The sequence below is a fragment of the Neglectibacter caecimuris genome, from assembly GCF_034335015.1.
Classification (GTDB): domain Bacteria; phylum Bacillota; class Clostridia; order Oscillospirales; family Acutalibacteraceae; genus Acutalibacter; species Acutalibacter caecimuris_A.
This window is the reverse complement of the sequence record NZ_JAWXXK010000001.1, coordinates 288,358-346,028: the sequence shown is the minus strand read 5'-3', so window position 1 is coordinate 346,028 and position 57,671 is coordinate 288,358. Positions and strand designations below refer to the sequence as shown.

46 protein-coding genes (1 of these 46 running past the window's edge) are annotated in these 57,671 nt (G+C 53.5%); 11 read left to right on the top strand and 35 right to left on the bottom strand.

The window, feature by feature from the left end; all coding sequences use genetic code 11:
- Positions 1–51: 51 nt before the first annotated feature.
- Positions 52–333, bottom strand: a complete 282-nt coding sequence (locus tag U8T64_RS01540; protein ID WP_322180269.1) for a CD3324 family protein — start codon at positions 331–333, stop codon at positions 52–54.
- Between the two features lie 368 nt (positions 334–701).
- Here U8T64_RS01540 and U8T64_RS01535 point away from each other — a divergent pair, with 368 nt between their 5' ends.
- Positions 702–893: a large ribosomal subunit protein bL28 gene (locus U8T64_RS01535; RefSeq protein ID WP_322180267.1), complete on the top strand. Its 192-nt coding sequence runs from the start codon at positions 702–704 to the stop codon at positions 891–893.
- A 267-nt stretch (positions 894–1,160) separates the two neighbouring features.
- Here the strand turns inward: U8T64_RS01535 and U8T64_RS01530 are convergent, their stop codons facing one another.
- Positions 1,161–2,528 carry a citrate/2-methylcitrate synthase gene (locus tag U8T64_RS01530; protein WP_322180265.1) on the bottom strand — a complete coding sequence of 456 codons (1,368 nt, stop codon included), beginning with the start codon at positions 2,526–2,528 and terminating at the stop codon, positions 1,161–1,163.
- Between the two features lie 201 nt (positions 2,529–2,729).
- Between U8T64_RS01530 and spoIIP the strand changes: the two genes are divergently transcribed.
- The 3 genes from spoIIP to U8T64_RS01515 all read left to right on the top strand — a co-directional run bounded on the left by spoIIP (position 2,730) and on the right by U8T64_RS01515 (position 4,786).
- Positions 2,730–3,842 (top strand): stage II sporulation protein P, encoded by a 1,113-nt coding sequence (spoIIP, locus tag U8T64_RS01525; protein WP_322180263.1) that lies wholly within the window; start codon positions 2,730–2,732, stop codon positions 3,840–3,842.
- Positions 3,843–4,115: 273 nt separating this feature from the next.
- Complete coding sequence (locus U8T64_RS01520; protein ID WP_322180261.1) at positions 4,116–4,385, top strand: hypothetical protein; 270 nt, start codon at positions 4,116–4,118, stop codon at positions 4,383–4,385.
- Positions 4,386–4,432: 47 nt separating this feature from the next.
- The gene (locus U8T64_RS01515) at positions 4,433–4,786 is read left to right on the top strand and encodes a hypothetical protein (protein WP_322180259.1); all 354 of its coding nucleotides are present in this window, start codon (positions 4,433–4,435) and stop codon (positions 4,784–4,786) included.
- 1,381 nt (positions 4,787–6,167) lie between these two features.
- On the opposite strand, the gene U8T64_RS01510 is transcribed toward U8T64_RS01515, so the two are convergent.
- Positions 6,168–7,943, bottom strand: coding sequence for a phosphoenolpyruvate carboxykinase (GTP) (locus U8T64_RS01510; protein WP_322180257.1), 1,776 nt, complete (start codon positions 7,941–7,943; stop codon positions 6,168–6,170).
- Positions 7,944–8,897: 954 nt separating this feature from the next.
- On the opposite strand from U8T64_RS01510, the gene U8T64_RS01505 reads away from it, so the two are divergent.
- Positions 8,898–10,109: a murein hydrolase activator EnvC family protein gene (locus U8T64_RS01505; protein ID WP_322180255.1), complete on the top strand. Its 1,212-nt coding sequence runs from the start codon at positions 8,898–8,900 to the stop codon at positions 10,107–10,109.
- Positions 10,110–10,638: 529 nt separating this feature from the next.
- Entirely contained in the window at positions 10,639–11,394 is a 756-nt protein-coding gene (locus U8T64_RS01500; RefSeq protein WP_322180253.1) for a C39 family peptidase, read from the top strand.
- Between the two features lie 421 nt (positions 11,395–11,815).
- On the opposite strand, the gene U8T64_RS01495 is transcribed toward U8T64_RS01500, so the two are convergent.
- The 10 genes from U8T64_RS01495 to U8T64_RS01450 form a co-directional block, all read right to left on the bottom strand.
- On the bottom strand, positions 11,816–12,487 hold the full coding sequence (locus U8T64_RS01495) for a glycerol-3-phosphate acyltransferase (RefSeq protein ID WP_322180252.1): 672 nt from the start codon (positions 12,485–12,487) through the stop codon (positions 11,816–11,818).
- Between the two features lie 24 nt (positions 12,488–12,511).
- Positions 12,512–13,627: an MGDG synthase family glycosyltransferase gene (locus U8T64_RS01490; RefSeq protein WP_322180250.1), complete on the bottom strand. Its 1,116-nt coding sequence runs from the start codon at positions 13,625–13,627 to the stop codon at positions 12,512–12,514.
- 136 nt (positions 13,628–13,763) lie between these two features.
- A complete protein-coding gene (locus U8T64_RS01485) occupies positions 13,764–14,855 on the bottom strand; it encodes a glycoside hydrolase family 32 protein (protein ID WP_322180248.1) in 1,092 nt (363 codons plus the stop codon).
- A 209-nt stretch (positions 14,856–15,064) separates the two neighbouring features.
- On the bottom strand, positions 15,065–15,286 hold the full coding sequence (locus U8T64_RS01480) for a helix-turn-helix domain-containing protein (RefSeq protein ID WP_322180246.1): 222 nt from the start codon (positions 15,284–15,286) through the stop codon (positions 15,065–15,067).
- Positions 15,287–16,315: 1,029 nt separating this feature from the next.
- On the bottom strand, positions 16,316–16,885 hold the full coding sequence (locus tag U8T64_RS01475) for an ATP-binding cassette domain-containing protein (RefSeq protein ID WP_322180244.1): 570 nt from the start codon (positions 16,883–16,885) through the stop codon (positions 16,316–16,318).
- A 178-nt stretch (positions 16,886–17,063) separates the two neighbouring features.
- Positions 17,064–17,852 carry an ABC transporter permease gene (locus U8T64_RS01470; protein ID WP_322180242.1) on the bottom strand — a complete coding sequence of 263 codons (789 nt, stop codon included), beginning with the start codon at positions 17,850–17,852 and terminating at the stop codon, positions 17,064–17,066.
- Complete coding sequence (locus U8T64_RS01465; protein WP_322180240.1) at positions 17,830–18,897, bottom strand: ABC transporter substrate-binding protein; 1,068 nt, start codon at positions 18,895–18,897, stop codon at positions 17,830–17,832. The genes U8T64_RS01470 and U8T64_RS01465 overlap by 23 nt, the downstream gene beginning before the upstream one ends.
- A gap of 443 nt (positions 18,898–19,340) precedes the next feature.
- On the bottom strand, positions 19,341–20,012 hold the full coding sequence (locus U8T64_RS01460) for a Crp/Fnr family transcriptional regulator (RefSeq protein ID WP_322180239.1): 672 nt from the start codon (positions 20,010–20,012) through the stop codon (positions 19,341–19,343).
- 707 nt (positions 20,013–20,719) lie between these two features.
- The gene (locus U8T64_RS01455; RefSeq protein WP_322180237.1) at positions 20,720–21,619 is read right to left on the bottom strand and encodes an MBL fold metallo-hydrolase; all 900 of its coding nucleotides are present in this window, start codon (positions 21,617–21,619) and stop codon (positions 20,720–20,722) included.
- Positions 21,620–21,916: 297 nt separating this feature from the next.
- Positions 21,917–25,006, bottom strand: a complete 3,090-nt coding sequence (locus tag U8T64_RS01450) for a glycosyltransferase family 39 protein (protein WP_322180235.1) — start codon at positions 25,004–25,006, stop codon at positions 21,917–21,919.
- 175 nt (positions 25,007–25,181) lie between these two features.
- On the opposite strand from U8T64_RS01450, the gene U8T64_RS01445 reads away from it, so the two are divergent.
- The gene (locus U8T64_RS01445) at positions 25,182–28,232 is read left to right on the top strand and encodes a glycoside hydrolase family 2 TIM barrel-domain containing protein (RefSeq protein WP_322180233.1); all 3,051 of its coding nucleotides are present in this window, start codon (positions 25,182–25,184) and stop codon (positions 28,230–28,232) included.
- Between the two features lie 435 nt (positions 28,233–28,667).
- On the opposite strand, the gene U8T64_RS01440 is transcribed toward U8T64_RS01445, so the two are convergent.
- A complete protein-coding gene (locus tag U8T64_RS01440; RefSeq protein WP_322180231.1) occupies positions 28,668–28,997 on the bottom strand; it encodes a winged helix-turn-helix domain-containing protein in 330 nt (109 codons plus the stop codon).
- A gap of 143 nt (positions 28,998–29,140) precedes the next feature.
- A complete protein-coding gene (locus U8T64_RS01435) occupies positions 29,141–29,725 on the bottom strand; it encodes a pentapeptide repeat-containing protein (protein WP_322180229.1) in 585 nt (194 codons plus the stop codon).
- 234 nt (positions 29,726–29,959) lie between these two features.
- Here U8T64_RS01435 and U8T64_RS01430 point away from each other — a divergent pair, with 234 nt between their 5' ends.
- Positions 29,960–31,843: a sulfatase-like hydrolase/transferase gene (locus U8T64_RS01430; protein ID WP_322180227.1), complete on the top strand. Its 1,884-nt coding sequence runs from the start codon at positions 29,960–29,962 to the stop codon at positions 31,841–31,843.
- An 82-nt stretch (positions 31,844–31,925) separates the two neighbouring features.
- On the opposite strand, the gene pyrE is transcribed toward U8T64_RS01430, so the two are convergent.
- The 7 genes from pyrE to U8T64_RS01395 all read right to left on the bottom strand — a co-directional run bounded on the left by pyrE (position 31,926) and on the right by U8T64_RS01395 (position 38,922).
- On the bottom strand, positions 31,926–32,588 hold the full coding sequence (gene pyrE, locus U8T64_RS01425; RefSeq protein ID WP_322180225.1) for an orotate phosphoribosyltransferase: 663 nt from the start codon (positions 32,586–32,588) through the stop codon (positions 31,926–31,928).
- A gap of 2 nt (positions 32,589–32,590) precedes the next feature.
- Positions 32,591–33,586, bottom strand: a complete 996-nt coding sequence (locus U8T64_RS01420) for a ComEC/Rec2 family competence protein (RefSeq protein ID WP_322180223.1) — start codon at positions 33,584–33,586, stop codon at positions 32,591–32,593.
- A gap of 48 nt (positions 33,587–33,634) precedes the next feature.
- The gene (locus U8T64_RS01415; protein ID WP_322180221.1) at positions 33,635–33,901 is read right to left on the bottom strand and encodes a hypothetical protein; all 267 of its coding nucleotides are present in this window, start codon (positions 33,899–33,901) and stop codon (positions 33,635–33,637) included.
- Between the two features lie 159 nt (positions 33,902–34,060).
- On the bottom strand, positions 34,061–34,981 hold the full coding sequence (rbsK, locus tag U8T64_RS01410) for a ribokinase (RefSeq protein WP_322180218.1): 921 nt from the start codon (positions 34,979–34,981) through the stop codon (positions 34,061–34,063).
- A gap of 405 nt (positions 34,982–35,386) precedes the next feature.
- Entirely contained in the window at positions 35,387–37,453 is a 2,067-nt protein-coding gene (locus U8T64_RS01405) for a CotH kinase family protein (protein ID WP_322180216.1), read from the bottom strand.
- A 75-nt stretch (positions 37,454–37,528) separates the two neighbouring features.
- Positions 37,529–38,203 carry a DUF4956 domain-containing protein gene (locus tag U8T64_RS01400; RefSeq protein WP_322180214.1) on the bottom strand — a complete coding sequence of 225 codons (675 nt, stop codon included), beginning with the start codon at positions 38,201–38,203 and terminating at the stop codon, positions 37,529–37,531.
- Positions 38,204–38,241: 38 nt separating this feature from the next.
- On the bottom strand, positions 38,242–38,922 hold the full coding sequence (locus tag U8T64_RS01395; RefSeq protein WP_322180212.1) for a polyphosphate polymerase domain-containing protein: 681 nt from the start codon (positions 38,920–38,922) through the stop codon (positions 38,242–38,244).
- Positions 38,923–39,147: 225 nt separating this feature from the next.
- On the opposite strand from U8T64_RS01395, the gene U8T64_RS01390 reads away from it, so the two are divergent.
- Positions 39,148–39,816 (top strand): response regulator transcription factor, encoded by a 669-nt coding sequence (locus tag U8T64_RS01390; RefSeq protein ID WP_322180481.1) that lies wholly within the window; start codon positions 39,148–39,150, stop codon positions 39,814–39,816.
- A 13-nt stretch (positions 39,817–39,829) separates the two neighbouring features.
- Positions 39,830–41,119: a sensor histidine kinase gene (locus U8T64_RS01385; RefSeq protein WP_322180210.1), complete on the top strand. Its 1,290-nt coding sequence runs from the start codon at positions 39,830–39,832 to the stop codon at positions 41,117–41,119.
- Positions 41,120–41,383: 264 nt separating this feature from the next.
- On the opposite strand, the gene U8T64_RS01380 is transcribed toward U8T64_RS01385, so the two are convergent.
- The 10 genes from U8T64_RS01380 to U8T64_RS01335 form a co-directional block, all read right to left on the bottom strand.
- A complete protein-coding gene (locus tag U8T64_RS01380; RefSeq protein ID WP_322180208.1) occupies positions 41,384–41,557 on the bottom strand; it encodes a hypothetical protein in 174 nt (57 codons plus the stop codon).
- Between the two features lie 109 nt (positions 41,558–41,666).
- The gene (locus U8T64_RS01375; RefSeq protein ID WP_322180206.1) at positions 41,667–41,861 is read right to left on the bottom strand and encodes a hypothetical protein; all 195 of its coding nucleotides are present in this window, start codon (positions 41,859–41,861) and stop codon (positions 41,667–41,669) included.
- Positions 41,854–44,022 carry a polymorphic toxin type 50 domain-containing protein gene (locus tag U8T64_RS01370; RefSeq protein WP_322180204.1) on the bottom strand — a complete coding sequence of 723 codons (2,169 nt, stop codon included), beginning with the start codon at positions 44,020–44,022 and terminating at the stop codon, positions 41,854–41,856. Before U8T64_RS01370 ends, U8T64_RS01375 begins: the two co-directional genes overlap by 8 nt.
- A gap of 381 nt (positions 44,023–44,403) precedes the next feature.
- On the bottom strand, positions 44,404–44,592 hold the full coding sequence (locus U8T64_RS01365; protein WP_322180202.1) for a hypothetical protein: 189 nt from the start codon (positions 44,590–44,592) through the stop codon (positions 44,404–44,406).
- Between the two features lie 215 nt (positions 44,593–44,807).
- The gene (locus U8T64_RS01360; RefSeq protein WP_322180200.1) at positions 44,808–45,014 is read right to left on the bottom strand and encodes a hypothetical protein; all 207 of its coding nucleotides are present in this window, start codon (positions 45,012–45,014) and stop codon (positions 44,808–44,810) included.
- Positions 45,014–47,911 carry a polymorphic toxin type 50 domain-containing protein gene (locus U8T64_RS01355; RefSeq protein WP_322180198.1) on the bottom strand — a complete coding sequence of 966 codons (2,898 nt, stop codon included), beginning with the start codon at positions 47,909–47,911 and terminating at the stop codon, positions 45,014–45,016. Before U8T64_RS01355 ends, U8T64_RS01360 begins: the two co-directional genes overlap by 1 nt.
- Positions 47,880–48,329: a hypothetical protein gene (locus U8T64_RS01350; protein ID WP_322180196.1), complete on the bottom strand. Its 450-nt coding sequence runs from the start codon at positions 48,327–48,329 to the stop codon at positions 47,880–47,882. The genes U8T64_RS01355 and U8T64_RS01350 overlap by 32 nt, the downstream gene beginning before the upstream one ends.
- Before the next feature lie 32 nt (positions 48,330–48,361).
- Positions 48,362–48,586, bottom strand: a complete 225-nt coding sequence (locus U8T64_RS01345) for a hypothetical protein (RefSeq protein ID WP_322180193.1) — start codon at positions 48,584–48,586, stop codon at positions 48,362–48,364.
- 19 nt (positions 48,587–48,605) lie between these two features.
- Positions 48,606–48,941, bottom strand: coding sequence for a hypothetical protein (locus U8T64_RS01340; protein ID WP_322180191.1), 336 nt, complete (start codon positions 48,939–48,941; stop codon positions 48,606–48,608).
- Between the two features lie 632 nt (positions 48,942–49,573).
- A complete protein-coding gene (locus tag U8T64_RS01335; protein ID WP_322180188.1) occupies positions 49,574–52,066 on the bottom strand; it encodes a cation-translocating P-type ATPase in 2,493 nt (830 codons plus the stop codon).
- Between the two features lie 541 nt (positions 52,067–52,607).
- Here U8T64_RS01335 and U8T64_RS01330 point away from each other — a divergent pair.
- Positions 52,608–53,276 carry an RICIN domain-containing protein gene (locus U8T64_RS01330; protein WP_322180186.1) on the top strand — a complete coding sequence of 223 codons (669 nt, stop codon included), beginning with the start codon at positions 52,608–52,610 and terminating at the stop codon, positions 53,274–53,276.
- Positions 53,277–53,631: 355 nt separating this feature from the next.
- Here the strand turns inward: U8T64_RS01330 and U8T64_RS01325 are convergent, their stop codons facing one another.
- The 3 genes from U8T64_RS01325 to U8T64_RS01315 all read right to left on the bottom strand — a co-directional run.
- A complete protein-coding gene (locus U8T64_RS01325) occupies positions 53,632–54,927 on the bottom strand; it encodes a prolyl oligopeptidase family serine peptidase (protein WP_322180185.1) in 1,296 nt (431 codons plus the stop codon).
- Between the two features lie 294 nt (positions 54,928–55,221).
- On the bottom strand, positions 55,222–56,592 hold the full coding sequence (locus U8T64_RS01320) for a TrpB-like pyridoxal phosphate-dependent enzyme (protein ID WP_322180183.1): 1,371 nt from the start codon (positions 56,590–56,592) through the stop codon (positions 55,222–55,224).
- 501 nt (positions 56,593–57,093) lie between these two features.
- On the bottom strand, positions 57,094–57,671 hold the 3' portion of the coding sequence (locus U8T64_RS01315; protein ID WP_322180181.1) for a glycosyltransferase family 2 protein. Its footprint extends 397 nt past the window's final position; the window shows 578 of its 975 coding nt (coding positions 398–975); its start codon lies beyond the right edge, outside the window — the gene reads right to left on this strand; it ends in the stop codon at positions 57,094–57,096.

The following is a 57,671-nucleotide window of genomic DNA, read 5'->3' as shown; positions in this document are numbered from 1 at the left end:
AAAAGCAAAGCCGGAGCTGTTGTAAAATGGATCATTTTACAACAGCTCCGGCTATTTGCCTTGTTTTTTTCGCTCCTCCAGCAGGATACGGCGAATGGTTTTTTCCGCCAGGAAATAGGCTTCCGCCAGGGCGGCGACCTCTTTTCCGGCCTGTGCCTCCAGAAAAATCGAACGGTTGCGGGCTGCGGTCTCCCTTTTGCTGTGGGTTCGCTCTCCCCAGGCCAGGCGGTTTCCCTGTTTGCGGGGAATGTAAAGGTATGCCCCGTCAATATACTGCTGCAGCTCGTTTAAGAGCTGCTGGGGCAGAATATCCTGGGCGCGTGCATAGCGCATATTGCTCCTCCTAAATTTCGGGAAATGAAAGATCCCCCTTACTTTTAAGATGAGCAAAGGCTATCGCGTTATCATTTTTATGGTCTTGTGCAATAGCCTTTGCTATGCACGCTGTACGTCTTGGGTCATACCCTGGTTCCCCCCCTTTTTTCTCCGCGTTTTTGCCATTTCATGCTTCAGTATAGCAGATTTCCCCGGGGTTTTCCAGCGCGGATATGATTCTGTAGAAACTTTGCTCCCCGCAAAGGCGCGGCTTCAATTCTGCTTTGAGATGTAGCTTGTAAAATGCCCTTCAGACTGAGTATACTGAAGCACAGAGAAAGAGCCCTCCGCTGTTTTTGCCAAACCAGGAAAAGGAGGGGAGTTCCTTGCGCTGTGAGCTTTGTGGAAAAACCACGGTTTTCGGAAATAAGGTGGCCCACGACAGAATGTATATCAACGGCAGAAAGCCCAGAAAGATCAAGCCCAATCTGCATACCATGCACATCGATACGCCGGTGGGCAGGAAAAAGCTTACCGTATGCACCCGCTGCATGAGAACCCTGCGCAAGCAGGGGTAGGGAAAAAGCAGGGGCCAGCTGCAAAATTTTGCAGCTGGCCCCTGCTTTTTTAGTTGTTAGTTGTTAGATAGAGAAGAGTCTGCCCTTTCTAATGACTCATTACTGACAACTAACAACGAAAGAGCGAGATCCTTCACCGGGAAAGCAAGGTTCTCCTTGCTTTTTGTTCAGAATGACAGACGGGGAATAAGTACCCTCCCGCCGGTCGGGCTGGAAACTGCCCTCCTGTACCAAGAGGGTTCCCGAGTGGCTGCGGCGCCTCGCTGCTCATTGCATTGCTGTCTTGTCCTTGCCATCGATTTCCCGATGCTCCTGCACCGCCTTGTAGGCCGGACGAATGATCTTGCCGCCGCCTACCAGCTCTTCAATGCGGTGGGCGGACCAGCCCGCGATTCGGGAAATGGCGAAAATGGGCGTGTACAGCTCCATGGGCAGATCCAGCATGCTGTAGATGAAGCCGCTGTAAAAATCCACGTTAGCGGAAACGCCCTTGTAAATTTTTCTTTCCGCTGTGATCAGCTGTACCGCCAGCCGCTCCACGCTGGAATAAAGCCGGAATTCATCGGTTCGGCCCTTTTCCTGGGAAAGCCCCTCTACAAACCTGGCCATGATTTTCGCGCGGGGATCGGAAACGGAATAAACGGCGTGTCCCATACCGTAAATCAGACCGGCCTTGTCAAAGGTCTCTTTGTGCAGCAGCTTTTTCAGATAAGCTGAGATCTCCTCATCGTCGTTCCAATCCTTTACATGGGTTTTGATATCCTCAAACATCTTTACCACCTTGATATTGGCGCCGCCGTGCTTCGGGCCCTTCAGGGAGCCCAGGGCCGCGGCGATAGCGGAGTAGGTGTCCGTGCCGGAGGAGGTCACCACATGGGTGGTAAAGGTGGAGTTGTTGCCGCCGCCGTGGTCGGCATGAAGGATCAGCGCGATATCCAGTACCTTGGCTTCCAGCTCTGTATATTTACAGTCCGGGCGCAGAATGCGCAGAATATTTTCTGCCGTGGAAAGGGCGGGATCCGGCTGATGGATAAACAGGCTCTGCCCGTCGTGGTAGTGGCGGTAGGCCTGATAGCCGTATACGGAAAGCAAAGGGAACAGGGCGATCAGCTGAATACTTTGGCGAAGCACGTTGGGTACGGAAATATCTTCGGCGGCTTCATCATAAGAATAGAGAGTGAGAACGCTGCGGGCCAGGGTGTTCATCATATCCCCACTGGGGGCCTTCATGATGATATCCCGCACAAAGCTTGTGGGCAGCGTGCGGTAAAACGCCAGCAGCTCACAGAATTCCTGAAGCTGTTCCCTGGTAGGAAGGCTGCCGAACAGCAATAAGTAGGCAGTGCGTTCATAGCCGAAATTATCGCCTTTAGGCAGGCAGCGAATGATCTCCTCCACGCTGTAGCCCCGATAATAAAGCTCACCCTCACAAGGGACGCTTTGGCCGTTTACCGTTTTGCTGGAAATGATCTCGGAAATTTTCGTAAGCCCCGTGAGGACGCCCTTTCCGTTTAAGTCCCGCAGACCCCGTTTGACATCGTATTGGGTGTAAAGCGCGGGATCGATCTGGCTGCTTTGTACGCACAGGTCGGCAAGCTTTCGGACCTCCGGCTTGATCTCTGAATAAATAGACATAGAAAAACTCCTTTCTTACGATATTACATCTGATTTTTCCTACTATAAAAAATTGCCGGCGCCTCCCCTTTGTCAATCAAAGCTAAAACCGGCAAATGTATAAATATCCATCTTATTATAGCAAAATACCTGAGGCCACTGCAAGAGAGAATTTGTAAACTTTTTTTACAGTGCCGCAGAGCATTGGAAAGGAACCGATCCATGAGAAGAAAAAAATCCTGGGTTCATCTCTTAAAAAATGGCGCGGCCTTTGGCTGCCTTGCTCTTTGTCTGTGGTGTGCAGGCTCCGCCGTGCAAAGCTGGGCCGCCGCAGAGGGAACGGACGCTTTGTTTTTTGCGGCGGGAATGCGGGCGGAAGCCGCTTCTTCGCCGGAAAGCAAGGAGCCCGAAGTTCCCGGAATTTCCAGCCTGGAGCAGACAAGGCTTTCGGAGCAAGGAGAGGAAACGCTGTTTCTTGCCGATGACGGCATTGTACCTGTTTTCGGAGACGAGCTGCCCGGAGCTACCGCCACTCCCGACCCGGAAAGGGCCAGCGCCCCGGTGGAGGAGATCGAGCTGGACGGCGGTACGCAGATCAGTAATTTCTTTGTGCGGGATACCACAGATTCCGGTACCGATCTGAACGCGGAACTTTTGGAGGCCCCGGCGGTACAGCTGAAAGGAGACGGCAGCGTAGAGGTGCTGATCTACCACACTCATACCTCGGAATCCTATTCCAAAAATTATACGGGCTTTTATTATACGGATATGGAAACCCGCACACAAAATCAGGAAATGAGCGTGGTAGCGGCGGGAGAGGCGCTGAAAAAGGAGCTGGAAGCCCATGGCTACGGCGTGGTGCACGATACCACCATCAACGACACGCTCTTTAACGGTTCCTATTCCCGCTCCTGGGAGGTGATCCAGAAAAATCTGGAGGAACACCCGGGAATTCAGGTGACCATTGATCTGCACCGGGATTCCATGACCACTCAGGAGGGATTAAAATATAAGCCCACCACGGTAATAAACGGCAGAAAGGCGGCGCAGATCATGCTTTTGGCAGGGTGCAACGCCAATGACGATTGGGATGATTTTCCCAACTGGCGGGATAATCTGCACTTGATCCTGCGGGTGCAGCAAAAGGCGGCGGAGCTGTACCCCGCCTTGACCCGGCCCCTGGATTTTTCAGACAGCAAATACAATATGAACGCCACAAAAGGCTCTATGCTGGTGGAGGTAGGCACCGAGGTAAACACGGTTTCCGAAGCCCAATATTCCGGTAAGCTGCTGGGGGAGATCCTGGCGGAAACCTTTGACGGACTGCAACAATAAGGCGAAGGCGCCGGGAACCTGTTTCAAAATTTCAAAAAGAATAAAGACTTGTTCCAATAGAACGCACAGCTTTCCGGAGAATTTTACGGGGAGCTGTGTTTTGTTCTCCATGAGATCCGCTGGAAAATTCGCCCTCGCCAAGTGAAGCTGCAAGTTCTAAAAGAAATTTTTGCCACGCTCAATAAAAAAGAAGGATAGGGGAATTCTAATTTCTGTGTTTAGAGCTTAATCCGTAAAAAAGCCGGAAGCTTGAAAAGCAGAGAGGAAGTTCCTATGAAAAAGAAAAGCAGACAGCCCTTTTTATATTCTTTGGGATTTTCGCTGTTTCTTTTGCTTACCGTGGCCGGCTTGCTCACTGTGGACTACCAGGGCAGGCGGCTGAGCTTTGGGGACAGTGATCTTCCCTTTGAGAAGCAGGACTTGCCCGGCGGGAAAACAGAGCTGCAAATCAAGCTTCTGGGCTTGGAAAAGCGAGTGAATATTACCGAAATCGACAAATTTTATAATTTTCTTCTGGATTTTAGTTGTATTCCCCACAGCTAGTTGTTATAATATAATTGGTATACCATATAGAGTGGGGAGGTGACTGCGTGAAGATCAGAGATACACGCCTTTGGGCGGTGTTTATCGCCATTGCTTTTTTATTGCTTTGGTGCGCCAGCATCGGCGTGACCTGTGCTGTTCCCGCGCAGGAGCCTTTAGCGGAGCCTATACAGGCCTCTCCCGTTCCGGAAATTCGGTTGATTGGAGTTTTAGGCTGGGGTTTAGTCGGGCTGGGATTTTTAGGTGTGGTTTTGGCGGTGGCCTTAAGCAGCAGGCCTAAACGGCGCAGAAAAGCGGTGCGCACCGTCAGCACCCCGAAGCAGCCCTATCGGGTCACGCGGTCTGTTTATACCCCTGTATCCCCTCGCCGCTATCACCGGAATATTGAAGTGAGAAGATAGACGGTTGTTGTGAGAGACGGGCGGCAGAGGATAATCAGGAATGAGGAATTAGCAATTAAGGGCGAAAAAAGACATAGTATGCTAAATTGGAATTTGGCGAACTTACGAATAGCACTAACCCCTTGCCTCCCCTGAATAGGGGAAGAAGGTTGCTTTGCAACCTTCTGGGACCACTGTTAGGTGGTGGAGAGGTTCCGGCTCGCTGGAAACCCGCACAAAACCTGTGCTTTTCTTCCCTCCTGCGGAACCCCTCAGTCACGGCTTTGCCGTGACAGCTTTCTACGCTGTCGCTTCGGTCGGTGCTGGACGGTCTCCACCGGAGACCAGCACCCCTTTCAGGGGTGAGCGCGTCCCGGTGGGGGGAAGGTCTCCAGTGGAGAACTCAGCTGTCGCTTCAGACATTGCTGAACGTGCCCCACCGGGGCACAGCAACCGCTCTGACCCGTTCTCGTTTGTCAACTCGGTCGTTGCTGGACGTGTGCCACCGGCACACAGCAACCGAGCCGACAGGCGAGACCGCTGATGCGAACCGTTCTCAGCTGTCGCTTCGGTCGTTGCTGGGCGTGCCCCACCGGGGCACAGCAACCGAGCCGACAGGCGAGAAAGCCAAGGGTGTGTGCTAAACTATAATTTAGAGGAGAGCCGCTTACTCTCCTCCTGTCATTCCTGAACAGAAAGCAAGGCAACCTTGCTTTCTCGGTGAAGAATCTCGCCCTTCGGGTCTTTTGAAGGGCGAGATTCTTCGTCGCTATGCTCCTCAGAATGACAAAAGAGGGGACTTATCCTTTTCTAACGACTAACTACTAACAGCTAACGACTAGTTCGCTAAACTAAATTTATCGACAAGCCATTCACTTTTCCCTCCTGTCATTTCTGAACAAAAAGCAGGGCTTGCCTTGCTTCTTGGTGAGGAATCTTGCCCTTTGGCTCTTTTCCCAGAAAACAAGGTCGAGATCCTTTGCCGGGAAAGCGGAGTTTACTTCGCTTTTTGCTCAGCAATGACAAAGAGGGTAGTTAATGTGATGAATTGAAATTTAACGGTTACTTACTCGCTTCCCGCCTTGTCATTACTGAATAGAAAGCAAGGAGACCTTGCTTTCTCAGGGAAGAATCTCGTTCTTTGCCCTTTTCCCGGAATTAAGGATGAGATTCTTCGTCACTTCGTTCCTCAGAATGACAGTAGGAAACTGTGTGTAAAACTATAATTTATCGCTTAACTACCGGTCGGCGCAGGAACTTCTCTCCTGCACCAAGCAGGGGCACGAGTGGCCGCAGCGCCTCGCCGCTGCTGTTCCACATTCAAAATCAGCCATCTAAAAAGGGCAGCCGGTTTTCCGGCTGCCCTTTTTCTGAGAGGGTGAAAATGATTTTGTTAAACGGCTTACTGGCAATTCTTCTTGAGGGTCTCCAGCTCGGCACGGAGCGCGGCGGGGAGCTTCTCGCCAAACTGCTTGTAGAATTCCTCTACACCGGCTGCTTCCTTGGCCCACTTTGCCTTATCGACCTCCAGAATGCCCTTCAGGGTATCGATGGAGAAGTCGCTGAGGCCTTCCAGATTGATGTCTTCAGCATGGGGCACGAAGCCAATGGGGGTCTCTACCGCGTCCACAGTGCCTTCACAGCGCTTGAGGATCCACTCCAGCACCCGGAGGTTATCGCCAAAGCCGGGCCAAATGAAGTGGCCTTCCTCATCTACACGGAACCAGTTAACGTTGAAGATCTTGGGAGCCTTGTCGCCCAGTTTTTCGCCCATTTCGATCCAGTGCTGGAAGTAGTCTCCCATATGGTAGCCGCAGAAGGGCAGCATGGCCATGGGATCGCGGCGCACCACGCCTACAGCGCCAGCAGCGGCGGCGGTGGTCTCAGAGCCGGTGATGGAGCCGATGAACACGCCATTGTTCCAGCTGCGGGACTGATAGACCAGCGGTACGGTATCGGGGCGGCGGCCGCCGAAGATGATGGCGGAAACCGGAACGCCCTTGGGATTCTCAAACTCGCTGGAAAGGCAGGGGCAGTTTGCGGTGGGGGCGGTAAAGCGGCTGTTGGGATGCGCCAGCTTATTGCCGTCCGCAATATAAGCGGGGCCGTTTACATGCTCGCCCTTCCACTCCTCGGCGTTGACCGGGGGATTCTTATCCAGGCTCTCCCACCACACGGTGTTGTCGTCCAGGTTCCGGGCCACATTGGTAAAGATAGTGCCCTTTTGGGTGGAGATCAAGGCGTTGGGGTTGGACTTCATATTGGTGCCGGGGGCCACGCCGAAGAAGCCGTTCTCGGGGTTGATGGCATAGAGCCTGCCATCTTCGCCGGGACGCATCCAGGCAATATCGTCGCCTACCGTCCACACCTTGTAGCCCTTCTTCTTGTAGCCCTCGGGCGGGATCATCATGGCCAGGTTGGTCTTGCCGCAGGCGGAGGGGAACGCGGCGCATACATATTTTACCTCGCCCTGGGGATTCTCAATGCCCAGGATCAGCATATGCTCGGCCATCCAGCCCTCGTTCTTGGCCTGGTAGGAGGCGATGCGCAGGGCAAAGCACTTCTTGCCCAGCAGCACGTTGCCGCCATAGGCGGAATTTACGGAAATAATGGTGTTGTCCTCGGGGAACTGGCAGATCCAGCGCTTCTCGGGGTCAACATCGCACTTGGCGTGAAGGCCCTTTACCCAGTCCTCACTGTCGCCCAGCACGTCCAGCACCTTCTGGCCCACGCGGGTCATGATGGACATGTTCAAAACAACGTAAATAGAATCGGTCAGCTCCACGCCGATCTTGGCGAGAGGAGAACCTACGGGGCCCATGGAGTAAGGGATCACATACATGGTACGGCCCTTGTAGGTGCCCCGGGCAATATCATAGAGCATCTTATAGGCTTCCTGGGGATCCTTCCAGTGGTTGGTGGGGCCGGCGTCCTCTTCTCTGCGGGAGCAGATCAGGGTACGGTCCTCCACACGGGCCACATCGTTGGGAGCGGTTCTGTGATAGTAGCAGCCGGGCAGCTTTTCCTCGTTCAGCTTGATCATTTCGCCGGTCTGGCAAGCCTCCTTGCGCAGGGCCTCCAGCTGTTCCTCACTGCCGTCGATCCACACGATCTGATCGGGAGTGACCAGCGCCTTCATTTCCTCGATCCAGCTGAGGACGGACTTATTGTTGGTCATGTTTATTTCTCCTTTCGCCCAATGGCAAATCAATGCGTTATTTTGGGTCCTCGTAACCCAGTTTTATTTTATCACAGGAGCGTTCGGGAATCAATGAAAAATTTGTTAAATATAGGAAAGCGGTTCAGGCAGGCTCCGTGGAAAAATTTTTTCGCTGACGGGCTTTTCTTTTATAGAAAAGGCAATGGGGAATTAGCAATTAGTAATTAGTAATTAGCGATGAAAGGAAGAGCATGGCTGCAAATTGAGATTTATCTGTCCTTTGCCGCCCCTTGCTCCGCAAGGGGCGGGGGACCGCCGATAGGGTGAGCGCGTCCCGGTGGGGGGAAGGTCTCCAGTGGAGAACTCAGCTGTCGCTTCAGACATTGCTGAACGTGCCCCACCGGGGCACAGCAACCGCTCTGACCCGTTCTCGTTTGTCAACTCGGTCGTTGCTGGACGTGTGCCACCGGCACACAGCAACCGAGCCGACAGGCGAGACCGCTGGTGCGAACCGTTCTCAGCTGTCGCTTCGGTCGTTGCTGGGCGTGCCCCACCGGGGCACAGCAACCGAGCCGACAGGCGAGAAAGCCAAGGGTGTGTGCTAAAAGCTACAATTTAGTAACCTGCTCCCAGTCAGGTCGGAAATGATCTTTCCGCACCAAGCAGGAACACGAGCGCAGCCGTCAATTTTCTCCCCTTTTTGCCGCCATGCAGGGAAGTTCTCTCGTTTTCAAGAAGATCTCAGAAAATAATCTAAGAAAATTTTTTAAAAAATTTGCCGGTTTTTCTTTTCAAATCGCCATATGTAGTGGTTGTTCGGGATAAGGGCACCAATTTCAAATTAAATTTACAGGTTAATTCTGTAAAGGAAAAATAATCTTTGTGAAATGGAGTAGAATCTACAGGATAAAAGGACGAATTATGTAAATCAGAGCTTCATTCTTTATGGAACGACAAGGAGGAAAAGCTTTTATGAAACAGAAGCTATGGAAGCGCCTGGCGGCGGGGGCACTGGCTATCTGCCTGTTTACGGCGGTTCCCGGAAACGCTATTGCCCGTACCTTGGGCGAGGTCGAGGCGGAGCAAAATAAGCTGGAGGAAGAGAAGAAGGCGCTGGAGGAAAAGCTGGAAGGCCTGCGGAACAACGAAGAGGAAAAACGGGCCTATCAGGAAGCCCTGCAGCAGAAGATCGATGTGGTGCAGACCCAGATCGATTCCGCGCGGAAGGATATTGACGAACTGAACCTACATATTACCGAGCTGACTTTGAAGCTGGAGAAATCCCAGCAGGAAATGCAGGATACCATTGACCGGTTCAAGCAGAGGCTGGTTGCTCTGTACAAGGCCGGAAATGTGAGCACGCTGGAAATTTTGCTGGATTCCAACAGCTTCAGTGATTTTGCTATGCGCAGCGAGCTGGTGAAAACCATGTCCGCCCACGATCAAAAGATGATGGACGCCATTGAAGACTATATGGAAAGCACCCAGGACGAGCGGGAGGAATGCGAGGCCAGCAAAAAGAAGGTAGCCGACCTGAAGAAAAAGCTGGAGAGCCAGCAGGAAGAGCTGGACGGGCTGTACCAGGAAAACGCCGCCGCTCTTGCCTCTTTACAGGAGGCGGAAAACGCCACTCAGGACGCCTTGGATAAAAACACGGCGGAGCGGGAAGCCAACGATAAGGAAATGGAAGAGCTGATCGCCAAGCAGAAGGAATGGGAAGAACAGCAGCGCCAGCAGGCGGCTGCCGGAGGCGGCGAATATATGGGCTCCGATGTCAACTATCCCACCGGAGGCGGCGGGGTAGAGGGCTTTAACCCCATCTGGCCCCTGCCGGGCGTCAGCTATGTATCCTGCTATTACGGCGGCTATGCGGGCCACCGGGGCATGGATATTGCCGGGTCCTACGGCACGCCGGTGGTAGCGGCGGAATCCGGCACGGTGATCGCCGCCAACGATTACGACTCCTGGGGAGATTCCTGGGGGTACTATGTACTGATCTATCACAACGGCACCTTTACCACCCGGTATGCCCATCTCAGCGCTCTGGCAGTTTCCAATGGGCAGTGGGTGGAAAAAGGCACCATCGTAGGCTATGAGGGCGCCACCGGCAATGTGACCGGCCCCCACCTGCATTTTGAAGTGTACCAGAACGGCAGCCGGGTAGACCCCATGAACTTCCTGTAAGCCCGGAAAAATAAGAATACAGAAGGCAAAGGCCGCTGCAAAATGATCCATTTTGCAGCGGCCTTTTTTAGATGCTGGATTCTAGATGCTGGATGCTGGACGGTGGTGACACCGTTATGCTCAATGAGCAATGAAGGGCAAGGATATAAGCGTTGTAAACAACGCTGTAAATGATAGTTTTACACACAGTTCCCTACTGTCATTCTGAGGAACGAAGTGACGAAGAATCTCGTCCTTAATTCCAGGGCAAAAGGGCAAAGGACGAGATCCTTCACTTCGTCCAGGATGACAGAAAAGGGGCCGTTTTCTTTCTAACCACTAACTACTCACGACTAATAACTGACATGCTAAGTCCCAATTTAGCGTATTCTGCCCTTTCCCTTAATTGCTCATTTTCCCTTCTCATGGCGTGTTACATTTTTGCCCTTTGCCGCATCTAAATGTATAGAAAACAGACGCGGAGGTGGAAGTTATGCGGGCGGAAAGAGAAATGCGGAGGCAAAAGAGGAGAAAAAGGCGCATTCGGGCCGTGGCGGTTCTTGTAGCTTTGGCGTTGTGCCTTCTCATGACCATTCGCACTTTTGGAATGTGGAAAAACGCCGCTGAGCTGGGCGGCCCGGAAGGGAACCCTTCCGGGATCTCTGCCATTGGCAGAGATCAAAAGCTTCCGCTGAACGTTCCGTTTCTCGACCAGCGGGGGGACTGGCCCACCGGGTGTGAGAGCGTTTCAGCCGTAATGGTCCTTCAATATTTCGATGTGACCGTTACAGTAGAAGAATTTGTAGATGGATACCTTCCGTTGGGAACGGCGCCCCATGAAAACGGGGAAGGGCGCATCGTAGGGTGCGACCCCCGCCTGGCCTTTCCGGGCGATCCCCGCACGGAAGGGGGCTGGGGCTGCTATGCGCCGGTGATCGAAAGCTCTCTGAAACGGTTTTTGGAGGAACGGCCCGATATGCGGCGGCTTTCCGTGGAAGCCCCAAAGGGGAATTCCCTTCCGGAGTTGTGTGAGGAATATGTCAGGCAGGGCATTCCGGTGCTGGTGTGGGCAACCATCAATATGGAACCGCCTCAAATGGAGGATTCCTTTTTTCTGGAGGAAACCGGAGAAGAATTTCAGTGGATCTACCCCATGCACTGCCTGGTGCTCACCGGCTGGGACGATACAGGCTATACCTTTAACGACCCCATGGCGGGAAAGGAGACCCATTATCTCAAAAAAGAAACAGAAGAAGCCTACGAAGCCCTGGGCAGGCAGGCGGTTGCTCTGGTACCGATGGACTAGAACCTTTGAATCATAAAGGCGAAAATGCGGGCCCTTTACAAAATGTGGTCACAGCGTGCAGTGGACACAATGAGCAATTAGCAATGGAAGGTCAAGAGCAGAGTTCACTAAATTGGGATTTAACGGCTACTCACTCGCTCTCTGCCTTGTCATTACTGAACAGAAAGCAAGGTGGCCTTGCTTTCTCGGTGAAGAATCTCGTTCTTTGCCCTTTTCCCGGAATTAAGGACGAGATTCTTCGTCACTTCGTTCCTCAGAATGACAGTTGGGAACTGTGTGTAAAACTATCATTTATCACCCGTCCTTGCTTTCCATTTCTAATTGCACCGAAGGTGCCACCACAGTCCAGCGTCTAACATCTAATATCTAGCATCTAAAACAGGCGCATCGCAGAAAAAACTGCAACGCGCCTGCTATTCTTTTAGAATTCCTTTATCCGCGGTTCTTCCTTTTTCTGTCTGTGTCGAAAGCCCCTCGCGCTGTTTTCCAGCTTGGCGTCCCGATAATTTTTTGCAATGACCACCGCGGAAAGCAGGGCAGCCCCCAAAGCAAAGGACCATCTGCCGGTGCGAAAGGCCGCAAGGGCGGAAAGTATGGAAAACAGGCCGAAGGTCACCACTGTGCGGCGCTCGTGGGGGCGGACCACCAGGATCAGGGAAAAGAAAAGGTACAGCGCCGCCAGCAGAAATACCAGAAAGCTGACGGGAAGTAAGCCCAAAAGCGCCCCAAAAGCGGCGGCAATGGCCTTTCCGCCCCGGTGATGATACAGCGGCGCCATGGCATGTCCCAGCGCCGGAGCGCAAAGGATCAGGGCGAACCACAGCCGGGAGGGGTCTACCAGGCGCATGGCGAAAAACACCGGCAGAAAGCCCTTTCCCAGATCGCAGAGAAGGCACAGAACCCCCACCGGAACGCCGGCGCTCTGAAAGGCGTTTACCGTGCCGGGATTGTGGTCGGCGCTGGCTTCATACACGTCGATCCCCTTCAAAAGCTTGGGAAGGTGATAGGAAAACAGAACGCCGCCCAGGCCAAAGCCCAGAAGGGCGCACAGAAAATAGCGAAACAGCTCTCTGAAATAGGCAAGGTTTTCCATAAGGGACGCTCCTTTCCAGATAACTTAGCTCAGATCCCGCTCCAGCAGGAAAGAAACCACAGCGCCCGCCGCATTTCTCGGGATCATCTCCTGCTGCCGGGCCCGCATTTTCTCCCGCAGGGCCTCATCGGCGGCAAGCCGGGCCGCGGCCTTTGCCGCTTCTTTCGGCTCTTCCGCAAACAGGGAAAGCCCCCGGGAGGAAAAGAACCGGGCGTTTTTTGTTTCACAGCCCGGTATGGGCCGGGTGTGGACCAGCGGAATATTTTTTACGGCAGCCTCGGTGCTGGTGAGGCCGCCGGGCTTGGAAAGCAGTACATCGCAGGCGTCCATATACAGCGCTACCTCCTTGGTAAAGGGAACGGTGCGCACCCGGCGCTCCCTGGTGAAATCCTTATCGATCTTCGCTTTCAGGGGCTCGTTATTCCCAGTGAGGATCACAATGCTTGCCTCTCTGGGGCAGGTCAGCAGCAGGTCTAATGTGAAGGAAGAAATATCTCCAAAGCCCATACTGCCCGTCATCACCAGAAAAACGGGAGCTTCCTCCGGCAGGCCCAGCTTTTTCCGGGCTGCCCTTTTTTCCATGCGCGCAAGGTACCGCCCGGAGACCGGCAGCCCGGTAGGGATCAGCCTGTCTCTGGAAAGCCCCTTTTCCGCAAATTCGGGGATCAGATCCTTGTGGGGAAGAAAATACCCGTCCAGCTCGGTCTCCTCCCAAAAGGGAATGCAGGTGTAGTCCGTTGCCACGGCATAGCAGGGAACGGAAAGCTCGCCCCGCCGTTTCAGATAGGTCAGGGTCTCGGCAGGGAATAAGTGAGGCGTTACCACGGCGGTAAAACCCTGTTCCTCAAGATAGGCCTTCAAAGGGCCGGCATAGCGGGTATTGGCATAGTAAACAGGAGATTTCCTTTTTCGGGAGCTGATGGCCCCGCCCAGCCGGTACAGGCCGCCAAACAGGGAAGGGGCTTTGGTGGCCATGCTGATATACGCGCCGCTGATGGTACGGGAGGCATGGCCCTTTGCAAAGGAAAGAGCGTCCTTCATTTCGCAGGGGATCTCCCGGCGTTCCAGCTCTTCCTTGACCGCCAGCCCGGCGGAATTGTGCCCCTGCCCGGTATTGCAGGAGAGGATCAAAACCTTCATATGCGCATTCCTCGCTTCCCATGCCAGGGAAGCGTCAAAAAACGGAGGCGATTCCCTGTTGTTCTTCCAGTCTACCACAAAAAAGCCCGGAAAGAAAGCCTTTCCGAGCTTTTTTATGGAAATCTGTGAGTGCCATTTAGTCCAGATAAAAGGTGCAGGAGAATTCGCCGCCGTTCAAAAATACCTCGCGGGTGCGGGAATCCCGCAGAATGGCAATATTCTGTACGGATTTCTCCGGCAGCTCCAGAAAAGTGCGGCTGCCGTTTTTGACCAGAAGCTTTTCCCCTGTTCGCAGAAGGCAGGGATCTTCCTTCACGAGAAGATCTTGAGCCTCCGCAATGGGAGCCATATGAAGGATCCCGTTTTTCAGAGAAAGCTCCCTGGGAAGAGACAGGGCTCCCGCCCGCACGGCGTTTTCCGGAACGACGCGATCCCAGTTAAACAGCCAGCCGATCACGATCCGGCGTCCGCTGTTGTCCAAAAAGGTCTGGGGCGCGTAAAAATCGCTTCCCCGTTCCGGCTGCTGAAAGCTTTCCGGAGTAAAATGCTCCCCGTCAAACTCTCCTGTGACAAACTGGGCGGAATGGGTGTCGTCCATTCGGGAGAACATCAGCACCCATTTATCGCCTAAGGGAAACAGATCGGGGCATTCCGGCACCGGGCCATGTTCCCGGCTTTGAAAGAGGGGGCCTATGTACTCCCAGTGCAGCAGATCCGGAGAGCGGAACAGCAGTACGGAAGCTAGACCGTCCTTTCCCGCCCCACAAACCATGCGGTATTCGTCTTGATAAACGAATAGCTTGGGATCCCGGAAATCCCTGTTTTCCGGGTCGAGAGGGCTTTCCGAAATTACCGGGTTTTCCACTAGCTTCGTGAAGTGAGCTCCGTCTTCACTGATTGCCATAGACTGGGTTTGCCCTCTCTCTTTGGAAACGGAGGTGTACATGAGGTACAGCCTGCCGTCCTTTTCCAGGGCGGAGCCGGAAAAACAGCCGCCGCCGTTTTCATAGGGCATATCGGGATACAAAGCGATGGGAAGCTCCTTCCAGTGGAGCAGGTCATCGCTTACCGCATGGCCCCAGTGCATGGGCCCCCACTTGGGGGCGTGGGGATAATGCTGGAAAAAGGCATGGTATTTTCCCTTGAAAAAGCAAAGGCCGTTGGGATCGTTCATCCACCCGTTTTCCGGTTCAAAATGATATCGCATGCGGGGAATTTCCGTTGTCATAGAAAAACTCCTTTTTACAGAACAGTGATGGGGGAACTTTTTGATTTAGGGCCATACCGCATAATTCTAAAGAGGTATATTACGGCAGAAATTTTTTTGACAAAGCGCAGAAAGGACGCACGGGCGGGCTGATGCCCGTTTGAGTACTTTCACGAAAAGTAGACCGTGAAATACTTTGAGACGGCAGTTATAAATGGTGTGGTATTGCCTTAAGATTTTTTGGGTGTTTCCCTGGGTAGATACTCAAGCAAATCAGAAACGGAACAATGAAGAACCTCACAAATTTTGTCAATTTGGTCAATTTCGATTCTTTTTGTTTCTTCGTAATACATTTTTGAAATAGTGGCCGGCCTTATACCGGTCAGTGTCGCCAACGCTTTTTGTGTCATCTTATGTTTTCCAAGCAATTCTGATATTTTGATTCTGATCATTGCTATTCCCCCTTTCGTGCCTTTTTGAAGAATAGCAAAATTCCTGTGAGAAATCCATTCAAAAGAAATAAAATTACCTTTATAGTAATTTTATATTGCATAAAAGTGATTTTGTGATATTATTTTGCCAGAGGTGATTTTATAAAAAAAAGAGAAGTACCCTCCTTGTCGGAACCTTGCTGCGGTTCCTGTGCTCATTTTATCCGGCACCATGTGTTTCAGTGGAAAAATCGGAAAGCCCGGTATCTTCCCTGTGGATGCGGGCACTGTCTGTACAGAAATTTGCGGCGGAGTCTGACGCCATATACCGCTTCCTGCAAGAAGTACAAGCCTCAGCCTATTCGTTTCCGATTAAAGCGGCGGGTTTCATGGAAAAGCCCGAAATAGCCCAAAAACAGGAAAAATGAAATATGCTGTCGAATGCGGAGCTTTCCCGGAGGTGTTTTTTGTGAAAAAATGGAAAAGGCTGTCGAAAAAAGGTGGACACTGCGGGGGCCGAAGGACAATCAATTCATAGCTTGCAGCTGCGGCCATTGCGTGTACCGTCCCGAAGAGATCTGCTATACGGAGAGAACAGCCCCTGTGGCAACTGTGAGCCCGGCTGTGAGCCGATCACTCTCCACCTGAAGCGCCATGTATTTCAGAAATAGAAGCTGCTTTGCGGGTAGGGGGCGGTTGTGTCGGTGTGCCAGTTATTTAGAAAAAAGGCCGGGGCAAAAGCGTTACAAGCAACGCCTGACAAATTGTGATGCGGTAAATTTATAGTTTAGTACTCCAAGGCACCCCTTGCACGGTAAGGGGTGCTGGTCTCCGGTGGAGACCGTCCAGCACTGACCGAAGCGAAGCGGAGAAAGCTGTCAGCCGAAGGCTGACTGAGGGGATTGAAACTAACGACTCTATGGTACTTCCTGCGTGTGACCGATTCCTTCCACCGTCTATGCGGCAGTCCCCGCAGACTGCAAAGCAGTCTGTTTTCCCTCTATCAATAAGAGGAGGCAAAGAAAAATCACTTTTGCTTTGGGCTGTTTGCTATAGCAATAAAAGCTCTCCTCCGAAAAAGGCCGCTTCCCGCTCCTCGTGGGTGACAAGGAGCACGGTCTTTCCGGCGGTTTGCGCTTTGAAATATTCCATGGTCAGGCACCTGGTGGCCTCATCCAGGCCCTGAAAGGGCTCATCGGCCAGCAAAACGTCGTATTCTGCCGAAATCGCCCGAAGAATGGCGACCCGGCGCTTCATGCCGCCGGAAAATTCCCGCAGGGGCTGATGAAGGCTGTCCCCCAGCCCCAGCCGGGACAAAAACGCTTCCGCTTCCCGGCGGGAAAGGGCGGGGGAAACCATACGCAGGTTGGAAACGGCGCTGACGCCCTCGCAGAGCCGGTCCTCCTGAAACACGGCGCTTTTCCGCCGCTCCGCCATGCCGGAGATCTGACCGGAATCCGGAACCTCCAGCCCTAAAAGCAGCCGGAGCAGGGTGGTTTTCCCGCAGCCGGAGGGGCCCATGATACAGGTGGTCTTTCCCTCGGAAAACCGACAGGAGAAATTTCGCAAAACAGTTTTTTCACCGAAGGATTTCTCGATATTTTTCAGCTCGATATCCATGAAACGCCTCCCTCCTTAGCTCCTGTCCCGAAATAAGACGTGCGCAGATTGCGCCGTCAGATTTTCAGCCAGATAAGGCGATTTTTCGCGGGCGAGCTGTCGCCCGTCAAGGAAAACCAACGATGTATGGTTGAAAATGTGCAAGCAAGATGTGTGTGGTTTATTTTGGGATAGGCTCTTAAGCTTTTTCCAGCCGGCAAAGCGCCCGGTCCAATAAAAGCAGAAACAGCTTTTCAAACAGCAGGCTGATAAGAATGATGATGAGCGTCCAGGCAAAAAGCCGGGGCGTTTCCAAATAGATCTTTGCCTCGTACAGCCGCTCTCCGATAGAGCCGTCCGGCAGGCCGATGACCTCTGCCGCCACGCCCGCCTTCCAGCAGAGCCCTAGCCCGGCGGCACAGGCGGAGCGGAAAAAGGGCATGAGCTGCGGCAGATATAAATACCGCAGGCGACGGGAAAAGGGAACGCGAAACACCGCCGCCATTTCCGAAAGCTCCCGATCCATACTCTGCGCGCCTGTCAGGACATTGGCGTATAAAACAGGCATGCCCATCAGGAAGGAGATCACAACGGAAAGGTTTCGGGAGGGTACCCACAGCAGCACCAGAATGATAAAGGAGGCCACCGGCACAGCGCGCACCGCGCTCATCAGGGGAGCGGTAAGCTCCCGCAGCAGGGAAAACCGGGCCGCCAGCGCAGCCAGCAGTGTTCCCGCAAGGCAGGCCAGCAGAAAGCCCAGGGTGATGCGGGAAAAGGAAAACAGCACGGCACGCCAGAAATCTCCGGTGGGGAGAAGCTCAAACAGACAGCGCAAAACAGAAACTGGGGAAGCGAGCAGAAGCTCCTGGCCCAGCCCCATGGCGGCAAGCTGCCAGAGAAGCAGCCAAAAACCCGCCGCCAGCAGTTTTTTTCCAAGGCGGGGAAGTCCGGCTTTCTCGTTTTGCTTATCCCCCATAGTAGAAGTCATCACCGGGCAGCTTGCCTCCGATCGCCTTGGGATTTTGATCAAAGAGAACTTGAAGGTAGCCGGAAAGCTTTTCCTTCAGCTCTGCTCCGGCCACGAAGGTGATGTTGCACTCCGGCAGGGCTTTTTTCGCCACGGCCTCCGGCACGATATCATAGCTTCCCACCAGGGCGGCGGCCCCCTCGGTATCGGAATTCACATAGTCTACCGAGGCTTCATATTCCTTCAGGAACTGCTGCACCAGCGCCGGGTGTTCCTCGGTAAATTCTTTTCTTGCCACCACCACGCCGGTGATCAGCGTTGCTTTTTGATCTCCCTCAGAGGAAAGCTTTTCCCATTCCTCATTGAGATCCAGGGCTACCCGGATCCCTTCATTTTTTGCCTGGGCGGTGGTCACAAAGGGCTGGGGCAGCATGGCAATGGCGTTTTCCTCCGCCGCCAGGGCCGCCACACACTCGGAATGCTCCGATTTCCACTGAATGGAAACGTCCTGCTCCGGATCAATGCCGTTTTGGGAAAGCAGGTAGGAAAGGGCATACTCCGGCGTGGAGCCCTTGCCGCTGGAATAGATGGTTTTCCCCCGCAGATCCTCCACAGAGTGAACCGTATCCCCGCTTTCCACAAGGTACAACACCCCCAGGGTGTTGATGGCAAGCACCTGAAGTTTTCCCTCGGTGTTGTTGTAAAGCACGCTTGCCAAATTAGCGGGAACGGCGGCAATATCCAGTTCACCCTGAATCAGCTTGGGAGTGATCTCATCGGCAGAGGCAGCAATGGTAAAGGTAAAATGGGGTTCGGCGGCCGCCTCCTGGTCCGCCATCAGCTTGACCATACCCATGGCGGTAGGGCCCTTCAGCGCCGCCACATTGGCGGAGCCCGGATCGCCCGCGGAGGAGGCGGGAGAACCGGAAGCAGGCGCGGAGCTTTCCGGCGTCAGGGAAGCGGGCCCGGAGGAGGACAAAGCCCCGGAGGAAGCCGGACCTTCCGAGCAGCCGAACAGCGTGAGACAAAGCAGCAGGGCAAGTGCAAGAGACAAAAGCTTTTTCATAGATCATCGACCTTTCGTTTGTTTAGATTCTAGATGCTAGATTCTAGACGCTAGAGGAAGGTGGCACCTTCGGTGCAATGAAGCAAGGGCAGGACAATGAGGAATGAGCAATTAGCAATGAAGGACAAGGATGGTAGAGCGATAAATTGTAGTTTAGCGAACTAGCTGTTAGTTGTTAGAAAAGGGCAAATCCTTTCTTTTGTCATTCTGAGGAGCGCAGAAAGCTATAGCTTTCTTGACGAAGAATCTTGCCCTTAATTCCAGGGCAAAAGGGCAAAGGACGAGATTCTTCACTTCGTTCAGAATGACAGATAGAAAGCAAGCGGTTCGCCGCCAAATTCCAATTTATCGAACTATGCCCTTAAAATTGCTCATTTCTTATTACTCATTGCTCATTCTGTATTGCCCTCTGAATTTGGTGCGGCAGCCCATGTCTACCGTTTTCAGTGTAGCAGCCGAAAGAAGCTTTTCCGGTACTCGATAAGTCCCTCCGCCTTCATGCGGGAAAGCTCCCGGGAAAGGGCGGCGCGATCTACATTCAGGTAGCCTGCCATGGCCTCCCGATCCAGGGGGATCGTAAATTCCGGGCTGCCCCGCTCCTTTGCCATGTGCAAAAGGTAGACCTGTACCTTTTCCCGGACACCCCGGCGCACCAGGCAGTCGATGCGGTCATTGAGCGTCAGGGATTTTTCCGCCACGGCGGCAAGGAAATTCCGGGTCAGCTGGGTGTGCTCCGGGCAGGCGCTTTCACAGGGGGAGGAAAGCTGCCGGGCCGGAAAAAAGATCACGGAAAGGGGCGTTTCCGCCCTGACAAAAACCGGGCTTTTCTTTTCCCGGCTGGCGGCCACCAGAACCCCCAGAAAGCTGCCCTGTTCCAGCAGCGTAAGGATCAACTCCTCGCCATGCCTGCCCAGTTTCAGGGAGGCGGCGTGGCCGGAGAGCACCAGGCCTACATTCTCCGCAAGCTCGCCTTCCCGCAAAACAAGCTCTCCGGCGGCAAATTCCCGCCGGAAGGCCTGAAGGCAGGAAAGCATGGAGAAAAGCTTTTCCCGGGAAATGCCCTGAAAAAGCCCTGAGCCCTCCAAAACCGCCTGTTCCTCCTGTGTCAGCTCCATGAATTCCTCCTGAATTTCGTTGCTATAGCAACATTTTTGAGCAAGGCTATTGTAGCATGACAGGGGAAAAAACGCAAGATAAATTTATAACAGGGAGCAATTAGAAATGAGCAATGATAGAAGCAAGGGCACAAACGCTGTAACAGACACAAGCATTGCAAGCAACACTTGATAAATGATAGTTCAGCGGACTAGTCGTTAGAAAAGGGAAAGACCTCTTTTTTGTCATTCTGAGGAACGCAGAAAGCTATAGCTTTCTTGACGAAGAATCTCGCCCTTAATTCCTTGAAAAAGGTCAAGGACGAGATCCTTCACCGAGAAAGCAAGGTTTTCCTTGCTTTCTGTTCAGTGATGACAGGTGGGTGGTGTGTGGATAACCGCTCAATTCCAATTTATCTGCTTGCTTGCGGTTGAGTCAGGAACTGCGCTTCTGTATTTGTCAGCTTCACGAGCGGCTGCGGCGTTTTGCCGCCAAATTCCAATTTATCGAGCGTTAGCTATAACTCCTGTGTTGCTTGCAGCGATTGTACCCGTGATCTTCCTGACTGCGCATTGCACTGCCCCTTCTAATACAAATAGCTGATGGCTAAAGCAGCTGATCGCCAACAAAACAAAGGCTGCTGCAAAATTTGGCCTTTTGCAGCAGCCCATTTTTTCACGTATTTTGTTATTTTTCCAGCCGTTCAGAAGGGCGCGAAGCCTTTTCTTCAAGGCTCTTTCGGAAAGTCCGGTACCGCCTGCCACACCATGGCATTTTCCCGAATTTCGGCGGTGAGCCTGCCGAGGCTTTTCAGCCAGGTGAGGTAAGAGCGAAGAGTGCTGCCGATCATGGCATGCTGCTCGAAGGTCATGGTGAGGCCGTAAAGGGTGAAAAGCTCCTTTAACAGCTCCTCGGCGGTGCGGGGGACTTCGCACAGGGAAACGATACGGTCTCCCACCTCAAGGATCTTTTCCCGGTTCCGGTGGACAAGCTCCGAGATGTCCGTTGTGGGTTCGGCGTGAGAGGGAACAAACAGAGAGGCCTCCAGCTGCTCCAAAGCGTCCAGAGTATGCAGAGCCGTTCCCACATCATAGAGATAGGAAACGCCGTATTTTTCCAGGGTGGCCGGGCTTACCACGGCGTCCCCCAGGAACACCACGTTGTCCGGAGTGCGAAAGCCCGTCATGTGCAGGGAATGGCCCGGCAGGGGGATGCTCTCCAGTTCCCTGGGAAAATCCGGGTGAGAAAATTCCAGCGCGTCGCTTTCCTGGGCCATCAGGAATTTGTGCCGCAGCTCCTCCGGCGGGCAGCCGCCGTACAGAAAGGAGGGCTCCAGAACAGGGTACCGGGTAAAGGCGTTTTCCACACCCCTGGCAAAGACCTGACAGCCTGTCTGCTCCTGCAAATAGCGGTTGCCGCCAATGTGGTCGGCATGGGAGTGGGTGTTCAGGATCCCCTGAAGCCGCCAGCCCTTCTGCTCCAAAATCTGCCACAGCTTTTTTCCCGCGTCCTTCTTATTGCCGCTGTCAATGAGGTACACCCGGTTTTCCCCCGCCAAAAACACCCCGATCTTCGTGGGGCAGTCGATATAATGAGTCCGCCCGGAAACAGGAATCAATTCATACATGAGAAAGAACCACCTTTTCAAAAAGTAGTTTGTTTGACGGTAAAAGACGATAAATTGTAGTTTAGCGCTCTTAGGCTCCACTTGAGGCAAGGGGAGCTGTCACGGCAAGGCCGTGACTGAGGGGATTGAAACTGGCGGTTTTATCTCACTTTCTGCGTGTGACTATCCCATCCATCGCCATACGGCGGTCCCCCTTCCCTTATAAATAAGGGAAGGCTTTTTCTCGCCGCCAATTCCAGTTTATCGCCCTATGCCCTCATAATTGCTCATTCCTCATTGCTAATTTCTAATTTTTCATTAGAAGTACCAAGTCGGGAACAACCGCAGGGCGTTGATGTAGGCCCTGTCGGCCGGCATGCCGGAGATCACCGGGAAATAGACGCAGAACAGAATCAGGCAGCCGGCCGTGAGGCACCAGGGAAACAGAGCGGCAAGGGACAGGGAGCGCCCCCGCATCTTCAAGGAAAGTCGGCCCAGCTGGGTTTCGGGGAGCTTCGCGAAAACCCCTGTCAGGGCGATGATCAAAAACGGCACCGCTGTAAAATAGTGGTAGATAAAGGTAAGCCGGGGCACCAGCGCCCAGGGAAGATACACGGAAAGGAAACCGCAGAGCACCACGGCGGCATAGACCTTCCGTTCTCTGACCCACTGCACCCCCGCAGCCAGCAGCGCCGGGATCCCCGCCCACCACAGAAGGGGATTTCCAAGAGCGGAAATGGTGCTGTAGTGGCCCTGGGCGTCTGCCGGGTTGCCGGAGAAATACCAGATGGGCCGCACCACGAAGGGCCATTCGTACCACGGGGAGGCAAAATAGTGCTCCGCCACCAGCTGGGAATGGTAATTGAACATGGTGGTCTGGTACCGCCAGAAGCACTCCCACAGGCTTGCGCGGTTGTGGGACAGGGTAGTCAGGGGAAGATAGGCCGCAAAATACAGGCCGAAGGGAATCGCAAGGAAGAACAGACAGCACCAGAGGCAGAGCTTTAAGGAGACCCGCTTCAGTGGGAGAAGCTCTTCCCTGTTTCGCACCGCGTCCCGGAAGGAAAGGATCAGCTTACCGAAGAACAGGGCGGCAAGACCCAAGGCGCCATAGGCCGCCGTCCATTTGGAGGCGATGCCGAGACCTGTGAAAATGCCGCAGAACAGCAGGGGGAGAAGGAGGCGCTTCATGCTGTCCTTCAGAAGATCCCGGCGGAGGAACACCACCATGGAATCGTACATCAGCAGCAGGAAAAAGACGGCATAGGTGTCAATGGTGGCAATGCGGGTCTGGGTAAAGCGCATGAAATCCAGGGCAAACAGCAAAGTCCCCGCGCAGCAGAGAGAGGTTTTGCCGAAAATCTGCTTGAGAAGGTGGTACAGCACCGGCAGCATCAGCACACCGAACAGGGTCCCCATAAACCGCCAGCCGAAGGGATTCATGCCAAAAATGCGGATCCCCAGGGAAATGATGTATTTCCCCAAAGGCGGGTGAGTGTTTTCATAGGGCTCCAGGCCCAGAATATGCTCATAGGCCGTGCGGGCATGGTAGATTTCATCGAAATAGGTGGAATTTTCATAGCTGGTGTAGAAGGGTATCGTATTTTGCTCGTCGATGAGCGCCGCGCCGCCGGTCCCCAGCTCCGTCAGAGAGGCAAGCTCTGTTCTTCCCTGAAGTTTCAGGCCGATCTCGTTCAGCACGGAGCTGCCGTCCAGGGAAGTCAGGCGCAAGTAACTGCCCGGCTCTTCCAAAAAGAAATGGGACCAGGCAAACACATAGGTGCTCTCCTCGTTCAAATTGCCGCAGTTTTGCCAGGTGTTCCCGTCCCGGCTGGTTTCAATTTGAATGTTTCCCCCGGTTCTGGCAGCCCGGTGCTCCCCGTCGGGAGCGAGGCCGGGAAGGTAGTAAAGCGCGTCGCAGTCAGCTTCCGCCCGGAACACCACGGACTCCCCCTGGGCCGGGGTCCAGGAGGTAAGGGCCATTTCTCTGTTCCCCAAATGCCAGAAGGAAACGATACAGCAGAGGCCTGTAATGGCGGCGGCCAACAGCAGGTCAACGGGCGTCAGCCCGGTGTTTTTCAAGCTCTCCCGGGGCCAGGGCCTGCTTTCCCGAAGAGGCCGGGGCCTTTCCCGCGCCGGAAGGCAGGCGATTCCCAGGGCGTACAGGGTATACAGGATAGCGGCGGCTTGCAGCCCGGAGATACACCGGGCGTACAGGGCGTTGGGATCGTAATTCCCCCCCAGATCCTGGAACAGGTACATCACGTGGGCAACATTGAGATACCCCGGCGCGGAAAGAGCAGCAAAGGCCCGCAGCAGGCGCTTGTCCGGAATACAGAGAAAGCTCAGCAGCAGAAAAAGAAAGGCCGGGTACAGGTACCGCTCGTGCATTTTTACGCCGAAGAGAAACATCACCGCCATCAAAAGCACGGGACAGGCAAACAGCGTTTCCTTTCTTTTGGAAAAGAAGAGCAGCCCGCCGCACAACAGGGTGGCGGCAACAGGCGCGGCATAGGTCAAAAGCTGGAAAAGCGCTCCCTCCGGCAGGGTTTTCCAGTTCCAACCCATAAGAGCCCAGAAATTATAGGCGTTGATGCTGTAAAAATTGTAGTAGTCCAGAGTGTTTTGGTATTTTTCCGGCAGCCAATGGAAATCAAAGTTTGTGGTAAAGGGCAGGGCCAGCACCAGGATCGCGCCTAAGGCACAGAGAACACCTAAGGGCAGGCGGCTCCACTTTTTTTGCTTGATGGTGAAAAACAGGTAAACCGGGGCAAAAATCAGCATTTGCGGCTTGCAGGCAATACTGACCCCGTAAAGCAGGGCCGAGGGAAGATACCATTCCCGGTAGAGCAGCAGCACAGAGCAGAAGAGGATCGCGGTGCAGAAGGAATCCACCTGTCCCCACAGGGCAGAATTGATGAGGATCACCGGGCAAAAGAGATAGGCGGCGCAAACCAGCAGAGCCGTTTTTTCCCCCAGCTTCCGTTTGCCCACCCAAAGCAGGCCCCCGGCGCAAAGAAGATCCGCCAAGAGGGAGGGGAGCTTCAAAAGCAGGGTGTAAAGCGGTGCGTCAAAGGGAATGTTCAGGGCCATGCGCAGCTTTTCCGTCAGCAGCAGGATATAAAGATAGCCGGGAGGATAATCCAGATACAGATCGCCACGATGATAGATCTCCGGAAGTCCGGTACGCTCCAGGGCGTAGGCCCAGGCCTTGAAGGTGTCCAGATCGGACTGAAAGCTTTCCCCATAATAGCCCAGAGAAAGCCGAAGAGTGAGAGCGGCGAGAAAAAGTCCCCCTGCCAGCACCGCGAAGGAAGAGGACTTCAAGCCTTCCTTTTGCGGGCGTTTTCCGAGAAAGGCCAGAACGCCTCCGGAAAAGGCCGCCGCCAGTAAAATTTCCGTACCCAAGGGCTGTTCCTCCTCTCCTGGAAATTTTTTGAAAAGACGATTGACTATTTCCCCGTTTCAGAGTAAGCTAAAAGTGATTAGTGGAAAAAGGTGTTTTTTTAAGTGTACCTTTTTCCGGGAAAAAAGTCAATTCATCTTAAAGACGGCCCTTGGCCTCGGGAAAGGAAGCAGCGCTATGAAAGAGCATGCCAGGCATTTCCATGAAGACCCCCACGTTCTCCATGTGGGAACCGCCCCAAACAGAAGCTATTACATTCCCTTCGCGGATATTGAAGAAGCGGAGGAGGGCCTGTCCTCCCGGGTGTTTTCCCTGAACGGGACCTGGAGCTTCCACTACTTTGAAAGCTATGAGGACGCGGTGGATCCGGAAGAGGGCGTCTTTTTTGACGAGGAGGAAATGGATACGATCCCCGTGCCCTCCTGCTGGCAGAACCACGGCTATGGCAGGCACCAGTACACCAATGTAAATTACGCCATTCCCTGCGACCCGCCCTATGTGCCGGAGGAAAATCCCTGCGGCCTCTATGTCCGTCATTTTGACTTGGAGGAGGGCAGCCTTTCCGATGGAGAAGGCGGCAGATGGTTTCTGAACTTTGAAGGGGTGGATTCCTGTCTGTATCTCTGGGTCAACGGGGAATTTGCCGGGTACAGCCAGGTTTCCCACAGCACCTCGGAATTTGAGATCACCGAGCTGCTGCGGGAGGGCGATAACACTCTGGCCGTGCTGGTACTCCAGTGGTGTGACGGCACTTACCTGGAGGACCAGGATAAGCTGAGAATGAGCGGCATTTTCCGGGACGTTTCCCTGATCGCCCGGCCCGACAGTTTTTTGCGGGATTTCTTTGTAAAGGAAAGTTTTTCCAAGGACTTTTCCTCCGCTGAGCTTCGGGTAGAGCTGGAAATAGAAGGAGACTGCACGGTTTCCGGCGCTCTGTATGCCTCGGGGGGAGAGCTGGTCGCCGCGGCAGAGCCCGCTTCCGACGTTCTGGTTTTTTCCATTGAGCGGCCGGAGCTGTGGAACGCCGAGCACCCTGTCCAGTACACGTTAATGCTGGATACCGGGGAGGAATGTATTTCCCAGGAAATCGGCCTCAGAAAGATCGAGGTACAGGACGGCGTGGTGCTTCTAAATGGTACGCCCATCAAATTCCGGGGCGTCAACCGCCATGACAGCGACCCCGTAACGGGTTATACTATCAGCAGGGAGCAGGCCCTAAAGGACCTGGCCCTGATGAAGCGGCACAATATCAACGCCATTCGCACCAGCCATTATCCCAACGCCCCCTGGTTTTTGCAGATGTGCTCCGAATTCGGGTTTTATGTCATCGCCGAAGCGGATATCGAAGCCCACGGCAACGCTACGAAGCTGGGGCAGTACAGCATGGAAAACTACCCGGACGCGGCGGACGACCCCCAGTTCAAGGAAGCGATCCTCGACCGGGTGCAGCGCTCTGTCATTCGGGATAAAAACAACGCTGCCGCCGTGATCTGGTCTTTGGGCAACGAAAGCGGCTGGGGAGAGAATTTTGAAAACGCCGGGCGCTGGGTAAAGGAATACGACCCCTCCCGCCTGCTGCACTATGAGAATTTCATGCCCTATCACCATGACCGCAGGCCGGATTTCACCATGCTGGATCTGTTCAGCAGAATGTACGCGCCCCTTTCCTACATTGAAACCTATTTCAGCAGTGATACGCATAAGGACGATTACAGTGATCAGGATATCACAGAGTTCCTGCCGGACCGAAAGCTGCCTTTTATTCAGTGCGAATATATTCACGCCATGGGCAACGGCCCCGGAGACGCGGAGGATTACCAGCAGCTGATCATGAAGCACCCCGGCTTCTGCGGCGGCTTTGTATGGGAGTGGTGCGACCATGCGGTGTATGGCGGCACCACGCCGGACAACCGGCCCATTTACCGCTACGGCGGCGATTTCGGGGAGTTCCCCCACGACGGAAATTTCTGTATGGACGGCCTGGTGTACCCCGACCGCACGCCTCACACGGGCCTTTTGGAGTATAAGAACGTGATCCGTCCCTTGCGGGCGGAGCAGGTTCCCGGAAAGCCCGGCGTGTTCCGGCTTCATAACTATCTGGATTTTACCAACGCCGAGGAGTTCCTCACGGCTTCCTATGAGATCACCCAGGACGGAGAAGCTCTCTATGGCGGGGAACTGGAGCTGCCTCACCTGCCTCCCCACGGAGAGGCGGAGATCACCCTGCCCCAGCTTCCCGAGGGCGGTATCTGCACTCTGGTGCTTTTCTATGCCGCCAGGGAAGACGGAGATTTCTTTGAGGCCGGCTATCCTCTGGGCTTTGACGAGCTGGTGCTCAGCGAAGAGCCCTTCTTCCTGGACGCCCCCGCCGGGGGCCCTGTGGAGATCGAAGAGGGAACACGGTACCTGGTGATCTCCGGAGATCATTTCCGCTATACCTTCGATACCCGTACCGCCACCTTCTCCGAGCTGTGCTTCCACAACCGAAGCTTCCTGACAAAGCCCATGGAGTGGAATATTTACCGGGCTCCCACCGATAACGACCAGTACATCAACGCGGCCTGGGTACAGGCGGGCTATGACCGCCATACTGTGCGGGTCTATGAGGCGAAGGCAGCCGCCGGGGCCTCCGGCGGCGCGGTGATCACCTGCCACCTGGGGATTGCGGCGGTCTCCATCGCCCGGTTCCTGGAGATCGAGGCCGTTTGGAGCATTGACGCCCAAGGCAGGATCGACCTTTCCGCCTCCTGCCACCGGGACACCCGGTTCCCCTTCCTGCCCCGGTTCGGCCTGCGGCTGTTTTTACCGGGAGCCTTTGATTCCGTGGAGTATTTCGGCTACGGCCCCTATGAAAGCTATCTGGATAAGCACCGGGCTTCCCGGCTGGGGGTGTATGCGCAGTCCGTATCGAGCATGTTTGAAAACTACCTGAAGCCCCAGGAAAATTCCTCTCACATGGGCTGCCGGTACGCGGTGGTCACAGACGGGGCCTATTCTCTCACGGCAGCTTCGGAAGTGCCCTTCTCCTGCAATGTTTCCGAATACACCCAGGAGGAGCTGCGGGAGAAAAAGCACTCCTACGAGCTTACCAAGTGCGGCGATACCGTGCTCTGCCTGGATCATAAAATGAGCGGCGTAGGCTCCAACAGCTGCGGCCCCGAGTTGCTGCCCCAATACCGCCTGGAGGAAGGGGAATTCACCTTCCGCCTGACGCTGCTGCCGGAGTAAAGTGGTTAGTAGTTAGATGGGGCGAAACGCAAATGCGCTTTGTATCGTGAGTAGTTAGTAATTAGCAATTAGCAAGGTCAAGAGTAGAGTGCGCTAAATTGAAATTTAGTGTACTAACAAATAGTAGCAATCCTTGCCTCCCCTGAAAGGGGAGGGGGACCATGCGTAAGCATGGTGGAGAGGTTTCAGCTCGCTATAAATTTGAATAAATCCTGCGTTTTCTAACTTTTGGGTGGAACCCCTCAGTCACGGCTTCGCCGTGACAGCTCCCCTTTCAGGGGAGCCAAGGGTTTGTGCTAAGCTATTAATTTACCACCTTTCCCCTTCATTGCGCTGCACAGCAGCGCCGCCGCTATCCAGCATCTAAAAAAGCTTCCGCAAAATGATCCATTTTGCGGAAGCTTTTTTTCTAACAACTAACAACTAACGACTAACTTACGAAGCCTTACAGCAGCACTCCGGCGGCTCTTCGGAGGAGTCCAGCCGGTAGCCGACGCCCCGCACGGTGGCGATCTGCTTTCCCAGCCGGCCCAGGCGGGCCCGCAGATTCTTTACGTGGGTGTCTACCGTGCGGGTCACGCCCGCCGTTTCGTAGCCCCATACCTCCCGGAGCAAAAGCTCTCGGGACAGGGCGATATTGGGGTGGGTCAGGAAAAACCGCAGCAGCTTCCGCTCCATGGAGGAGGTAGAAACCTGCTGTCCGTTTACTGTCAGAAACTGTTCCGTGCAGGAGATCAGAACGCCTTCCAGGTAAAATTTTGCCATTGCCGTGATCACTTCCCAAAAAAGAGTTTAGAAATATCGCGTCCTCAATTTTTCAACCAACCTTCCTTGATTTCTATCCTACAGGTTAAAGCAAGCTTTAAGTCAAGACTTTTTTGGGAAAAAATGAAAAAATTTTGGGCTGCCTATTCCAGTTGGATCCCCAACGGCCCCAGCAGCCGCATGGCCTCCGGCAGGGAGAAGCGCGCGTTTTTTACCTCGTTATTCAACACATCGATGCGGTAGCCCACAGCTTCCCTGAAATCTGCCTTCCGGAGGTCGCATTTGAAAAATTCCGTGTTTTGCAGGCCGCAGCCCTGAAAGCTGCTTTCGGAAAGTTTGCATTCCGCAAAGATGGTCTCCACCAGCTCCGAGCCGGAAAAATCAAACCGGGCCAGGTTCAGGTTAGAGAAGGAATTGTATTTCAGGCGGCAGCGCTCCATGCGGGAAATGGGCTCGGAAAACCGGCCCGCGGGCTGAAGCAGGGACCAGTTTACCCCGGTGAGCACGCATTCCTCGAATTCTCCGAATTTCATCTGCACGGTTTCCGCCTTCAGGGCCGAAACCCGGCAGCGAAGGAAAACACAGCCGGAAAAATCACAGTGCCGCAGGGTGCAGGAATCCAGAGAGCAGTCTGTAAAGGCGCAGTCCACAAACTGCAAGCCCGTGAAGGTCTCCTCCTGAAACCGTAAACCCTGAAAGGACTGTCCCTCATAATAATTGCTGTTCATCGTGTAAGCCCTCCGGTAATTTGGGTAGATAGGAATGGGAGCCTGCGGCAGAAGGAAATTTTTTCCACAGCCGCGCGGCGGGATTTTATCAGTATACTCCGCTTTTCAGGGTGTTGCAAGGCCGATTCTGCTGAAAATTGACTTTGTAAAGGAAAAGGAGTAAAATAGTAAAGCATAACGGCATTTTTTGCTGTGCAGTTTCTTGTGATGAAAAATAACATGGCGGTATATTTTATGAAGGAAAAATTTTGGAAAAGGCTTCCTCTGGTTCGGCTCCATGCCTTTTGGGGCCTTCTTTTTACACTTCCACTGGCTGTTCTGGAAGCGCTTTTGGCTCTGGCCATTCAGCCGGGATCTTTGGAAACGCTGCTTCTCTATCTGCGGGAGCAGCCTGTGCTGGCGTTTTTGAATTTTCTGCCCTTTTGGCTCATTACCCTGGGCTTCTGGTTTTTGTTTTCCGATCCCTTTTTTGCCGCCGCCGCGGCAGGGGGGCTGGGCGGGGTGCTTTCCCTTGTGAACCGTACCATGGTGGAAAAGCGGGACGAGCCCTTCAGCCCCAAGGATATCGCTCTGATCAAGGAAGCGGGAAACGCCATGCAGAGCTATGATATGAACCTGCACCTGCCCTCTGTGCTGGCTATTGTGGGCTTTGTGCTGGCGATGGTCGTGCTGGGCGTGCTGCTGCGGGGAAAGCGGCCCTTCCGAAAGCGCTGGGGCAACGTGTGCTTTGCCCTGCTGGGGGCGCTGGTCTCCTTCGGCGTGCTGACCGGCTGCATTCAGCAGGTATACAGCTCCCGGGAGCTGTATGAATCCTTCCCGGTGAAAAACCGGTATTACATCGCGGGGGTATACGAGCAGCTGGGGTTCCCCTATTGCTTTTGCTACAATTTCAATACCTACCTGGTGGAAAAGCCGGAGGGCTATTCCACCGGTCAGGCGAAGGCCTATGAACAGGAGCACCCCGCAAAAAAGGGGCAGGGCAAAGCCGTCAATGTGGTGATGGTGATGAACGAGGCCTTTTCCGATGTGACAAACCAGGAAATTCTGGATTACCCGGCGGGCGAAGAGCCCCTGCGGTTCTATAACTCCCTGAAAACCTCGGATCGTGCCGTTACCGGGCATATCGTGGTGCCGAATTACGGCGCGGGAACGGCGAACACGGAATTTGATGTGATCACCGGCATGCAGACCAATTTTATCAGCGAAAGCGGGGCCTCTGCCTTTCGGGTGCTGCACCGGGATATCGACAGCATTTTCCGGGTGTTTTTGGAGGACGGCTATCAGACGGAATTTATCCACCCGGGCCAGGATTGGTTTTATAACCGCCAAAACGTATACCGGTATTTCGGCGCGGAAAAGCTGCTGTTTTCCGAGGCCTTTGAGGATGCGGAGCGGATGGGCGGCTGGGTGATGGATTCCGCCGTGCTGGACGTGATGAAGGAAGAGTTTGAAGCAGCCATGGAGGCGGGAAAGCCCTATTTCAATTATACCGTTACCATTCAGAACCATATGTCCTACAGCCACGATAAATACGGGGAATACAGGGTACAGCTGGTTCCCCTGAAGCGGGAAATCGACGCGGGGGCCAGGACCCGGCTTTCCGTCTATGCCAAGGGGGCGAAGGACGCGGACGATATGCTTCGGGGGCTCACGGAATATTACGAGAGCCGGGAAGAACCGGTCATGCTGGTGTTCTTTGGTGACCATCTGCCCAATTTGGGCGACAGCTACCAATGCTATCATGAGATCGGCATGGAGGTAGGCGAGGGGAAGGACCCGGTCACTACTCTGCGCACTTATGAAACGCCCTATGTGATCTGGGTCAACAGTCCGGCGGCGGAGCTGCTGGATTTCTCCGCCAGAAAGGAGGCGCTGGGCCTGCCGGAAGACGGCATGATCAACGCCAATTTCCTGGGGGCGATGACCCTGGAACTTACCGGCCGCCGGGAAGAAAACAGCTTTTTCTCCTATTTGAACGACCTGCGGCGGGAGCTTCCCGTGCTGCACAACGGCACAGGCCGCACCGGAGAGGGCGAATACTTTGAAGAGCTGCCGGAGGAATATGCTGAGGACATAAAGAAGCTGCGCTTCTGGGAGTATTACCGTTTGAGCAATTAGGGTGTGATCACGCCCTGGAGATACAAAAACAGCCCGCCGGAGAGCAGCATCTTCCCGGTGGGCTTGTGTTTTACAAAGAAATTTACAGGACACAGTACTGATCCATATAGCCTTCCATAGCCTTTAAGAGCTCCGGGTCCGCACCGGAGGCCTTCAGGTATTCGTGGATATCCACCACGGTGACGATGGGGTGCACCTGAATGCCGAATTCCTCCTGCACCTCCATAATGGCAGTTTTTCCGGGCGTGTTTCCCACCTCGCAGCGGTCTACGCTGATAAACATGTGGGGAACCTCCACCTTGGCGCAGGCCTTCAAAATTGGCATGGTTTCCCGCACGGCGGTGCCCGCGGTGATCACGTCTTCAATAAGGATGATCCTGTCGCCGTCCTGGGGCCGGTAACCCACGATATTGCCGCCCTCGCCGTGATCCTTCGCTTCCTTCCGGTTGAAGAAATAGGGCTTGTCTATGCCAAAATCCCGGTACAGGGCAATAGAGCAGGCGGAGACCAGCGGGATCCCCTTGTAGGCCGGGCCGAACATGGCCTGAAAGTTTTCTCCCGCGGCTTCCTTTACCTGGGCGGCGTAATAGCTGCCAAGCCTTGCAAGCTGCGCGCCGGTCTTATAGTTTCCGGTATTGACAAAGTATTGGGTGTGCCTGCCGCTTTTCGTCACGAAGTTTCCAAAGCGCAGCACATCGGCGGACATCATAAATTCAATAAATTCCTTTTTCTGCTCTGTCAGCATTTTCATTTCCTCTTTTCTGTTTCATTTGCCGCGATGGAGGGCAGGCCGGTTTCAAAGGTGATCCTGCTCCCATCGCTTTTCGCGAGCACCGTATGGTCTTCATCGGTTCGGTAAACCGTGGTTCCCAGCTTTTGAAGCTTTTCCAAAACGCCGTCGTGGGGGTGGCCGTAGGAATTGTCTTTTCCGCAGCTGATCACCGCGTACCGGGGCTCTACCGCCTTCAAAAATTTCGCGGAGGTAGAGGTGCGGGAGCCGTGGTGGCCGCATTTGAGCACATCGGCATGAAGCTCGTACCCGTCCTGCAAAATCAGGGCCTCGCTTTCCTTTTCGGCGTCTCCCGTAAACAGGAAGGAGGTTTCCCCGTAGGTCAGGCGAAGCACCCCGGAATAGTTGTTGAGATCCTCCCATTCCGCCTGGGGCCGGGGGGCGGAGACCTGAAGGCTCGCCTCCGGTGGGCAGGGGATTTCCACGCCCTGCTCCAGGGGAATGGCGGTGATCCCCTTCTTTTCCAAAGCGTTCAGCAGGGCTTCGTAGGCGGAGGTGGTGGGAACCCGGTCATCAGGCAGCCGGGGCATGTAAAAGGAACCGATCTCAAAGCGCTGTACGATCCTCGCCATGCAGCCCATGTGGTCGGTATGGGGGTGGCTACAGATTAGGGCGTCTATTTTTTCCACTCCCAAGGCGCGAAGCCCGTCTGTCAGGCCGTCTGCATAGGCGTATTCCCCGGTATCGATCAAAATATGAAACACGCTGGTTCCGTTTGGGAGGCGAAGAAGCGCGCTGTCGCCCTGGCCCACGTCCAGGAAATAGACCTCCAGCCCCTCCGGCTGTTCCGCCGGGGAAAAGCCTATGACGTCCTGAGTCTGCCGTTGGTCAGCCGGCGGTCCCGCCAGCAGGCCCTGATTTTCCGCCCAAAGCAGCAGCAGGGCAACGGCAAGAACCGCAACAAAGGAGCCTAACGAAAGCTTTTTTCGGGAACGCCTTCCGCTTCTTTTCATACTGTCACCTTCCCTTCAGAAAAAAACGGCGCCGGAGCGCCGCCTTTTTTATTCCTCATCTTCCACGGACTTTTTGTACAGATTAAAGCGAAACAGCTTGGATTCGTCCGTTTCCTTTTCGCACATGATGAAGGCTTCCGCAATTTTACCGCCTTCAATGAGCCTGGTCAGACCCACCAGCTGGCAAAGCTTGCTCTTCAGGTTCAGCCTGTCGCCGTCCCGGGTCATCAAATAGATTTCTCCCTCGCAGCCGTCCAGAACCTTCAAAAACTCCGGTACGTCCACATCGTGAAGCTCAACCATTTTTGGAGACATAAAAGATCACTCCTTCTAGATGCTGGATACTGGACGCTTGCTGCGGGAGAAGGGCGTTCTTCTCCGGCAGCAAGCTCCTGTCCTTAGAACTCCAGTATAGCATATTTTTGAGGAACTGGCAAATTCCCGAAATTTATTTTAACAACTGGCAGCTAACCTTTAACAACTGCCCTTCCCCCAGCGCTCCACCTCGTCCAGTGTCGGCAGGGAGGTCTGGGCTCCTTTTCGGGTCACGGACAGGCTGGAGGCGCTGATAGCGAAACGAACGGCCTCTTCCGCGCTTTCCCCGGCAGCCAGGCGGCAGGCAAAGGCGGCGGTGAAACAGTCTCCGGCGGCGGTGGTGTCTACTACAGGAAGATCCTTGGGTGCGGAGAAATACGTTTTCTTCCCGCTTTTTTCCAAAAGGAAGGCCCCTTCTCCGCCCAGGGTGATCAGTACGTTCTGCGCGCCCTTTTCCAGCAGAGCGGCTGCCGCCGCTTCCGGGTTTCCTTCCGGCACCCCCGCCAACTGGGCGGCCTCCACCTCGTTGGGCTTCAGAAAATCGATGCAGGCGTAAAGCTCGGGGGGAAGATCCTGTCGGGCGGGGGCGGGATCCAAAATCACAAGCTTTCCATGCTCTTTGGCCATTTTGGTGGCAAATACCACGGTTTCCAGCGGGATCTCCAGCTGGAGCACCAGAATATCACAGGTAAGCAGCACCTCCAGGTTTTCCTGAAGATAGGGAAGATCCACCGTCAGGTTTGCTCCCTGAGCCGCAACAATGCTGTTGTTTCCCGTGCTGTCCACACAGATAAAGGCGGAACCGGTAGGTTCCCTGGCGGCCCGCTTGATCCGCCCTGTTTCCACCCCCGCCGCCTTCAGGTTTTCACACAGGGTCTCTCCGGCCCCATCAGCGCCCACCGCGCCCAGCATGGTAACATGCCCGCCCAGCTTTCCGGCGGCATAGGCCTGGTTTGCTCCTTTCCCGCCGGGAACCATTTTCAGATCCCGGGAAAGCAGGGTTTCTCCCACCTTCGGCATGTGGGAGACCTGCAGCACATAGTCCATATTCATACTGCCGACCACCGCGATCTTTTTCATTACCGCACCTCTTTTACCGTTTTATTGTTTCTTAGAATACCATGAAACGCCGCGGAAGGGAAGGGGATTTTTTCGAAGACAAAAACAATTCGGAAGAGCAGAGTTTGATAAATTGGACTTTAGCGGTTACCTGCCCATTTTCTATTCTGTCATTCTGAACGAAGTGAAGAATCTTGTCCTTTGTCCTTTTTCCCTGCAATTAAGGGCGAGATTCTTCGTCACTTCGTTCCTCAGAATGACAACTGGAAACTGTGTGTTAAATTAAATTTATCAGCGAATCGTTCACTTTCCTCCTGTCATTGCTTTCCCCTAAAATCTCGTCCCTTGCCCTTTTTAGGGGCATGAAGGACGAGATTTTTCACCGTTTATTCCTTATTGCTCGTTATATCTGCCGTCCTTGCCCCGTTATCGGTAAAATTTCGCGAAAAGCAGGCCGAAAAGCAGAAGCAGGGCGGAAGCTCCCAGAAGAAGGCCGGTTTCCAGAGAGGAAGAGGCTTCCTCCGACGGGGCGTTTTCCCTCTGTACCCCACGGAGATCATTGTTTCCAAAGGGCATGTTGGGCATGTCTCCGGGCGGGGTGTTTTCTTCCTGTGTATCGGTTTCCGGCTGTGCGGAAGCAGAGCTTTCCGAGCCCGCTTTCTCAGTCAGATCATCGGATTCAGAGGAGGATTCTCCAGAGGTGGAGTTCCCGGAGTTGGCTTCGCCTTCTCCGAAGCCGCCGGGCTTTTCAGGCGGCTCTCCGGAGTTTTCCTGAACGGGAAAGTCGTTTTCCGGCAGCTGGCCCTCCGGCGGCATTCCTTCCGGCATTTCACCGCCTTGCGGGGCGCCCTCCGGAGCTTCCCCCATTCCCTGGGGAGGGGTGTTTCCTGAAGCATTGCTTTGCCGGGTGGTTTCCAGATTTCCCGGAGCCTGCCTTTCCCCGCTCATACCGCCCTGGGAGCCCATATCGGAAACGGAAAGCGCTGAAGCGTCTACCAGCTCGCTTTCTGCTTCCTGCCCCTCGCTGGTGGAGGGGATCTCACTGTTTAACTGTTTTTTTACACTTTCCGCCCGCAGCAGGCAGAATTCCCGCAGGGTCTCCACTCCCTTTTGGAATTCCTCATAGGTGCAGAAGGCGGTGGGGTCCTGTTCCACGCAGGAGGAAATGATAGCAATCGTATTTTCCATCAGCTCAGAGAAAACGCCGCTGGTGAAAAAGCCGGAGATCAGCTCTTCCATGACCTGGTGGTACTGCGCAGTATACTGCTCGTTTTCAAAGATCCAGGCCGCCATAGGCCGTTCGGTGAGGTCACCGGAGCTTACCGGGGAATCGATAGGGGAGTTTACCAAAGTGGTACTGTCTCCTCCGCCCATGCCGCCGAAAGCCAGGTTGTAATCCCATGCCACCATGGAAAGCAGGCCGTTTTCCTCATAGAGATAGTAATTGTGGATCATGGTGCCGGTATAGCTGTCCTCATTGAGAACAAAATTGTGCACGGCAAAATAGCGCAGCACCGCATCGATATTGAGGCAGCTTTCCACCTCGCCCTCGTTCAGCGCTTTGATGGACCGGATCAGCCGTGCCTTATCCTGGTCTGTCACGGTATCAAATACGGCGTTGTCAAAGATATTCGGGTAGCTTTCCGGATCATCATCGGAATAGCGAAGAAGCACATCGTCGCTGCCGCCCATGCCGCCGGGGCCGCCGAATCCGTCCTTTTCACCAAGTCCGCCCATTGCCCGGAAATGATCAGCCTCTGAATTGGCGGCTTCCGAATCGACAGCTTTTGAGAGTGCGGGTTCTTCGGTTTCAGAGAATACTTTTTCTTTTCGCTCTCCTGCCTCCGCGCCCCGGCCTCCGCCGCCCATGTCCAGGCTGTCCGGCTTATAGAGCTGTCCGTGATCTTTCCCATAGCTGCGCTGGGCGAAAGCGTCTTCAATGGCCTCCACCGCCGTATACAGGCCCCAGTCCTCCCCGTTTACCGTGATCCAGACAAAGCTGGAAAGGGGGGCGTCGGCGCCCAGAAAATTCATCATCTGATAGCAGAGGAAATCCTTCATATAGGTGTTATCCTGAATGGCATTGTTCAGGCAAAGCTTATCCAGGCCATGGTAGGTGGAGCTGCCGTCGTAATGGTCGAATTCCAGCTTGAAGCTGTACCTGTCGCTTTCCGAGCTGGCTACGGTGTTCAGTGAGGAATTTCCCTTGGGGCGAATGCCCACGTTGCTGAATTTCTCGCCATCGATCACTGCCGTACAGGAAATATATTCCTCCGAAAGCGCGTTTTCCAGCATGGATTCCCAGTCGCTTTCCTTTACCGCCAGATCGATCTGGTGCACTCTGTCTGTAGAAAACAGCTTGCTCACATAGGGCAGCTCCGTGGCGGCCGCCTCCAGAAAGAAAGCCCCGCCGCAGAGATACAGCACGGTAAGCAAAAGCATCACCGCGGCCCCGATCCCGCAGATCAAATTAGTGTATTTATGCTTGCTCATAGAAAAAATCCTTTTTCATAAATAGTGTAAAAAGCAGCAGCGCAAAAAAATGTAAAATCCCTTCTCTAACAACTACTATCCCATATATTCTCCGTTATAGCTGACCAGCGCCGCGCCGGTCACGCCGGCGATACCGGTCAGGCCGTTTAAGAAGGAGGTGCCGCCGTCCTTCAGGCGAACCTCGTAATTGAGCTCGATCCGGTCGGAGGTGACGGTTTTGCTTTTGATGGTCTGCTTTTCCACAGACGCGGCAAGGAAGCTTGAAACCAGCTCCTCAGCCCGGGGGCTGTCGCAGGTGATCATGGCGATATAGGGCTGAGAACGGGATTTGCGATTGACAAATACCAGCAGCATCACGCCGATCACCACGCTGCCAAACACCGCTAAGGGGATCATGCCCGCCGCCAGCACTATGCCCGCGCCGATGGCCCAGAAGAGATAGGCGATATCCAGCGGCTCCTTAATGGCCGTGCGGAACCGGACGATAGACAGCGCGCCCACCATACCGAGAGAAAGCACCACGTTGCTGGTAACGGCTAAAATCACCAGGGTGGTGATCATGGTCATGGCAATGAGGGACACCCCAAAACCGGGAGAGTACAGCACGCCGCTGTAGGTTTTTTGATAGATAAAAAAGATGAACAACCCAATGAGAAAAGCCAGCACAATGGCAAGCACCATGTCGAGCACTGTTACACTGGTCACGTTCTCCAGAAAATTGGATTTGAAAATATCCTGAAATGTCGTCATAAAAAAGCTCCTTCCGAAAATATCTGAATCACTGGCAACTAATAACTAACTCCCCTTGCCGCCGCGTATTTGGAAAATGCCTCGGCGCCTCGGGAATTCAGCCCCACAATGTCCCGGATCAGTTCCGGCAGGAATTCATCGTATTTCACTTCTAAAATCACGCTGTTTCCCGCCGGAAGCAAAAGCGGAGGGTTTTCTAAAAGATCGGGGAAAAAAGCGGCGCCGCGGATCTCCCTGTCCAGGGTGACCCGAACGTTCCCGGGAGGAAATACAAAGGGCTCCCGCAGATAATCCACCACGGTTCGGGGCCGCAGCCCCTGCAGCTCCATTTTCAGGGCCAGTTCCCGGGCCGTTTTCCTGTCGCTTTCCTTCATCCAGCGGGTATCGCCGTGAAACAGCAGGCAGGCTTCCTCCTTTGTCAGCAGGCACCCGGCTTTTCCGCAAAGCCCGTGGTGCTTGCTTTTCTTTTCCAAAACGAGATAGGAGGTATCCCCGTTATACCAGCGAAGCCGAAATTTTTCCCGGCAGTCTATCCCGGTCAGCTTTTCTCTCAGGGCCTTATCCTCCGTGTTGTCAAAATAAACGCTGCAGATCTGATATTCCCCAGAAGGCCCCGCATGGGCGTCGTGGGGCAGGACAGCCCTTAATCGGGCACGCAGCCCGGCGTATTCTCCGAGGCTGAGGCGAATTTTATATTCGTGCCGAAGGGGAGAAGCCAAAAAATCCCATCCTTTCCGCCGGAAGTGCCCGGCTTTACTCACGAGGCGATTGTAAAGAAAAAACCTGAAAAGAACCTGAAAGGGGAGCTTCAGGTTCTTTTCAGGTTTCGGGGGCATTCTTTAGGCAATACTGCACAATTCATGGCTATCGTCTTAAGCGGGTGCTGCCTTTACAAGACGGTGCGTTCCGTGTACAATGAAAAAAACGAACGGGGGGGAAAATCCTTGCGGATCCTGGTAGTAGAGGACGAAAAGCGGCTGGCCGATACCCTGTGCGAGCTGTTGACTTACCATAGTTATCTTGTCGATGCGGCCTATAATGGGGAAACCGGGCTGGATAACGCCCTGACCGGAATTTACGACGCGGTCATTCTGGACGTGATGATGCCGAAGAAAAACGGCTTTCAGGTGGTAAAAGAGCTGCGGGAGGCGGGGCTCAATACCCCGGTGCTCCTGCTTACCGCCAAATCAGAAACCTCTGATAAGGTGGAGGGGCTGGACCGGGGCGCGGATTACTACCTTACAAAGCCCTTTGAGGCAGAAGAGCTGTTAGCCTGCTTGCGGGCGCTGCTCCGCCGCCAGGAGGAGGTCATCACGGAAAAGCTTTCCCTGGGGGAGCTAACGCTGAACCTTTCCTCCTGTGAGCTTTCCTGCGGGGCGCGTTCCATTCGGCTGAGCAGCAAGGAATTTGAGATCATGCGCCTGCTGCTTTCCAATGCGGGAAACGTGGTGCCCAAGGAGACCTTACTGCTGAAAGCCTGGGGGTACGATTCTCAGGCGGAGGATAATCATGTGGAGGTCTATATTTCGTTTTTGCGAAAAAAGCTGCTTCATATCCATTGCCCCGTCACCATTGAGTCCGCCCGGCGGCTGGGCTATTATCTGAAGACATAGGAGGGGAGAAAGGGTGCTCAAAAAGCTGCGCAGGAAATTTGTGGCGGTGGTGATGGGGGTGGCGGCAGTGATCTTGCTAGCCGTATTCGCCGTGCTGGTGATTTCCACGGAAACCGGCATGCGCCGCCAAAGTGAGGAAATGCTGGAACGGGAGCTGAATCGCCGCGTGTGGCAGGGAGGCGGCTGGAAGGAAGAGAATAAAAACAGGGACGAGCTTCCTCCGGAAGGAAAGAACCCCAATGAAGTGAAGATCCGTTTTCCCTGTTTTACCGTGCTGGTGGAGAAAAACGGCACGGTGAATTTGGGAAACCGGGCGGAAATTTTACTGAGCGATCTTGACACGGCAGAGCTCAAAGAGCTTGCCCGGGAAGTCGCTTTACGGGAAGAGCCCTCCGGCGCGCTTTCCGCCCGTCGGCTTCGCTATGCCAAAAGAACGGGGGCCAACGGAACGATCATTGCCTTTGCGGACAGCACAGCAGAATACAACAGTCTTGCGGAGCTGCTGAAAAATTCATTTCTGATAGGCGCTTTGACTCTGCTGATCTTTTTCTGCGCCAGCATTCTTTTGGCCCGCTGGGCGGTGCGTCCGGTGGAAAACGCCTGGAATCAGCAAAAGCAGTTTGTAGGGGACGCCTCCCACGAGCTGAAAACTCCCCTTACCGTGATCCTTTCCAACGCGGAGATGATCGTTTCTCACCCGGAAGAGGATCCTGCCCGCTGGGCAAACAATATTCTGGCGGAGGCCCAGCGTATGAAAGGGCTGACCCAGGAGCTGCTCACTCTGGCCCGTTCGGAGGACAGCGCCCATGCTCCTGTTATGGAGCAGGTGGACCTTTCCTATTTGGTAACGGACAGCGTTCTTTCTTTTGAGCCCGCCGCCTTTGAAAGCGGCCATGAGCTTTCCCAGAAAATAGAGCCGGGGCTGCTTTTACCGGGAAACGCCGCCGGGCTTTCTCAGCTGTGCGGGATCCTGTTGGAAAATGCCCTGCAATACGCTTCCCCTAGCGGAAAAATTCAGGTAGAGCTGAGAGCTGTTGGCAAAACCGCCAGGCTGTCCGTTTCCAATGAGGGAACGCCCATTCCCCCGGAGGAGCTTCCCCGAATTTTTGAACGCTTCTACCGGGGAGACCCCTCCCGCCACGGAGAAGGCCACGGCCTGGGCCTCGCCATCGCCCGGCAGCTTGCGGCCCTCCATAAAGGAAAGATCTGGGCGGAAAGCGGGGAAAAGAAAAATACCTTTTTTGTGACCTTGCCCGGCGTGAAGCCGGACAGAGACCGTGGCAGATCAGACAGGAGCACATGATCGCTGCCCGAAAAAAAGCCGGGCCGCCAGCTGCGCTTTCTGCGAGCCTATATGATGTAAAGCCCCACTTTGATCCAGGGCCATATTCCGTTGACTTTTCCAGAAGTGTTGGGCATATTAGTGTTGAAAGGTTGGGCGTTTATAATGGAATTTTTTCCATTATTATCTACAGCATGTAAAGTCTGTGGGGCGTTCAACCTTTCTTGATGTCCAGCCCTGTAACTACACACAAAATTTCCATTATCCGAGCGGGATTCAGGTAAATCACGCCGCCAGGAAGGCCTCGTCCTCGGAAAAGCCCATGACTTGGTAATGAAACAGGGTTTCCTGCCACTCCGATTTATCCTGGGAGATCATCACATCGGCCAGCCAGTTTACCGCGTCACTGGTTATTTCCTCGCTGCCCTCCGCCAGGGCATTTTTCAGCAGGTAGGTCAATTAGCTTGCACTTTTCTCCACATAACAAAAAAGTCGGGCAGTCTGTCATATGACAAACTACCCGGCTTTTTTGAAATTTTTCAAATATGAGGAAACACTCTGTTTTGGCTTATAGCTCTTCTATTTCTGCTATTTCGCTTTGAAGAAATCCGTAATACTCTCCATTGATATAAAGAGTAAGGTTGTCTTCTGGATCTCCTGTGTCCTCTGCTTCAGAAACTAAGGCCACATATCCAATATGGTCTTTTCCATCAGTATCTGTCAGTTTGACTTTCTTGTTTTCGTACTTCCAAATATTAATCATGATACTTCTCCTTTACTGGAACAATGTGGCTTGCGTTGCTTCCGTAATGAATTGCTACACGTTTTGTTTCATGCCATGAGCCGTTTTCATAATATACACCCACCACTTTATCCACTGTTATAAACTCAACATTCCCAACTTTGCCTTTTGATTTTCTAGATGTACCGGTACCGTAATATTTTTTAATAATCGCTTCTGCCTCTGCTTCTGTAATTGTCAGTTTGCTAGGAGGGGACGCACCTTTTTCAAGCTGTGTTCGCAAGTAATTGTTATATTGTGGAGTTCCTTCTACATGCTTTAAGTAATGTTGGTGGGAATGACGTAAAGAATACTCACCATTTTCTACTCTGTTTCGTATGATACGCTGATTTTCTTCCTCTGTCAATGGCGTATCAACTAATAGATCGGTCTGCTTGCCTCCAGAATTCGTCTCACTATTCAAAGCATCTTCAGTCGTGTCCGCAAATAATTCAAACGGCTTTCTTCCCACTTCATCTCTTTGCAGCTGTCCCCCTTCACCGTCTCTAAGCAAGCTCGGAAGCTGAGGGGAATCCTTGACAGAATACCCATTACTCTCCAGCAGGAACCTGGCTTCTGTGGGGCTTAACGCCGAGTTTTCCCGAATGGCCTGTGTGTACATGTGCTCCGCGTTTCTCAGGAAGCTCTTTTCCGGGTTTCCCGTTGCCTTTGACGCCATGCGGGAAATGGCGCTGCCGATTTTTCCCGCCAGGTTCAGGTCGTAGCTTGCCAAGCGCCGGATCGCGCTGATATCCGTAAACAGCCTTTCGCCCGCGAATTCCGCCACCAGCTCCTGAGCCGCTTCCGCTCTGGTCAACTCCACGCCGTGCGCCTGATAGTTCTTCCGTTTCGCGTCCAGCGCGTTTTGCAGGGCGGTATTGTTCCCGTACTGGCTCAGCACCATATTCCGCAAGGTTTGGTAGGAATCCGTTCTCTCCAGAACATGAGTCAGCTCATGACTGAATATGGCCTTGATATTGTTTGCATTGGGGTTCAGGTAGATCACGCCGTCCTTTTCATACCCTTCACATTCTTCCGTCAGCGTTCCATCGAAGAGCACCTTCGCTCCGGTGTCATTTGCCAGCCGGGTCACAAGCGCCGCTTTTTGCGGGTCTACACCGTATAAACGAATGCTTTGATCCAAATTCATGCCGCTGCCGTTGACTTTTTCAGTGGAAATGGGTATACTGGCATTGGAACTCCTGAACTGGACTTGAGCGCCGCCGTTTTCGGCAGAAGAGCCCCTAAAGGGAAGAGCCCCTGAAGTTTTTACTTTAGACTCCCCTCCAGCAGGAGTTCTTTCCTTTATTTTTGCAATATTGTAAACGGTATTGCCGTTTTTCCCCAGCGCAGTAGAAATCGTTAGTTGATAATATTTTCCATCTGCATCTTCGAAATAGGCAGTTCGGTAATTCCAACCATTGGACGCCATTGCTTTATGTTTTCCATCGCCGTCAGGAACTATCTTGTTTCCTCTGGAAGAAATCTGTGCCAGTTCATCTATATGTCCTTCTGCACGCAGCTTTACAGCATATTGATCATCTGTCATTGGTTGATAGAACCCACTTGGTTGGAGAACCAAATTGCGAAATTGTGCCTTGCCGGCAGTATTTTGCGTAATTTGCAGTAAATCATCATTATCAGTAACCAGCATAACATTTTTTCCTTTTCTGATTTGCTGATTGATATAATTGGTGATTTGTCCCGCCCACTTTTGGGGATTATTCCCGGAAATCACTTGCCGGTCTGCTTTAACATACTTTTTCCCATCGGGTAGTGTTTGAATAGAATGCTGTGCCTTACTTTCTCTTAAGGAAATATCTGTATTCCTGTCTCCAAACTCACCTTCCAGAGAATACCCGTTTGCTTCCAGCAGCGAGCGGATTTCACTGCCGCTCCGGCTTTCCGCTTCCAGCGCTACCGGCAGAGAGGTTTTGTACTCCTGCTCAATATCCATATAGCCGAGGCTTCTGGCCAGGTCGCCCTTGGTCATATTGTTCAGATCGTGGTAAATTCTCCCATTCTGCACCGCCCCCTTGTAGTTTCTGTAGTTCTGGATTCCATCTTGGATCTTGCTTCCCGCCAGTCTGCCGCCTGCTGTGATGGTGCCGGTAATGGCTCCCGCCGCGCCGTCCTTCAGCATTTTCCTGCCCTGCTCCTTCATGGCGGCCAGGAAGGCCTCGTCTTCGGAAAAGCCCATGACTTGGTAATGAAACAGCGTTTCCTGCCACTCCGATTTATCCTGGGAGATCATCACATCGGCCAGCCAGTTTACCGCGTCGCCGGTTATTTCCTCGCTGCCTTCTGCCAGGGCGTTTTTCAGGAGATACGTCAGCGCGTTTTTTCCCATACCCACCTTATCCAGCAGCTTTTCGATACTCACCTTTTCCGTTACCAGCTCTGTGGCTCCTGCTATGGTTCTTAAAAATAGAAAACCAGCAGTACACCTTTCAGGTATGCTGCTGGCTTCACTAATTTAACTATCTTATGGAGTTGTATCTGATTTTTGGAGTTGTATCTGATTTTACAGACCGCAAACCGCATCGTAAATACAGCCGGGTGTGGGACACTTGACCTCATACGAATTCCCCACCGAACGATAGGTGAGCTCTTTGCCACAACGAGGGCAGATTACCTTATCTTGGGGATTCCGTTCTTTTTGATGCAAAGCTGTCCATTCTTCTTCTGTATAATTTGTACGTTTAATATCCATAAATGATCCTCCTTGCTGTTTCATCATATTCCATCATTTTGCCTGCCTCCCGTGCCCGATCATATGCATCTATCATCAAAAGGGCACGATCCTCCGCTGTAAGTTCTGGAGCTTTTATCGTCGCCTAATAGCTGGCCCTGAATTCATCCCTCCAATCTCCAATAGGATATTCCGATGGGTAGTTAGGAATATTCTTTTAGTTTATTGTTCTTTAATTAGGCAGAGATAATATCGCTTATGTCCCTAACAAAAATTTCAATTTGTGCGCCCCAAGGCTTTTCAATGGTAATAGATTCCGGATCTGGCTCATTGTCTTGTGCACTTGTCCAATCTATCCATTTCCCAATAAAAGTTTGTCTGTTATTACAGATAATTCTTATGTTTTTATCTAGTAAATAGGAATATTTTTTTATATTTAACATTACTTATCTCCTTCAATTGGTTTTGCCGGTACAATATGTACTCCTTTTTTTGAATAGTGAATCATTCCTGCTGTAGTAGGCATTGCATCACCATCCAGATTTTTGTAAATTCCAATCACGGAAGTATGTACAAAATATTCTTTTTGGCACCATTCCCCTTTGTTCGTCTGGCGTGGCTTTCCTTTCCCAGCATAAAGTTGAATTAGTTCTTTAGGATCTGCTGTTAATTCACCTCGAGTAGGGTCAAAATTGAAAGAACCGCGAACATGTTTTCCCTGCTTGTCTTTATGCACTTCCAGAGGATATTCTAAACGTATTAAATCATGAATTTCCTCAGCAAATTTATTATAAGCTTCTTGCTGATCTTTTTCAAGTGCTGTGAAATTCTGGTTTGCTTGCGTCACTAATTCCATAGGTTCTGAAGGATCAAGAGTTTCCGTATGCTCTTCCTTTTTCATAAACGCTGCAGAATCCTCGCCAGACATATTATTGCCTTTTTCCAAAGGTGTTGAGTAAATTTTATTTCTTTCTTCCATCGAATACCCCTTGCTCTTCATCAAAGCCTGGGTCTCCTGGTGGTTCAGGCCGGAAGCTCTCAGCATGGAGTAGACCTGATCCGCCGAGGGCCGCGCTGCTCGGCTTTCCGGTGAATACGCGGTGTTTTCCAGCAAATATTGAGCTTGCTGGGGTTTCAGACCGGAGGCTTCCAGGATCGCCTCCGGGGACATGGAACGGTATGACTGCTCCACATTCATATTACCCAGAGACCGAGCAAGCTCGCCCTTGGTCATATTGTTCAGATCGTGGTAAATTCTCCCATTCTGCACCGCCCCCTTGTAGTTTCTGTAGTTCTGGATTCCATCTTGGATCTTGCTTCCCGCCAGTCTGCCGCCTGCCGTGATGGTGCCGGTAATGGCTCCCGCCGCGCCGTCCTTCAGCAGTTGCTTGCCCTGCTCCTTCATGGCGGCCAGGAAGGCCTCGTCTTCGGAAAAGCCCAGGGCCCTATAGTACAGCAACGTTTCCTCCCATTCGGATTTATCCTGGGAGATCATCACATCGGCCAGCCAGTTTACCGCGTTGCCGGTTATTTCCTCACTGCCTTCTGCCAGGGCGTTTTTCAGCAGGTACGTCACCGCGTTTTTCCCCATACCCACCTTATCCAGCAGCTTATCGATACTCACCTTTTCCGTTACCAGTTCTGTGGCTCCCGCTATGGTTCCCAGCCAGAAGGCGTCTCCGTCTTCCAGTCCCCGGTCCTTCGCGTCCAGCACCGTTTCCGCCGCGGCTTCCGTGCTCATAATAGCCAGGGAGATTCGGGAGGCGGTTTTCGCCACTGCTCCCGTTGAAAGGCCTGCGGCTCCCGCTCCCGCCGCAAGCCCATGAGACAGGGCCAGCGTGTAAACAAAATCCCCCAGTCCCATACCCAGCTGGTACAGAAAGCTTCCCGCTTCTCCCCACTGCTTTTCGATCTTCTTGCTCACCGCGCTTCGGGCTGCCTGGTTCTCATACACAAAGGCGTTGTACGGCGCGTTCTCGTCGATCTCACCGTCCATCAGATAATCGATCCCCTGGCCCAGGTAGCTGAACCCCTCCAGGGGCTTTGTCAGGATACTGTTAACGGACGCCAACGCGCTGTTCCCCCAGCTTTCCTCCGCGAAGTCCGTGATTTCTTTTTCTTTGCTTTCTCTCTGCCGCCGGTACAGCACGGGGGTGATATCCTCTATGTATTTTTGGGCTTTCTCCTCTCCTTGTTTTTGATAGAGATAATTGAAGATATCGATCTCGTCCGGCTTCATTTCCTTCAGGTGGTCTTTGCTGGTATCCCATTTGTCAAAAATCCCCCGCGCTACAGGAACGTTGTTGATTCTACGATAAGTATCTCCCGTATCGCTTACTATGGAAAAGGCTCCCTGTTCTGCCGGCGCGTAGCTTGCGTACTCCTGAAAATCATCGTTGTATTTCAGGCCGACGTACTGCCGGCGGAAATTCAGCTCGTTGGTTTCATTCTTCTGCGTCTGCTGGCGCTGCTTTTTTTCCGCCTCCAGCCCATCGATCCTTTCCTGGTAGCTGTTCAATTCGGCTTCGATCTCCGGGTAGGACTTCGGGTACTCGCCATGCTCGTCATAATACTCCCGATAATACATCAGCTTCTCATCGTGGATTTTTTGGACATTCTCTATTTCACTGTCGATCTCGAGAAACCTTCCGTCGATCCAGTCGATGGAGCTTTGAAAGTCTTCGTTCTGATCGTTATCATGGCCCTGCAGCGCGGCTTTGGCTTCTTCGGATAAAAGGTCCCAGTTGTTTTCCTGATAGTCGTCCATCATGTAATGGGTGACGCGCCGGTCCTTGTCCCATTCGTCCCAGATTTCCTGATAGGCTTCCCACTGGTTCTGACCCTGCTGGCCCAGGGCGTTATAGGAATCCACCGTATCCTGATATGATTTTTCGTACACCTTCAGCTTTTGTTCCTTTTGGCGAACGCTGTCCACCAGCGCGTCATGCTCCTGGGCCAGCTGGGAGCTGGGGTTCCTTTCAAATTCCGCTTTCATTTCTTCCAGCTTTCTGTAGTCCTCCTCCAGCCCCAATTCCGCGTAAAAGTTCAAAAGGCTTTGCTCTGTGGATTCCACCATGTCCCACTTCGCGTCTTTGTACTTTTTGGTGTAGGTAAGGTCCTTCTCCGCCTGCTCTTTTTTCTGGGTCAGGCTGCTGCCTCTGGCCGCCGCCTTGTTCAGCTCCTCCGTGGTGGGCCCCGACCCCTCGTGATGGTACATTTCCCCGGCGAACTGGATCGCGTCTACATTTTTCTTTCCTTCCTCCTTTGCCAGCATTTTGTCCTTCCACCTCGGATCCGCCGTATTCTCTCTATGCTTCCCGTCCGTGCTGATCCGCGCCATTTGATCCCTCCCTTTCTGTTTCTATTTCTGTTTTTTCTTCCTCCCAGCTCCAGGGGCGGTATTTTACCGCCTGGTAGTACAGGTATTTCACCATGCGTTCAGAGTAGCGGCTTCCCATTTTTGCCGCCACGGTGGACCACTTCATGCCCTGAAAGGCCCGGTAGGTCACTACCCTGCGCAGGGAGCTGTTGGGAAGGCTTGCCACGAACGCTTCGATCTCCGCTTTCTTTCTTTGCAGCTCCTCCCGCCGCCGGGAAAGCTCCGGGGGCACGCCCCGCACGCAGGAGGCGTGCTGGGTATAGGGGTATTCCGTTCTGCTTTCCGAAACGGTTGCCGCAATGCCCCAGCGCATCTGCTCCTCCACTTCTTTGATCTCCGCGCAGAGATCGGGATACTGTTCCAGCAGCTCTTTTGTCATGTGCTTTCCTCCTTTTTCGGCCCTGTTCCAGCTTACAGGCCCATACTTCTTCGCCGGGCTTTTTTCAGCAGCAGCTTTCTGGTAATGTGCAGCTGGCTCAGCTCGTCCTCCAGCAGATACAGTCTGGACGCAGCGTTTATTTCTTCCTCGCTCTCCGACCGAAGCACGGCGATCCGCGCCTCGATGGAGGCAATCTCCCGTTCGAGTTCCCTTGCCATGCTTTGATAATCAAAGCTCTCCCAAATTTCATGCTTCATTTTTGCACTGTCCTTTCCGTTACAATAAATTTTGGTTCAGACCGACATACTCCTCCCACTCTCCCGGCAGAGAACGTGTAAAATCCCGCTCCGCGTCCCTTGCCAGCTCCGGGTGGTCCTTTTTCCAAAGGCGGTAGGTATATCCCATTCCCGCCAGCCGGTAGTCCTCGCCGATGAGATCGCCCTGAAGCATCCAGGGCAGAAACTCCGCAAGCCTGCTTTGCAAAAACCCCGGCAAATGCCGCTCCACTGTTTTTTCCTCCCGGCAGAAAACTGAAAAACAGTCCTCGCACAGCGCCTGATACCCGAAGCTTTTCAGCTCCGAAGCCCTTTCTCCGCATACCGGACAGATCACCTGATTCCCACCCTTCCGATGCTTCGTTTTCCGAGTTTCTTCCAAATACGAAGCAAACATCTTAGTAACTAAGATGTTTTTAGTATATGCTTATATTCTAAGAATGTCAAGAGGGATTTTCCGTTTTTTCTTATATGTTAAGAGAAACTTATCCATTTTGTGGCAAAAGCGCAAAAAAGGCGCGTTGCAGAAAGAAAACTGCAACGCACCTTTTTAGATACTGGATACTGGACGAAGGGTGGGGATACAATGAGCAATTAGGAATGGGGAATTAGCAATTAAGAAGGGCAAGGCCATGGTTTGTAAGTGGTTAGTCGTGAGTAGTTAGTTGTTAGAAAGGGCAATAGAATCTTCCATTGTTATTCTGAACAAAAAGGGGGGGACTATCTGCTAAATTGAAATTTAGCGATTACCCACTTGCCTCTCTTCTGTCATTCTGAACGAAGTGAAGGATCTCGTTCTTTGACTCTTTGCTCAGCAATGACAAAAGAGGGACTTACCCTTCTCTAACAACTAATACACTAAGCTATAATTTAGCAGCTATCCTGCGGTCAGGTTCAAAATGGTCCTTCTGCAATTAGCAGCTTCACGAGTGGCTGCGGCGCCTCGCCGCCGGCTGTGAGACAGCGTTTTTAACGGGTGGCGTGCCGGGAATGGGAAGAATTGCCCGTCTTTTTCCGCCGGTTCTTTTTGCCCCGGTTTCGGAAGGGATAAAGTGGGCTTTGAGAATTGGCGATCACATGGTCTACCAGGTGGAGCAGCGCCAGCATCAGCACGATAGAAAGGGAGAGCAGGGGGACCAGCGCGATGAGCATGGGCAGGGTGGGGGTGGTCAGGGAGAAAAAGTCCCGGAAGAACAACAGCGCCGCCAGAAAAGCGGAAAGCAGGCCTCCGAAGAGGACGCTGCGCAGGCCGTTAAAGGGCGTGCAGACCTTAAAGAGCATGATAAACCCGGAAAGGGAGGTGACGATCACCGCCAAAGTAGACATTTCCGGGCCGGTGAGCCCCAGCGGGCCGCTTAAGGCGCAAAGAGCCAGAATATTGGCCGTCATGGTCAGGGCTGCGGGCACGCACATTTTGAACACATTGAAAATGAATTTTCCCCGCAGCCTGTCCTTGTTGGGCTCCAGCGCCAGGAGAAAGGAGGGAACGCCAATGGTCAGGGAGCTGATGAGGGTCTGCTGGATCGGCTCGAAGGGGTAAGAATAATTCAAGAAGATAAACAGCACGCCGATGAGCGCGGAAAAAATGGTTTTCACCAGGAACAGAGAGCTGGAGCGCTGCAAATTGTTGATGGAGCGGCGGCCCTCCTGCACCACCAGAGGCATGGAGGCAAAGTTGGAATCCAGAAGCACCAGATTCGATACGGTGCGGGCGGCGTCGCTGCCGGAGGCCATGGCAATGGAGCAATCGGCTTCCTTTAAGGCCAGTACGTCGTTTACGCCGTCTCCCGTCATGGCCACGGTGTGGCCATCCGCCTTCAGGGCCTTCACAAAGGCCAGCTTCTGCTGGGGGGTCACCCGCCCGAATACACAGTAGCGGTTTACCGCGTCCCGAATATCCTCCTCTGTTTCCAGGGTGGTGGCGTCCACAAAACGGTCCGCGTTTTCCAGCCCCGCCTTCCGGGCAATATTCGCCACCGTAACGGCGTTATCGCCGGAAATCACCTTAAGGTCAACGCCCTGGTCGGCAAAATAGCGGAGGGTGCGGGCGGCCTCCCGGCGAATTTTATCACTGATGAGCACCAGGCCCATGGGTTCTATGATCTCCGGCAGCTCCTTGCCGGAAAAGCCCTCCTGGGAATGGGCGAGCAGCAGGACCCGCTGGCCTTTTTGCGAGTATTCCTCTACCTGCTCCTGAATGGCGCTGAAATCCTCGCCCAGAATAAATTCACCCGCGCCCATGACATAGGTTCCCTTGCCGGGGAAAAAGGCGCCGCTCCATTTTCTGGCGGAGGAGAAGGGCACAAGCTCCGTGGCATGCCAGGGGCTTTGCTGAGAAAATCTATCCTTTAAGGCAAGAAAGGTGGGGTTTTCATCGGAAAGGTTACATACCAGGGCGGTCAGGGCGGCGGCCATATCCTCTTCGGAGATTCCCTCAAAGGGAAGCAGGGAATCCACCTGCATGGTGCCCTCGGTAATGGTGCCGGTTTTATCCAGGCACAGGGTGTCTACCCGGGCCAGGGTCTCAATACAGTACATATCCTGCACCAGAGTCTTCCGGGAGGAAAGCTTCAGCACGCTTACGGCAAAGGCCAGGCTGATGAGAAGCACCAGCCCCTCCGGGATCATACCCACCACGGCGGCGGTGGTGCTCACCACCGCGTTTTGCACGGTATCGCCCAGCACAAAATACTGCTTCCAGAACAGCAGAGCGCCAATGGGAACAATGGCAAAGCCGATCATTTTTACAATGATATCAATGGAATCCATGATTTCGGAATTCCGCTTTTTGATGTATTTCGCGTCTCCGGCAATGCGGCTGGCGTAGTTATCCGCGCCCACATGCTCCACCTGGGCGGAACAGCCGCCGCTGACGATGAAGCTGCCGGAAAGCAGGGAATCTCCTGGCTGCTTGAGAACGGGGTCGGATTCTCCGGTGATCAGAGATTCGTTGACCTCGCATTCTCCGCCGGTCACAACGGCGTCGGAGCAGATCTGATTTCCGGCGGAAAGCAGCATGATATCGTCCAGCACCAGCTCCTCCACCTGAATGTTTTTCTGCCTGCCGTCCCGCACAACTCTCGCCTTGGGAGAGGAGATGAGAGAAAGTTTGTCAATGGTGTGCTTGGCGCGGATCCCCTGAAAGGAACCGATGACGATATTGGAGAGGATCACCCCCAGAAACAGGGCGTTCCGGGGCGAGCCCACCAGGATCACGGCGGCGGCCAGGGCAAAGTTCAAAAGGTTAAAAAAGGTAAATACATTTTCCCGAATGATCTGCCCTTCGGTTTTGGTTTTCATGCCGGAATCCCCATTGTGCAGGCCTTCCCGGATCCGCTTTTCCACCTGCTGGGCGGAAAGGCCCTCCTCCGGGTCCGGGTGGAACCGCTCGGCGGTGCGGGTACGGTCTGTGTGCTGCCTGGGGCCGGGCTGATCCCGTTTTCCTGTTTTTCTTTTCGGCAAAACAGTTCCCTCCTCGAAAAGCAGAATTTTTTTGGGAAAGTGATCGTATGATTTCACGGACTGTCGATAAACCCTCTAACCGTAAGAAACGGAAGGGGGAAGAGTGTGAAAAAGCTGCCTTGTAGCTTCTAGGGACCATCAGGGGCGCTGGTCTCCGGTGGAGACCGCCAAGCGCCGTTCTCGTTTGTCAACTCGGTCGGTGCTGGACGTGCCCCACTGGGGCACAGCACCCAAGCCGACAGGCGAGAACCCTCTCTCGCATTTCAATCAGAACCTGTTGGGAAAATCTACGATTTTTCCAACAGGTTTGAGCGGGGCGAAAAGATTTTTCGACACGCTCATTTCAGTGATCCCTTTTAGTATATACCAACCGGGATTGTTTTCCAAGGGGTTTTCCTTTCAGTTTGCTTACACTTTTGAAAAATACCGCTTTTTGCAGGGCGGAAGATAGTTTTCTTGACAGACGCGTCCGGTAGGATTATACTATAAGCTGTTAATAAAGGATTTTCCAGCTTTTGACAATGGAAAGGATGGTCGGACTATGGCAGCGAAAAAGGCAGAAGAATTTATGATCGTCAATCGCAGAAGTAAAAAAGCTTTGCAGGCCACGGGCCTGGATAACGGCCTGGTGGTGGAGCAAGCGGCTCCCACCGGAAGCGATGCGCAGCTTTGGAGCGCGGTGGAGGCAAATGGCACAGTGAAGTTTGTGAACAAAGCAAGCGGCAAGGTACTGGACGTTATGGCGGAAGGCACAGAAAACGGAACCTGGGCGCAGACCTGGGAAGATGTGGGCGGCGAAAGCCAGGTGTGGCAGATCATTTCCGTGACTCCCACCTATAAAAAGCTTCTGAACGTCCGTTCCGGCAAGGTGCTGGATATTGTGGATATGAGCGATGAGAATGGCGCCCCCGCGCAGCTTTGGGAGGACGTAAACGGCGACGGCCAGCAGTGGAAGCTTGCGGCCCCGGAAAAGACCGCCCCCAAAGCCGTGAAAAAAGCCGCTCCGAAGACAGCGGCAAAGAAGCCCGCTGAGAAAAAGGCTCTCGCCGCCGCAGCCCCCGCAAAGGCCGCGCCGAAGAAAGCGGAGAGCAAGGTAGAAAAAAAAGCGGAGCCGAAGGCAGAAAAGAAAGCCGCCCCCGCTGTAAAGACCGTATCAAAGGCGAAAGCGGCCCCCAAAAAGCCCGCCGCAAAGGAAACGGGAAAGAAATAAACCGGCAATAAAACCAGCAGCCCGGCGCATTACTGCGCCGGGCTGTAAATTTGTCGGGCAAAAGCCGCTGAGAAAGGGGCAATGAGCAATTAGCAATGAAGGGCGAGGGCGGGACGTTATAGTTTAGCGCACACTTTTCTATTTGTCATTCTGAGGCACGAAGTGACGAAGAATTTCGTCTTTCATTCCGGAAAAAGGGCAAAGGGCGAGATTCTTCACTTCGTTCAGAATGACAGGCAGAGAGTAAGCGGCTCGCCGCCAATTCCAATTTATCCGCTCACTGATGGTCGGGTCAGAAACTGTTCTTCCGCACTTAGTAGCTTCACGAGTGCCTGCGGCGGCTCGCCGCTCATTCCTAACTTCTCATTGCCCTTACGCCCTTTTTCTGAAGCGCCAGCCATTCCAGCAGCGAGACATCTTTTCCGTCTACTGTTACCGGCTTCCCGTCATAGTCCAGGCGGCAGTCGTTGTTTAGCAGGGGGATCCAGGCGAAATGGCCCATGTATTCAAAGGGGTTTCCTTCCTGATCCCGGAAGCCCTCGTGGATATCCTTAATGGAATCCCAAAAAGTGAAGTGGACGTTTTTTGCCCCGGCGGCAAGAAGGCGCCGGTAGGTGGGCACCACCGTTTCCTCCGGCTTTACCACCGGGTCGTTTTTGGCGTGGGTAAACCAGATAGGCAGATCTCGAATCCCCAAAAGCTGTTCCTCCGTGATGGTTTCATCATACAACGCCTCGCAGACAGGGAAGGCCGCCGCAAAGAAATCGGGATAATCCAGGATCATCCGCATGGTCATAAAGCCGCCGTTGGAATCGCCGCCCACGTAGATCCGGCCTCGGTCGATACCGGGGTTCCTTTCCAGAAATTCATCGATCAGCGCCTTCAGCGCCTTCCCGTAAATGCTTTTCCCCGTGCGCCCGTATTCCCCGGTGCCGTCGTTCATCCAGAAGGTTCCGGTTTGGGGAACAAGAAGGTAAGCGCCGCCGAAAAGCTGCTGGATCGCGGGGGAAGCAAGGTTTGTCACCTTGTTCGCCGCATAGGCCACCGTGGGATCGGCGCCGCCTTCTCCCGCGCCGTGCAGCCAGATCAGCAGTGGGCGAGGGCCGGAGGATTTTTCCTGGGGAACGAAATAGCCGTACCGTAGGGGCTCCTGATAGGTAGAAACGCCGTGGCGGAAGCCCTCGGCCTCCGGCATGCGGTTCCCCAGGGAAAAATCATAGCACAGACCGGTAAGAACGCTATGCTTTCCCTGAATGGGCCTGGTTTGGGTAACGCAGTAGCGGGGCTTGATAAAAACATTCATGCCCTCCGGCGCGGAAACCATGGAGGAGAGTGGGGAAAGCGGGCCGTATTCCAGCTCCAGAGCAAGAAAATTCCCGGCTTCCACAGGCTGCCCGGCCTCATCGGCAGGATAAGCGGCAAGAACCGAAACATAGCCGCGGCTGGGCTCCCGATCGTCCAAAGCCATCCAGGTTTTGGGAAGCAGAAGGACTTCCCCCCTTTCGTCCAAACGCTCCACGTAAACGGAAAAGCTTTCCGGAGAAACGGCTTCCGCCGGAACAGGCTCTGGAACAGGCAGGATCAGCTTTGTAACGTAGGGGCCGAAATCTGTGACCCGGGTAAGTGTGTAATAGCCTTGCGACATAACCATGACCTTCCTTTCACTGCGGAGGGACAGAACGAACTGTCCCGCGTATTTTTAAGAAAATCATACTGTCAGAAGGCCGGGTTGTCAAGAGAGCCGGACAGTGACAGTGCTGTGTACGCAAAAAAGCGCCCTCGTATCATGAGAGCGCTTTTTCGTCCGGAAGGATGGATAAATTGGATTTTATCATGCAGATTGTCCGCCGTCTGGCTGGCTGTTGGGAAAGCGCTTTTCTAAACAACTGATGCCTGACAGCCAGCGGCCCGAAAGCCGCACTCATAAAACGGCTTTGCCCATTTTTCAGATTTTCGGCAGGGAAGCAAGGCTTTGAGCCAGCTCTTCATCGGTGGGAATGGTGTCTGTCATTTTGCCGTCGTTAAATTTCTCGTAGGCGGTCATATCGAAGTAGCCGGTGCCGGTGAGGCCGAAGACAATGGTTTTTTCTTCTCCGGTTTCCTTGCATTTCAGAGCCTCATCGATGGCGGCGCGGATGGCGTGGCTGGACTCGGGGGCGGGCAGGGTGCCCTCCACTCTGACAAAGAGTTTTGCCGCTTCAAACACGGAGGTCTGCTCTACGGAGGTGGCCTCCATCAGGCCATCGTCATAGAGCTGGGACAGCACAGAGCTCATGCCGTGATACCGCAGGCCGCCGGCGTGGTTGGCGGAGGGAATGAAATTCGAGCCCAGGGTATACATCTTCGCCAGGGGGCAAACCATGCCGGTATCGCAGAAATCATAGGCGTATTTTCCTCTGGTGAAGGAGGGACAGGAAGCGGGTTCCACGGCAATAAAACGGTAGTCTGCCTTACCTTGGATCTTTTCTCCCATGAAGGGGGAAATCAAGCCTCCCAAGTTAGAGCCGCCGCCCGCGCAGCCGATAATGACATCGGGTTTAATGCCGTATTTATCCAGTGCGGCCTTGGTTTCCAGACCGATCACGGATTGATGAAGCAGCACCTGGTTCAGCACGGAGCCCAGCACATAGCGATAACCGGGGGTGGAGGTGGCCACCTCTACCGCCTCGGAAATGGCGCAGCCCAGGCTTCCGGTGGTGCCGGGGTGAGCCTCCAGAATTTTTCTGCCTACCTGGGTGGCTTCGGAAGGAGAAGGAGTAACAGAGGCGCCGTAGGTGCGCATTACCTCCCGGCGGAAGGGCTTTTGCTCATAGGAAACCTTTACCATGAATACCTTGCAGTCCAGGTCAAAATAGGAGCAGGCCATGGAAAGGGCGGTACCCCACTGCCCGGCCCCGGTTTCGGTGGTCACGCCTGTGAGGCCCTGCTTTTTGGCGTAATAGGCCTGGGCGATGGCGGAATTCAGCTTGTGAGAGCCGGAGGTGTTGTTGCCCTCAAATTTGTAATAGATCTTTGCCGGAGTTCCCAGGGCCTTTTCCAGAAAATAGGCTCGCACCAGGGGAGAGGGGCGGTACATTTTGTAAAACTGCCGGATCTCCTCCGGAATTTCAAAGAACCGGGTGTCGTTATCCAGCTCCTGGCGTACCAGGTCGTCACAGAAAACGGGGGTCAGCTCCTCGAAGGTCATGGGCTGATGGGTGCCGGGGTTCAGAAGAGGGGCGGGCTTGTTCTTCATATCCGCCCGCAGGTTGTACCATGCCTTGGGCATCTCGCTTTCGTCCAGATAGATTTTGTAGGGGACCTTTTGCTCTGCCATGTTGATTCTTTCCTTTCAAAAAATTTTCAGAATATCGAAAGCACTTCTCCCGGGTATTTTCAGGACAAGATACAAAAAAGCATTTGTCCTAAACTCTTAGGACAAATGCTGAAAAACATCTGCGGTGCCACCTAAATTCGCCGAAAACAGAATTGCGAAAAGCAATTTGTTTTTTGCGCGCCTCCATTCACGTACAGTAATACGCTAGCTGCTGTAACGGTCAGCCTCCGTCCTTCCTAACGCGGGGAAAAGCTCCCAGCCTCAGTCGGCCCTCACAGGTCCATTCCCATTTCGCCGTATCGCCGTGATCTCACCGAAGACAGCGCCTGCCGCCTTTTCACAACTCTCTTTGGGTACGAACTTGAAATGGTACTACTCCTGCTCACAGGTGTTCTCTCATTCTGATTTGCAGTTACTATAGCACGGAGACTTTTATTTGTCAAGTGGAAAATGAAATTTTACTAGTTGAAACCTGCAAAATTTGTGGAAATGTACAGGATTTTACTTATCTTCCGGTGTTTTGGAGGAATGGTTTTGCAGGTGCTTCTCTACCCGGTACCGAGGCCGGGCCTTGACCTCGCTGTAGATTTTTCCGATATAGCCGCCCACTACCCCCAGGCAGAGCATTTGCAGGCCGCCCAGCAGCCAGATGGAGCAGACGATGGCCGTCCAGCCGGAAACCGCCCAGCCGGCAAAATAGGAGATCAGGGCGTACAGCAGCCCGAACACGCTGAGAATGGAAATGAGAATGCCCAGATTGGAAATGAGCTTCAGAGGCTTTACGCTGAAGCTGGTGATGCCGTCTAAAGCCAGCGCGATCATTTTCTTCAGCGGATATTTGGATTCCCCGGCAAAGCGCTCGTGGCGGTCGTAATACACATAATCGCTGCGGTAGCCGATCAGCGGCACCATGCCCCGGAGAAACAGGTTCACTTCCCTGTATTCCGAAAGGCCCTCCAGGGCCCGTTTACTCATCAGACGGTAATCCGCGTGGTTAAACACCACGTCTACCCCCAGCCCCTTCATCACCTTGTAGAAGCCCTCGGCAGTGGTGCGCTTGAACCAGGTATCGGTTTCCC

Excerpts from the sequence above, each read along its gene's own strand:
- U8T64_RS01375 (WP_322180206.1), bottom strand. The coding sequence starts at position 41,861 with ATGATTAATATTTGGAAGTACGAAAACAAGAAAGTCAAACTGACAGAT.
- U8T64_RS01480 (WP_322180246.1), bottom strand. The coding sequence starts at position 15,286 with ATGATCAGAATCAAAATATCAGAATTGCTTGGAAAACATAAGATGACA.
- U8T64_RS01490 (WP_322180250.1), bottom strand. The coding sequence starts at position 13,627 with ATGAAGGTTTTGATCCTCTCCTGCAATACCGGGCAGGGGCACAATTCC.
- U8T64_RS01445 (WP_322180233.1), top strand. The coding sequence starts at position 25,182 with ATGAAAGAGCATGCCAGGCATTTCCATGAAGACCCCCACGTTCTCCAT.
- U8T64_RS01465 (WP_322180240.1), bottom strand. The coding sequence starts at position 18,897 with ATGAAAAAGCTTTTGTCTCTTGCACTTGCCCTGCTGCTTTGTCTCACG.
- U8T64_RS01405 (WP_322180216.1), bottom strand. The coding sequence starts at position 37,453 with ATGAGCAAGCATAAATACACTAATTTGATCTGCGGGATCGGGGCCGCG.
- U8T64_RS01365 (WP_322180202.1), bottom strand. The coding sequence starts at position 44,592 with ATGGATATTAAACGTACAAATTATACAGAAGAAGAATGGACAGCTTTG.
- U8T64_RS01485 (WP_322180248.1), bottom strand. The coding sequence starts at position 14,855 with ATGACAACGGAAATTCCCCGCATGCGATATCATTTTGAACCGGAAAAC.
- U8T64_RS01505 (WP_322180255.1), top strand. The coding sequence starts at position 8,898 with ATGAAACAGAAGCTATGGAAGCGCCTGGCGGCGGGGGCACTGGCTATC.
- U8T64_RS01435 (WP_322180229.1), bottom strand. The coding sequence starts at position 29,725 with ATGAACAGCAATTATTATGAGGGACAGTCCTTTCAGGGTTTACGGTTT.
- spoIIP (WP_322180263.1), top strand. The coding sequence starts at position 2,730 with ATGAGAAGAAAAAAATCCTGGGTTCATCTCTTAAAAAATGGCGCGGCC.
- U8T64_RS01530 (WP_322180265.1), bottom strand. The coding sequence starts at position 2,528 with ATGTCTATTTATTCAGAGATCAAGCCGGAGGTCCGAAAGCTTGCCGAC.
- U8T64_RS01350 (WP_322180196.1), bottom strand. The coding sequence starts at position 48,329 with ATGACAAAAGAGCTGCTGGAACAGTATCCCGATCTCTGCGCGGAGATC.
- U8T64_RS01495 (WP_322180252.1), bottom strand. The coding sequence starts at position 12,487 with ATGGAAAACCTTGCCTATTTCAGAGAGCTGTTTCGCTATTTTCTGTGC.
- U8T64_RS01520 (WP_322180261.1), top strand. The coding sequence starts at position 4,116 with ATGAAAAAGAAAAGCAGACAGCCCTTTTTATATTCTTTGGGATTTTCG.
- U8T64_RS01470 (WP_322180242.1), bottom strand. The coding sequence starts at position 17,852 with ATGACTTCTACTATGGGGGATAAGCAAAACGAGAAAGCCGGACTTCCC.
- U8T64_RS01420 (WP_322180223.1), bottom strand. The coding sequence starts at position 33,586 with ATGAAAAGAAGCGGAAGGCGTTCCCGAAAAAAGCTTTCGTTAGGCTCC.
- U8T64_RS01325 (WP_322180185.1), bottom strand. The coding sequence starts at position 54,927 with ATGGTTATGTCGCAAGGCTATTACACACTTACCCGGGTCACAGATTTC.
- U8T64_RS01455 (WP_322180237.1), bottom strand. The coding sequence starts at position 21,619 with ATGTATGAATTGATTCCTGTTTCCGGGCGGACTCATTATATCGACTGC.
- U8T64_RS01460 (WP_322180239.1), bottom strand. The coding sequence starts at position 20,012 with ATGGAGCTGACACAGGAGGAACAGGCGGTTTTGGAGGGCTCAGGGCTT.
- U8T64_RS01440 (WP_322180231.1), bottom strand. The coding sequence starts at position 28,997 with ATGGCAAAATTTTACCTGGAAGGCGTTCTGATCTCCTGCACGGAACAG.
- U8T64_RS01320 (WP_322180183.1), bottom strand. The coding sequence starts at position 56,592 with ATGGCAGAGCAAAAGGTCCCCTACAAAATCTATCTGGACGAAAGCGAG.
- U8T64_RS01415 (WP_322180221.1), bottom strand. The coding sequence starts at position 33,901 with ATGTCTCCAAAAATGGTTGAGCTTCACGATGTGGACGTACCGGAGTTT.
- U8T64_RS01355 (WP_322180198.1), bottom strand. The coding sequence starts at position 47,911 with ATGGCGCGGATCAGCACGGACGGGAAGCATAGAGAGAATACGGCGGAT.
- pyrE (WP_322180225.1), bottom strand. The coding sequence starts at position 32,588 with ATGCTGACAGAGCAGAAAAAGGAATTTATTGAATTTATGATGTCCGCC.
- U8T64_RS01430 (WP_322180227.1), top strand. The coding sequence starts at position 29,960 with ATGAAGGAAAAATTTTGGAAAAGGCTTCCTCTGGTTCGGCTCCATGCC.
- U8T64_RS01475 (WP_322180244.1), bottom strand. The coding sequence starts at position 16,885 with ATGGATATCGAGCTGAAAAATATCGAGAAATCCTTCGGTGAAAAAACT.
- U8T64_RS01345 (WP_322180193.1), bottom strand. The coding sequence starts at position 48,586 with ATGAAGCATGAAATTTGGGAGAGCTTTGATTATCAAAGCATGGCAAGG.
- U8T64_RS01360 (WP_322180200.1), bottom strand. The coding sequence starts at position 45,014 with ATGTTAAATATAAAAAAATATTCCTATTTACTAGATAAAAACATAAGA.
- U8T64_RS01510 (WP_322180257.1), bottom strand. The coding sequence starts at position 7,943 with ATGACCAACAATAAGTCCGTCCTCAGCTGGATCGAGGAAATGAAGGCG.
- rbsK (WP_322180218.1), bottom strand. The coding sequence starts at position 34,981 with ATGAAAAAGATCGCGGTGGTCGGCAGTATGAATATGGACTATGTGCTG.
- U8T64_RS01370 (WP_322180204.1), bottom strand. The coding sequence starts at position 44,022 with ATGCTGAAGGACGGCGCGGCGGGAGCCATTACCGGCACCATCACAGCA.
- U8T64_RS01400 (WP_322180214.1), bottom strand. The coding sequence starts at position 38,203 with ATGACGACATTTCAGGATATTTTCAAATCCAATTTTCTGGAGAACGTG.
- U8T64_RS01330 (WP_322180186.1), top strand. The coding sequence starts at position 52,608 with ATGGCAGCGAAAAAGGCAGAAGAATTTATGATCGTCAATCGCAGAAGT.
- U8T64_RS01540 (WP_322180269.1), bottom strand. The coding sequence starts at position 333 with ATGCGCTATGCACGCGCCCAGGATATTCTGCCCCAGCAGCTCTTAAAC.